This window comes from Serratia sp. ID 25-353 (genome assembly GCF_054792795.1).
In genome coordinates, this window is the sequence record NZ_CM139236.1 from 2667626 (window position 1) to 2723997 (window position 56372).

Annotated in this window: 54 protein-coding genes (2 of these 54 running past the window's edge); 27 read left to right on the plus strand and 27 right to left on the minus strand. The window is 59.2% G+C overall.

The genetic code is table 11. The features are described 5' to 3' along the window. Window positions 1–531: the 5' portion of a DUF924 family protein gene (locus ACYF6X_RS12830; protein ID WP_060421380.1), read on the minus strand. Its footprint begins 6 nt before the window's first position; the window shows 531 of its 537 coding nt (coding positions 1–531); the start codon lies at window positions 529–531; the stop codon falls past the left edge of the window. Window positions 532–688: 157 nt separating this feature from the next. Between ACYF6X_RS12830 and moeA the strand changes: the two genes are divergently transcribed. Beyond that, entirely contained in the window at window positions 689–1927 is a 1239-nt protein-coding gene (gene moeA, locus ACYF6X_RS12835) for a molybdopterin molybdotransferase MoeA (RefSeq protein WP_130018459.1), read from the plus strand. Window positions 1928–1929: 2 nt separating this feature from the next. Next, window positions 1930–2685, plus strand: a complete 756-nt coding sequence (gene moeB, locus ACYF6X_RS12840) for a molybdopterin-synthase adenylyltransferase MoeB (protein ID WP_107227444.1) — start codon at window positions 1930–1932, stop codon at window positions 2683–2685. A gap of 51 nt (window positions 2686–2736) precedes the next feature. On the opposite strand, the gene ACYF6X_RS12845 is transcribed toward moeB, so the two are convergent. Continuing rightward, complete coding sequence (locus ACYF6X_RS12845) at window positions 2737–4329, minus strand: ABC-F family ATPase (RefSeq protein WP_063988860.1); 1593 nt, start codon at window positions 4327–4329, stop codon at window positions 2737–2739. Window positions 4330–5021: 692 nt separating this feature from the next. Between ACYF6X_RS12845 and ACYF6X_RS12850 the strand changes: the two genes are divergently transcribed. Next, window positions 5022–6326 carry an MFS transporter gene (locus ACYF6X_RS12850; protein WP_130018458.1) on the plus strand — a complete coding sequence of 435 codons (1305 nt, stop codon included), beginning with the start codon at window positions 5022–5024 and terminating at the stop codon, window positions 6324–6326. A 22-nt stretch (window positions 6327–6348) separates the two neighbouring features. Here the strand turns inward: ACYF6X_RS12850 and cynR are convergent, their stop codons facing one another. Further along, window positions 6349–7248 carry a transcriptional regulator CynR gene (cynR, locus tag ACYF6X_RS12855; RefSeq protein WP_130018457.1) on the minus strand — a complete coding sequence of 300 codons (900 nt, stop codon included), beginning with the start codon at window positions 7246–7248 and terminating at the stop codon, window positions 6349–6351. A 114-nt stretch (window positions 7249–7362) separates the two neighbouring features. Between cynR and ACYF6X_RS12860 the strand changes: the two genes are divergently transcribed. The 4 genes from ACYF6X_RS12860 (at window position 7363) to ACYF6X_RS12875 (ending at window position 9566) form a co-directional block, all read left to right on the plus strand. Beyond that, window positions 7363–8016, plus strand: a complete 654-nt coding sequence (locus tag ACYF6X_RS12860; protein WP_063988854.1) for a carbonic anhydrase — start codon at window positions 7363–7365, stop codon at window positions 8014–8016. 19 nt (window positions 8017–8035) lie between these two features. Next, window positions 8036–8506, plus strand: a complete 471-nt coding sequence (gene cynS, locus ACYF6X_RS12865; RefSeq protein ID WP_130018456.1) for a cyanase — start codon at window positions 8036–8038, stop codon at window positions 8504–8506. Between the two features lie 234 nt (window positions 8507–8740). Beyond that, a complete protein-coding gene (locus tag ACYF6X_RS12870; protein ID WP_004939031.1) occupies window positions 8741–8998 on the plus strand; it encodes a YjhX family toxin in 258 nt (85 codons plus the stop codon). Window positions 8999–9059: 61 nt separating this feature from the next. Next, window positions 9060–9566 carry a GNAT family N-acetyltransferase gene (locus ACYF6X_RS12875; protein ID WP_107227428.1) on the plus strand — a complete coding sequence of 169 codons (507 nt, stop codon included), beginning with the start codon at window positions 9060–9062 and terminating at the stop codon, window positions 9564–9566. A gap of 32 nt (window positions 9567–9598) precedes the next feature. On the opposite strand, the gene ACYF6X_RS12880 is transcribed toward ACYF6X_RS12875, so the two are convergent. Beyond that, window positions 9599–10096: a P-loop nucleotide/nucleoside kinase family protein gene (locus ACYF6X_RS12880; RefSeq protein ID WP_063988851.1), complete on the minus strand. Its 498-nt coding sequence runs from the start codon at window positions 10094–10096 to the stop codon at window positions 9599–9601. A gap of 167 nt (window positions 10097–10263) precedes the next feature. Beyond that, window positions 10264–11160 (minus strand): LysR family transcriptional regulator, encoded by an 897-nt coding sequence (locus ACYF6X_RS12885; RefSeq protein WP_130018455.1) that lies wholly within the window; start codon window positions 11158–11160, stop codon window positions 10264–10266. A 132-nt stretch (window positions 11161–11292) separates the two neighbouring features. Here ACYF6X_RS12885 and ACYF6X_RS12890 point away from each other — a divergent pair, with 132 nt between their 5' ends. Beyond that, window positions 11293–12024, plus strand: a complete 732-nt coding sequence (locus ACYF6X_RS12890) for an isochorismatase family protein (protein ID WP_048796067.1) — start codon at window positions 11293–11295, stop codon at window positions 12022–12024. Window positions 12025–12055: 31 nt separating this feature from the next. Here ACYF6X_RS12890 and ACYF6X_RS12895 read toward each other — a convergent pair whose 3' ends face one another. Further along, window positions 12056–12403, minus strand: coding sequence for an antibiotic biosynthesis monooxygenase family protein (locus tag ACYF6X_RS12895; RefSeq protein WP_063988849.1), 348 nt, complete (start codon window positions 12401–12403; stop codon window positions 12056–12058). A 167-nt stretch (window positions 12404–12570) separates the two neighbouring features. Between ACYF6X_RS12895 and ACYF6X_RS12900 the strand changes: the two genes are divergently transcribed. The 5 genes from ACYF6X_RS12900 (at window position 12571) to ACYF6X_RS12920 (ending at window position 18301) form a co-directional block, all read left to right on the plus strand. Beyond that, entirely contained in the window at window positions 12571–13254 is a 684-nt protein-coding gene (locus ACYF6X_RS12900) for an ArsR/SmtB family transcription factor (protein WP_107227425.1), read from the plus strand. A gap of 74 nt (window positions 13255–13328) precedes the next feature. Then, window positions 13329–14036 carry a glutathione S-transferase N-terminal domain-containing protein gene (locus ACYF6X_RS12905; RefSeq protein WP_063988847.1) on the plus strand — a complete coding sequence of 236 codons (708 nt, stop codon included), beginning with the start codon at window positions 13329–13331 and terminating at the stop codon, window positions 14034–14036. A 130-nt stretch (window positions 14037–14166) separates the two neighbouring features. Next, on the plus strand, window positions 14167–15594 hold the full coding sequence (phoA, locus tag ACYF6X_RS12910; RefSeq protein WP_063988846.1) for an alkaline phosphatase: 1428 nt from the start codon (window positions 14167–14169) through the stop codon (window positions 15592–15594). Window positions 15595–16055: 461 nt separating this feature from the next. Further along, window positions 16056–17636: a malate dehydrogenase (quinone) gene (gene mqo, locus ACYF6X_RS12915; RefSeq protein WP_130018454.1), complete on the plus strand. Its 1581-nt coding sequence runs from the start codon at window positions 16056–16058 to the stop codon at window positions 17634–17636. A gap of 206 nt (window positions 17637–17842) precedes the next feature. After that, a complete protein-coding gene (locus ACYF6X_RS12920) occupies window positions 17843–18301 on the plus strand; it encodes a helix-turn-helix domain-containing protein (protein WP_107227424.1) in 459 nt (152 codons plus the stop codon). A gap of 73 nt (window positions 18302–18374) precedes the next feature. Here ACYF6X_RS12920 and ACYF6X_RS12925 read toward each other — a convergent pair whose 3' ends face one another. The 4 genes from ACYF6X_RS12925 to ACYF6X_RS12940 all read right to left on the minus strand — a co-directional run bounded on the left by ACYF6X_RS12925 (window position 18375) and on the right by ACYF6X_RS12940 (window position 23346). Next, complete coding sequence (locus ACYF6X_RS12925; protein WP_063988843.1) at window positions 18375–19415, minus strand: fimbrial protein; 1041 nt, start codon at window positions 19413–19415, stop codon at window positions 18375–18377. A gap of 11 nt (window positions 19416–19426) precedes the next feature. Beyond that, window positions 19427–22042, minus strand: coding sequence for a fimbria/pilus outer membrane usher protein (locus ACYF6X_RS12930; RefSeq protein WP_063988842.1), 2616 nt, complete (start codon window positions 22040–22042; stop codon window positions 19427–19429). A gap of 26 nt (window positions 22043–22068) precedes the next feature. Beyond that, entirely contained in the window at window positions 22069–22752 is a 684-nt protein-coding gene (locus ACYF6X_RS12935) for a fimbrial biogenesis chaperone (protein WP_004939085.1), read from the minus strand. 66 nt (window positions 22753–22818) lie between these two features. Continuing rightward, on the minus strand, window positions 22819–23346 hold the full coding sequence (locus ACYF6X_RS12940; protein ID WP_063988841.1) for a fimbrial protein: 528 nt from the start codon (window positions 23344–23346) through the stop codon (window positions 22819–22821). 514 nt (window positions 23347–23860) lie between these two features. Between ACYF6X_RS12940 and ACYF6X_RS12945 the strand changes: the two genes are divergently transcribed. From ACYF6X_RS12945 to ACYF6X_RS12955, 3 genes are all read left to right on the plus strand, one after another. Further along, window positions 23861–24577, plus strand: coding sequence for an EAL domain-containing protein (locus tag ACYF6X_RS12945; protein WP_047568560.1), 717 nt, complete (start codon window positions 23861–23863; stop codon window positions 24575–24577). A gap of 21 nt (window positions 24578–24598) precedes the next feature. After that, window positions 24599–25189 (plus strand): LuxR family transcriptional regulator, encoded by a 591-nt coding sequence (locus tag ACYF6X_RS12950; RefSeq protein WP_004939094.1) that lies wholly within the window; start codon window positions 24599–24601, stop codon window positions 25187–25189. 185 nt (window positions 25190–25374) lie between these two features. Further along, complete coding sequence (locus ACYF6X_RS12955) at window positions 25375–27000, plus strand: FMN-binding glutamate synthase family protein (protein WP_130018453.1); 1626 nt, start codon at window positions 25375–25377, stop codon at window positions 26998–27000. Between the two features lie 108 nt (window positions 27001–27108). On the opposite strand, the gene betA is transcribed toward ACYF6X_RS12955, so the two are convergent. The 3 genes from betA to betI form a co-directional block, all read right to left on the minus strand. Next, complete coding sequence (gene betA / locus ACYF6X_RS12960; RefSeq protein ID WP_130018452.1) at window positions 27109–28776, minus strand: choline dehydrogenase; 1668 nt, start codon at window positions 28774–28776, stop codon at window positions 27109–27111. Between the two features lie 224 nt (window positions 28777–29000). Beyond that, the gene (betB, locus tag ACYF6X_RS12965) at window positions 29001–30473 is read right to left on the minus strand and encodes a betaine-aldehyde dehydrogenase (protein WP_130018451.1); all 1473 of its coding nucleotides are present in this window, start codon (window positions 30471–30473) and stop codon (window positions 29001–29003) included. Between the two features lie 14 nt (window positions 30474–30487). Further along, window positions 30488–31090, minus strand: a complete 603-nt coding sequence (gene betI, locus ACYF6X_RS12970) for a transcriptional regulator BetI (RefSeq protein ID WP_004939107.1) — start codon at window positions 31088–31090, stop codon at window positions 30488–30490. Window positions 31091–31487: 397 nt separating this feature from the next. On the opposite strand from betI, the gene ACYF6X_RS12975 reads away from it, so the two are divergent. Continuing rightward, complete coding sequence (locus ACYF6X_RS12975) at window positions 31488–33527, plus strand: choline transporter (RefSeq protein WP_060440723.1); 2040 nt, start codon at window positions 31488–31490, stop codon at window positions 33525–33527. A 44-nt stretch (window positions 33528–33571) separates the two neighbouring features. Here ACYF6X_RS12975 and ACYF6X_RS12980 read toward each other — a convergent pair whose 3' ends face one another. From ACYF6X_RS12980 to ACYF6X_RS12995, 4 genes are all read right to left on the minus strand, one after another. Further along, window positions 33572–34042, minus strand: coding sequence for a YkgB family protein (locus ACYF6X_RS12980; RefSeq protein ID WP_130018450.1), 471 nt, complete (start codon window positions 34040–34042; stop codon window positions 33572–33574). 65 nt (window positions 34043–34107) lie between these two features. After that, window positions 34108–34383: a pentapeptide MXKDX repeat protein gene (locus tag ACYF6X_RS12985; RefSeq protein ID WP_130018449.1), complete on the minus strand. Its 276-nt coding sequence runs from the start codon at window positions 34381–34383 to the stop codon at window positions 34108–34110. Between the two features lie 59 nt (window positions 34384–34442). Beyond that, window positions 34443–35219, minus strand: coding sequence for a molybdopterin-dependent oxidoreductase (locus ACYF6X_RS12990; protein WP_130018448.1), 777 nt, complete (start codon window positions 35217–35219; stop codon window positions 34443–34445). Window positions 35220–35229: 10 nt separating this feature from the next. After that, window positions 35230–35841, minus strand: a complete 612-nt coding sequence (locus tag ACYF6X_RS12995; RefSeq protein WP_130018447.1) for a cytochrome b/b6 domain-containing protein — start codon at window positions 35839–35841, stop codon at window positions 35230–35232. Window positions 35842–35991: 150 nt separating this feature from the next. On the opposite strand from ACYF6X_RS12995, the gene ACYF6X_RS13000 reads away from it, so the two are divergent. Together ACYF6X_RS13000 and ACYF6X_RS13005 are read left to right on the plus strand one after the other, a co-directional pair. After that, entirely contained in the window at window positions 35992–36705 is a 714-nt protein-coding gene (locus tag ACYF6X_RS13000) for a response regulator transcription factor (protein ID WP_047728196.1), read from the plus strand. A gap of 3 nt (window positions 36706–36708) precedes the next feature. Beyond that, on the plus strand, window positions 36709–38175 hold the full coding sequence (locus ACYF6X_RS13005; protein WP_063988835.1) for a sensor histidine kinase: 1467 nt from the start codon (window positions 36709–36711) through the stop codon (window positions 38173–38175). Here the strand turns inward: ACYF6X_RS13005 and ACYF6X_RS13010 are convergent. The 9 genes from ACYF6X_RS13010 to ACYF6X_RS13050 form a co-directional block, all read right to left on the minus strand. Continuing rightward, window positions 38172–38840, minus strand: a complete 669-nt coding sequence (locus ACYF6X_RS13010) for a fimbrial biogenesis chaperone (protein ID WP_060438937.1) — start codon at window positions 38838–38840, stop codon at window positions 38172–38174. The genes ACYF6X_RS13005 and ACYF6X_RS13010 overlap by 4 nt on opposite strands. 9 nt (window positions 38841–38849) lie before the next feature. Further along, window positions 38850–40484, minus strand: coding sequence for a fimbrial adhesin EcpD (gene ecpD, locus ACYF6X_RS13015; RefSeq protein WP_130018446.1), 1635 nt, complete (start codon window positions 40482–40484; stop codon window positions 38850–38852). Beyond that, window positions 40474–42993 carry a fimbrial biogenesis outer membrane usher protein gene (locus ACYF6X_RS13020; RefSeq protein WP_130018445.1) on the minus strand — a complete coding sequence of 840 codons (2520 nt, stop codon included), beginning with the start codon at window positions 42991–42993 and terminating at the stop codon, window positions 40474–40476. The genes ecpD and ACYF6X_RS13020 overlap by 11 nt, the downstream gene beginning before the upstream one ends. A 50-nt stretch (window positions 42994–43043) precedes the next feature. Further along, window positions 43044–43712: an EcpB family pilus assembly chaperone gene (locus ACYF6X_RS13025; RefSeq protein ID WP_063988832.1), complete on the minus strand. Its 669-nt coding sequence runs from the start codon at window positions 43710–43712 to the stop codon at window positions 43044–43046. Between the two features lie 77 nt (window positions 43713–43789). Then, window positions 43790–44377 (minus strand): common pilus major fimbrillin subunit EcpA, encoded by a 588-nt coding sequence (ecpA, locus tag ACYF6X_RS13030; RefSeq protein WP_004939148.1) that lies wholly within the window; start codon window positions 44375–44377, stop codon window positions 43790–43792. A gap of 425 nt (window positions 44378–44802) precedes the next feature. Beyond that, window positions 44803–45432, minus strand: coding sequence for a helix-turn-helix transcriptional regulator (locus tag ACYF6X_RS13035; protein WP_130018444.1), 630 nt, complete (start codon window positions 45430–45432; stop codon window positions 44803–44805). Between the two features lie 167 nt (window positions 45433–45599). After that, entirely contained in the window at window positions 45600–46439 is an 840-nt protein-coding gene (locus ACYF6X_RS13040) for a winged helix-turn-helix domain-containing protein (RefSeq protein WP_130018470.1), read from the minus strand. 529 nt (window positions 46440–46968) lie between these two features. Next, entirely contained in the window at window positions 46969–48390 is a 1422-nt protein-coding gene (locus ACYF6X_RS13045; protein WP_063988829.1) for a heavy metal sensor histidine kinase, read from the minus strand. Beyond that, window positions 48387–49058 carry a heavy metal response regulator transcription factor gene (locus ACYF6X_RS13050; protein ID WP_033650568.1) on the minus strand — a complete coding sequence of 224 codons (672 nt, stop codon included), beginning with the start codon at window positions 49056–49058 and terminating at the stop codon, window positions 48387–48389. Before ACYF6X_RS13050 ends, ACYF6X_RS13045 begins: the two co-directional genes overlap by 4 nt. A gap of 140 nt (window positions 49059–49198) precedes the next feature. Between ACYF6X_RS13050 and ACYF6X_RS13055 the strand changes: the two genes are divergently transcribed. From ACYF6X_RS13055 to ACYF6X_RS13070, 4 genes are all read left to right on the plus strand, one after another. Further along, the gene (locus tag ACYF6X_RS13055) at window positions 49199–49822 is read left to right on the plus strand and encodes a hypothetical protein (protein ID WP_130018443.1); all 624 of its coding nucleotides are present in this window, start codon (window positions 49199–49201) and stop codon (window positions 49820–49822) included. Window positions 49823–49834: 12 nt separating this feature from the next. Continuing rightward, entirely contained in the window at window positions 49835–50440 is a 606-nt protein-coding gene (locus tag ACYF6X_RS13060) for a cytochrome b/b6 domain-containing protein (protein WP_130018442.1), read from the plus strand. Beyond that, entirely contained in the window at window positions 50433–51200 is a 768-nt protein-coding gene (locus ACYF6X_RS13065) for a molybdopterin-dependent oxidoreductase (protein WP_063988826.1), read from the plus strand. Before ACYF6X_RS13060 ends, ACYF6X_RS13065 begins: the two co-directional genes overlap by 8 nt. Before the next feature lie 122 nt (window positions 51201–51322). After that, on the plus strand, window positions 51323–51898 hold the full coding sequence (locus ACYF6X_RS13070) for a hypothetical protein (protein WP_130018441.1): 576 nt from the start codon (window positions 51323–51325) through the stop codon (window positions 51896–51898). Between the two features lie 101 nt (window positions 51899–51999). Here ACYF6X_RS13070 and ygbI read toward each other — a convergent pair whose 3' ends face one another. After that, window positions 52000–52770, minus strand: a complete 771-nt coding sequence (ygbI, locus tag ACYF6X_RS13075) for a DNA-binding transcriptional repressor YgbI (RefSeq protein WP_130018440.1) — start codon at window positions 52768–52770, stop codon at window positions 52000–52002. A 283-nt stretch (window positions 52771–53053) separates the two neighbouring features. Between ygbI and ltnD the strand changes: the two genes are divergently transcribed. The 4 genes in view from ltnD to otnI are tightly spaced (at most 3 nt apart) and all read left to right on the plus strand, a layout consistent with a single transcriptional unit that may run on beyond the window. After that, window positions 53054–53968, plus strand: coding sequence for an L-threonate dehydrogenase (gene ltnD / locus ACYF6X_RS13080; RefSeq protein WP_130018439.1), 915 nt, complete (start codon window positions 53054–53056; stop codon window positions 53966–53968). Further along, window positions 53968–55227, plus strand: a complete 1260-nt coding sequence (gene otnK / locus ACYF6X_RS13085) for a 3-oxo-tetronate kinase (protein WP_130018438.1) — start codon at window positions 53968–53970, stop codon at window positions 55225–55227. Before ltnD ends, otnK begins: the two co-directional genes overlap by 1 nt. Further along, window positions 55224–55856, plus strand: coding sequence for a 3-oxo-tetronate 4-phosphate decarboxylase (otnC, locus tag ACYF6X_RS13090; protein WP_376788264.1), 633 nt, complete (start codon window positions 55224–55226; stop codon window positions 55854–55856). The genes otnK and otnC overlap by 4 nt, the downstream gene beginning before the upstream one ends. A gap of 3 nt (window positions 55857–55859) precedes the next feature. Then, window positions 55860–56372 carry the 5' portion of a 2-oxo-tetronate isomerase gene (gene otnI / locus ACYF6X_RS13095; protein ID WP_130018437.1) on the plus strand. The gene runs 264 nt beyond the window's last position, so only the first 513 of its 777 coding nucleotides appear in the window; its start codon is at window positions 55860–55862; its stop codon lies off the right edge, out of view.

A 56372-nucleotide genomic window follows, 5' to 3' on the forward strand; every position in this document is an offset into this window, starting at 1 on the left:
GCCCGATCCAGGCTGCTGTAAAAAGGCCTCTTCTTCCGGCGTGCTGGTGCGCCCCAATATCGCATTGCGATGCGGGTAGCGGCCGAAACGATCGATGATCGCCTTATGGCGCAGCTCGAACTCCAGCTGGTCACCGTTGTTGAGCTCGGTATACAGCACCAGCGCCTGCTGGTGGATCAGCGGCGATTCCGAATGCATGAACGGCAGATAAAGGAAGCCGCGCTGCTCGCGGCTCAGCCGTTCGCACTCGCCGCTGCGGATCGCCTCCTGCGCCAGGATCAGCGCCATGCCGTCGCAGGCGAACGACTGCGGCGTACCGCGGAACAGGTTGCGGCTGAACTGATCGAGCACGATCACCTCCGCCAGGCGCCCTTCGATGGTGTCGCGCCAGTGCGCCAGCTCCCCCGCCGCCGCCGCCCGCCAGATTTCGCCGAAACGGCTGTGCAGCAGACGATCGAAATCGTCGTCCTTTTTGAACCACATGATCGGTTCGATCTCGTCGAACCAGAACTCGATAACCTGTTTATGCATCATGATTCTCCTCTGTTTTACGCAGTTTATACCCGATCGCCCCGGCGCCGCAGTGCGAAAGATGGCGGGCATAACCCGTTCTCCCCCCCGGCGTTCTCTGCCATAATACCCGCACTTTGTCGCTATTTTAGCGCACCCTGATTACGGAGTTCCCTTTATGGATCATTGCCATACTTCCGATCTCATCTCCCTGGAGCAAGCGCTGGAAAAAATGCTCGGGCAGATCGCCCCACTACAGCAAACCGAATCCGTTGCCCTGACCGCCGCCGCCGGCCGCATCACCGCCGCGCCGGTGGTCTCGCCGCTCGACGTGCCGCCGTTCGCCAACTCGGCGATGGACGGTTATGCGCTGCGCCTCGCCGATCTGGCGGCCAATGCGCCGCTGCCGGTCGCCGGGAAAGCCTTCGCCGGTGCGCCGTTCGACGGCCAATGGCCGGCCAACAGCTGCGTGCGCATCATGACCGGCGCGCCGATCCCCGCCGGGGCGGACGCGGTTGTCATGCAGGAGCAGGCAGAAGTGAGCGACCAGGGCGTGCGTTTTACCGCGCCGGTTGAAGCCGGCCAGAATATCCGTCTGGCGGGTGAAGACATTCTCCGAGGCGCGAGCGTGTTGCCGGCCGGCGTGAAGCTGGGCGCCGCGCAGCTGCCGCTGCTGGCTTCACTCGGCGTCGCCGAAGTGCAGGTAATGCGTAAGCTGAAGGTGGCGGTGTTCTCCACCGGCGACGAATTGCAGCCGGTCGGCCAGCCGCTGCAGGCGGGCCAAATCTACGACACCAACCGTTTCGCGGTGCGCCTGATGCTGGAACAGCTGGGCTGCGAGGTGCTCGATCTCGGCATTATCCGCGACGATCGCGATGCGCTGCGCGCCGCTTTCGAACGGGCGGACAGCCAGGCCGACGTGGTCATCAGCAGCGGCGGCGTCTCGGTCGGCGAGGCCGACTACACCAAACAGATGCTCGACGAGCTGGGCCAGGTCAGCTTTTGGAAGCTGGCGATCAAACCCGGCAAACCCTTCGCCTTCGGCAAGCTCGGCCACGCCTGGTTCTGCGGCCTGCCGGGCAACCCGGTTTCCGCCGCCCTGACCTTCTACCAGCTGGTGCAGCCGCTGCTGGCGAAGCTGGCCGGCCACAGCGACTGGCGCCTGCCGCCGCGCCTGCGCGCGCGCGCGCTGACCCCACTGAAGAAATCGCCGGGCCGCCTCGATTTCCAGCGCGGCGTGTTCAGCAGCAACGCCGCGGGCGAACTGGAGGTCAGCACCACCGGCCACCAGGGCTCGCACGTCTTCAGCTCCTACAGTCAGGGCAACTGTTTCATCGTGCTGGAGCGCGAACGCGGTTCGGTGGCGGTGGGTGAAACGGTGGAGATCGAGCCGTTCAACGCCCTGCTGAGGAGTTGAGCATGCTGCCGGAATTGACCGACGCCGAAGCGCTGCGCTACAACCGCCAGATCGTGCTGCGCGGCTTTGACTTCGACGGCCAGGAGAAGCTGAAGGCCGCCCGCGTGCTGATCGCCGGGCTGGGCGGGCTGGGCTGCGCCGCCGCGCCTTACCTGGCGGCGGCCGGCGTCGGCCATCTGGTGCTGGTGGATTTCGACACCGTCTCGCTCTCCAACCTGCAGCGTCAGATCCTGCACCGCGACGATCGCATCGGCCAGAGCAAAGTCGCCTCCGCCAAGCGCGAACTGAGCGCCATCAACCCGCATATCCGCATCGACGCGATCGACGGCCGACTGGAAGATGAGGCAGTTGCGGCAGAGATCGCCGCCTGCGATCTGGTGCTGGACTGCACCGACAACGTGGCGGCGCGCGATGCCCTGAACCGCCGGTGCCACGCGCAGCGCAAGCCGCTGGTTTCCGGCGCGGCGATCCGCATGGAAGGCCAGCTCAGCGTGTTCACCTATCAGCCGGGCGAGCCCTGCTACCGCTGCCTGAGCCGGCTGTTCGGCGACAGCGCCCTCACCTGCGTAGAAGCGGGCGTGATGGCGCCGCTGGTCGGCACCATCGGCACCCTACAGGCGATGGAAGCCATCAAGCTGCTGGCCGACTATGGTCAACCGCTGCGCGGCAAGCTGTTGATGTTCGATGCGATGAGCATGCAGTTCCGGGAGATGAAACTGCCAAAGGATCCGCACTGCGAAGTGTGCGGCGGGGAATGACGGATAAAAAAAGGGCGGGATAATTCCCGCCCTGATGCGTTGCCACGAGGGTTACACGATGCCCTGGCTGCGCAGATAGTCTTCGTAGTTGCCGGTAAAGTCGATCACCTTGTTCGGGGTGATTTCCAGAATCCGGGTTGCCAGCGAGCTGACGAACTCACGGTCGTGAGAGACGAAGATCAGCGTGCCTTCGTACATCTCCAGCGCCATGTTCAGCGATTCGATGGATTCCATATCCAGGTGGTTGGTCGGTTCGTCCATCACCAGAATATTCGGGCGCTGCATCATCAGCTTGCCGAACAGCATGCGGCCCTTCTCACCACCGGACAGCACCTTCACGCGCTTCTTGATGTCGTCCTGGCTGAACAGCAAACGGCCCAGCACGCTGCGCACCGCCTGCTCGTCGTCTTTTTCCTGCTTCCACTGGCTCATCCAATCGAATACGCTCAGGGTGTCGTCGAACTCGTATTCGTGATCCTGCGCGTAATAACCGATACGGGCATTTTCCGACCACTTCACGGTGCCGCTGTCCGGCTGCGCATCGCCCACCAGCGTTTTCAGCAGGGTAGTTTTACCGATGCCGTTGGCGCCCAGCACTGCAACCTTCTCGCCCACTTCCACCATCAGGTTCAGCTTGTTGAACAGCGGGCCTTCGTCGAAGCCCTTGGTGAGCGCTTCCACTTCCAACGCGTTACGGAACAGCTTCTTGTCCTGCTCGAAACGGATGAACGGGTTCTGGCGGCTGGAGGCTTTCACTTCTTCCAGCTGGATCTTGTCGATCTGGCGAGCGCGCGAGGTGGCCTGCTTGGACTTGGAGGCGTTGGCGCTGAAGCGGCTGACGAACGATTGCAGCTCGTTGATCTGCGCTTTCTTCTTGGCGTTGTCCGCCATCAGACGCTCACGCGCCTGGGTGGCGGCGGTCATGTATTCGTCGTAGTTGCCCGGATAGACGCGCAGCTCGCCGTAGTCCAGATCCGCCATATGGGTGCAGACCATGTTCAGGAAGTGACGGTCATGCGAGATGATGATCATGGTGCTGTTACGCTCGTTCAGCACCTGCTCCAGCCAACGAATGGTATCGATGTCCAGGTTGTTGGTCGGTTCGTCGAGCAGCAGGATCTCCGGATCGGAGAACAGCGCCTGCGCCAGCAACACCCGCAGCTTGAAGCCCGGCGCGATTTCGCTCATCGGGCCGTAGTGCTGTTCCACCGGAATGCCGACGCCAAGCAGCAGTTCGCCGGCGCGCGCTTCGGCGGTGTAACCGTCCATCTCGCCGTAGGCGACTTCCAGATCGGCCACTTTATAGCCGTCTTCTTCGCTCATCTCCGCCATGGCGTAGATGCGGTCGCGCTCTTCCTTCACCGCCCACAGCTCGGTGTGGCCCATGATCACGGTGTCCAGCACGCTGTATTGTTCGAAGGCGAACTGATCCTGACGCAGTTTACCCAGGCGCTCGTTCGGATCGAGGAACACGTTGCCGCCGGTCGGCGCCAAATCGCCGCCGAGGATTTTCATAAAGGTGGACTTGCCGCAGCCGTTGGCGCCGATCAGGCCGTAACGGTTGCCGCCGCCGAATTTGACAGAGATGTTTTCAAACAACGGCTTGCTGCCGAACTGCATGGTGATGTTGTTGGTGCTTAACACAGCGCTCGCTCTTTATACATAGGGAATGTGATTTGGCGCGCATTATGCCACAACGGGGTTCAGAGATCGCGGGAAGTTTTGGTGACATTTTGAGCGTTTCCGACGGATGAGCCATACCTGCATTTAATAACGCCAATGAAAGTCACAGGAAGGCTTCACGCAGCAAGCCGTACAATAACTGGAACAAATTCACCAAAAATATTAATTAGCGGTATTAATTAAAATAAAAAATGAATTTCATTCTCGCCAGATACCGCACCAGGTAAGAATAAATCGCACCTGAATACCTCTTGAAAATCATTGATACAGTCAACGCACCTCTATTTAATTCTATTTCTTGCCGACTATCGCCACATATTCTGCTATACGCGACATTTTGTGACCCTCCTCTTAAATGCCAGGATTTTTTCAATGATTAATGCGCTACAGCTCACTAAATCGGCACTAAATCACCTCACTGCCACACATCATAAATCCAAAAAAAACATATAAATACAAAATCTTAAAAAAATCAAACCACCGTTATCCCGTTAATTGATCTCGCATTGCATATGATTGTACATACAAGTATATGTAAAGGAGACGTTGCCATTCTGTTGCCGCTTCGGGCGGCGATTATCGCCGTCCCGGATAATGCCACCACGGCCAGAAAATAATAACAACACACCGTCCACCTATCGCGAGAGATAACGATGAACACTGCTGAAAAAACCTTGCCCAAAAGCCAAACGGCGGAGAAAGGCGCGGTAAATTACAAAGTCATTGTCGGCGCCAGCCTGGGCAACGGCCTGGAGATTTTCGACTTCACCGTGTACAGCTTCTTTGCCGCCATCATCGGCAAACTCTATTTCCCCAGCGACAGCGCCTACGGTTCATTGTTGATGTCGGTGGCGGTGTTCGGCGTCGGCTTTATCATGCGCCCGCTGGGTAGCATGGTGCTGGGCGCCTATGCCGACCGGGTCGGCCGCAAGGCCGCCATGCTGATGACCATCGTGCTAATGGGCGTCGGCACTGCCCTGATCGCCTTCGCGCCGACCCATGCGCAAATCGGCGTTCTGGCGCCGGTGCTGATCGTAGTCGGCCGCCTGATTCAGGGCTTCGCTGCCGGCGGTGAAGTGGGCTCAGCGACTACGCTGCTGCTGGAGTCGGCCGGCGCCAATCAGCGCGGCTTTTTCGTCAGCTGGCAGGCGATCAGCCAGGGCGTCAGCGCCCTGCTCGGCGCCTCTTGTGGGCTGGCGCTCACCTATTTTCTGCCGGAAGAGGCGCTTTATGCCTGGGGCTGGCGCGTGCCGTTCATCATCGGCCTGCTGATCATTCCGGTCGGCGTCTATATCCGTAAGCACCTGGAAGAGACCTACAGCGGCGAACAGCCGGATCGTGCGCGGATGCCGCTGAATCCGGTATGGGATCTGGTGAGCAACCATGCTAAAGACCTGTTGCTGGGTGTGCTGGTCATCATGTCCGGCACCGTGATGGTTTATGTGGTGCTGCTTTACATGCCGACCTACATGATGCAGACCTACCACATCGCCGGCCCGACCGCCTATCTGTTCAGCTGCATCGCCTCCGTGGTGCAAATTGTGGCAGTCTATTACGCCGGGCGCTATGTCGATCGGATCCAGAATTACAAAAGGCCGCTGCTGTTCTCGATCTTTGCGGCACTGATCCTGATTTACCCGACCTTCTGGTTCCTCAGCGCCACGCAAACCCTGTGGCTGGCGATTGTTTTCCGCATCCTGCTGATCGGCGCACTAGGCATCAACATGCTGGCGAGCACCATGCTGATCGTCTCGGCGCTGCCGCGCCACGTGCGCGCCACCGGCACCTCGATGATTTACGCTTTCGGCGTGACGCTGTTTGGCGGATCGGCGCAGCTGATCGTCACCTGGCTGCTGGAGACCAGCGGCAACCCGCTGGCGCCGGCGTGGTACGTGACCGGCATGCTGACCGTCAGCCTGATAGCCACTCTGCTGTTCCGAGAGCGTCATAAAGAATAGCGCATGCTGCCGGGCCACGTGGCTATTGGCTGCCCGGCGTAGGCGTAACGCCCTGTTCCTGCAAGACGGCGATAAACGCCTGCGCGGCGGCGCTGCGGTAAGCGCCTTTGCGCTGCAGCCATACCGCCTGCCGCACCGGCATAGCGTTGGCCAATGCCACTTTTTTCAACTGCCGGTTCTCGCGCGCAATGGCGGCCGGCAGCAGCGTGGCGAGCTGCCCACGCCGCACGATCTCGACGATGGCGCCCAGCGCGTTGGCCTCCACCGCCACCTGCGGCCGAAATCCCAGCTGCGTGCAGTAGCGATCGATAAACTGGCGCGTGGCGAAGTCGCCGCTCAGCAAGGCCAGCGGCAGATGTTGCCACTCCGCCAGCGTCAGCGGCCGGCGATGCGCCGCCAGGGGATGGTCGGCGCCGACCATCAGCTCCAGCGTCTCGCTGAATAACGCCGCCGCTTCCACCTCCGCCGACTGCGCCATCTCGAAGGCAATGCCCAGATCCAGCCGATCCTGCGCCAGCAGCGCCTCGATTCGCTCTTGCGCCATCTCCTCAATGCTCAGGGTAATCCCCGGATAGCGGCGGTAGAACGCATCGATCGCCGGCCCCACCAGATAGGCGGTGAAGGTCGGCGTCATCGCCAGCCGCAAATGGCCGCGCGCCAGCGTCGCCACGTCATGGATCGCCCGCGCGCCGGCGTCCAGATCCTGCAGCGCCAGCCGCGCATAGCGCATCCACGCCTCACCGGCGTCGGTCAGGCGCACGGCTCTACCGCTGCGATCGAACAGCGGCGCCCCCAGTGTGTCTTCCAGCTGCTTGATCTGTTGAGACAGCGTCGGTTGCGAGACGTGCAGCACTTCGGCGGCGCGGGTGAAGTTGCCCTGTTCAGCAACGGCCAGAAAATAACGGATGTGTCGCAGCAGCATGGCGCCCCAGCTATTAGTAAAACCTATAGCTGGCATTATAAATGGGTCTTAGACCCTATAGCCAGAAGCGTTCATCATGCCGCCATCGCATAACGACACCCAATGGAGAAACGGATGAAAGAGGTGATTGAAGGCTTCCTGAAATTCCAGCGCGAAGCCTTTGTTGAACGCACGGCGCTGTTTCAGCAGTTGGCGACCCGCCAAAACCCGCGCACCCTGTTTATCTCATGTTCCGACAGCCGCCTGGTGCCGGAGCTGGTCACCCAGCGCGAGCCGGGCGATCTGTTCGTGATCCGCAACGCCGGTAACATCGTGCCTTCTTTCGGCCCCGAACCCGGCGGGGTTACCGCCTCGGTCGAGTACGCCGTCGCCGCGCTGGGCGTGGAGGATATCGTGATCTGCGGCCATTCCGACTGCGGCGCGATGACCGCCATCGCCACCTGCCAGTGTCTGGAGCACCTGCCGACGGTCGCCGGCTGGCTGCGTTACGCCGATTCCGCGAAGGCGGTCAATCAGGCTTATCCGCACGCCTCCGATGAGGCCCGGGTCGCGTCGATGGTGCGCGAAAACGTCGTCGCCCAGCTCAACAACATCAAAACGCACCCTTCCGTCGCCCTGGCGCTGGATCAGGGCCGCCTGACGCTGCACGGCTGGGTCTATGACATCGCCAGCGGCGCTATCGAGGCGCTGGACGGCGAAACCCGCCGCTTCGTGCCGCTCACCACCCATCCCGACGTGACCGCCACCCCGGCGATCGCCCGCTTTTAAGCCAACAAAAGGAGCTAACATGACACACTCTCTGCACAATGCCGCCCCGCGCTCAGCGCTCACCGACACCATCATGGCCGCCAAGATCCGCCATAACCTGACTTTCGACGCGCTGGCCAAGGGCACGGGTCTCAGCCTGGCGTTCGTCACCGCCGCGCTGCTGGGGCAGCATGCGCTGCCGGAACCGGCGGCGCGCACGGTCGCGGCCAAGCTGGGGCTGGACGAAGAGGCGGTGCTGCTGCTGCAAACCATCCCGCTGCGCGGCAGCATTCCCGGCGGCGTGCCGACCGATCCGACCATTTATCGCTTCTATGAAATGCTGCAGGTTTACGGTTCCACGCTGAAAGCGCTGGTGCACGAGCAGTTCGGCGACGGCATCATCAGCGCCATCAACTTCAAGCTGGATATCAAAAAGGTCGCCGATCCGGACGGCGGCGAACGTGCGGTGATCACCCTGGACGGCAAATACCTGCCGACCAAGCCTTTCTAATTGGCCTTTCGCCGGCGGCCCGCCGCCGCCGGCAAATTGACAGCCAACCGGCCATTGGCTACATTATCTGCGCTGAAACGCCGCCCTGGCGTTTTTCACTGCCCGAGGCCTGTATGTTGGAGATTGTAACCACCCGATAGTCGCTTCCTTGCCGTATGGCGAGGGACTCTGACGTATCCGACGCGCGTTTGCGCGGGGATGCGCGTATCTGGGGTTATTACAGGATCTCCCAACATGAACATTTCCAAAGCGGAACAACGCGTGCTGCACGTGTTGGCCAAAGGCGGCTATATCGCCTTCACCCGCAACGACGCCGGTCGCGTCACCCACGTCGAATGCTACACCCGCGAAGGGCTCGGCCTGGCCGACTGCTCGCTGGCCGTCTTCACCAAGCTCAAAACCAAACGCCTGATCCTCTCTCGCCAGGGGCGCCCTTATCGCGTCACCTTCGCCGGGCTCAAGGCCGTGCGTGCGCAGCTGGATAACCGTTAATCATCGATACCGGCCGGGCAGGCAGCCCGGTCGACTCAGCCTTGTTGATCAGGAGACAACCATGAACATCACTTTACGCCACGAAACGCCGGCCGACGTCGGCGCCATCGCCACCCTGACCGCCGCCGCGTTCCTGCATGCCGAACACAGCAGCCACACCGAGCAGTTTATCGTCAACGCGCTGCGTGCGGCAGGCGCTCTCACCCTGTCGCTGGTCGCTGAGCACAATGGCACACCGATCGGGCACGCGTCCGTCTCACCGGTCGTGCTCAGCAACGGCGGCGCCGGTTGGTACGGGCTGGCGCCGGTGTCGGTGCTGCCGGCCTGTCAGAGCCGGGGGATCGGCAGCCGGCTGATCCGCCAGCTATTGGCCGAACTGCAAGAACGGCACGCCGCAGGCTGCGTGGTGCTGGGCGATCCGAACTATTACGGCCGTTTCGGCTTCCTGGCGCAAACGGCGCTGACCCTGCCGGGCGTGCCGCAAGACTACTTCCGCGCCATCACCTTCCAGGGCGCGCTGCCGTGTGCAGAAGTCGCCTTCCACAACGCGTTTAACGCCGAAGCCTAACCCTGTTGCCGGCGCCGTCATGGCGCCGGTTTTCAGTCCTGTTCGCCATAACGCAAGACGGTCATCCCTTCCTCTTCCGCCGGGGGAACAAAGTACTGTGCCAGGCGCTCAAACTCCGTTTCGCTCAGTGTAAACGGATGCTCGCCGCGCGCGTTTCTCAGCGTTATCCGGCTCAGGCACTGCGCATGGCTGACGTCGAGAAAGTGCAGGCAGTGTGCAACACCGGCCTCCTCCGCCAATGCTTTGGCCCAGCGCCGCCTGTCCGGCGTATTCATCGGGAAATCGAGCGCCACGGACCAGCCGCCGCGCAGCAGCTGAACGAGGTGCCCGCCCAGCGCCCGCCGCAACCGGTCGGAACAGCGCGCATAGTCTTGCAGGCTGGCCATCTCCTGTTCATACAGCGTCGCCAGCCACGCATCTTCGACCAGCAACAGCGTTTGCGGTTGCTGCGCCAAACGCTGCGCCAGCGTCGATTTGCCTGCGCCGGCCTTGCCGCACATCAGGTGTAAAACTGCAGGGTAGGTTTTCATGGCGTTCTCCGGTCGTTGCCGGAAGGGGATAAAAAACCCGCCTGCCGGCGGGTTTTTATTGGCGACACACGCGCTATCCCACCCTTTGGAGAAGGGTGATAATAATTTGCGCGAATGGGCGATAGGATTTTTTCATAACTAATGAATATGACAACCGTGCGCCGTTGTCAATTCGCCGTCATCAATCCCTGTTCTCGCACAAACTCGGTGAATAAACTCACTTTCTGCTGCACATGCCGGCGCGTCGGGTAAACCGCGAAGACCTGATGCGCTTCGGCAATCTGTTCAGGGAACAACCGCACCAGCCTGCCGGCGGCGATTTCGGGATCCGCCACGAACGACGGCAGCGAACCGATGCCCAGTCCCGCCACCAGCATATCCCGCAGCATCAGGCTGTTGTTGGCGATCAACCGGGGAGTGAACGCCACGCTCAGGCTCTCCTCGCCGGCGGTGAACTGCCACTGCCCCGGCCTTTCCGCCAGGGAATAGGCCAGACAGCTGTGCCGCTGCAAGTCATTCGGCGTTTGCGGCACACCGTGCTGTGCCAAATAGCCGGGCGCGGCGCAAATTCGCTGGTGCACTTCACCCAGCGCCCGGGCGCTGAGGGAAGAATCCGGCAGCCGTCGGCGAATGCGCAGGGAAATATCGAAACCGGCCGCCACCACGTCCAATACCCTGTCGTCCAGCGTCAGTTCCACCTGCAGCTGCGGGTAACGTTGCATAAACGGCGGCAGCAGCGGCGACAGCACCGTCAGGCCGAACGAAAGCGGCGCATTGACCCGCAGCGTGCCGGAGACCTGCTGCGCGCTGGCGGCAACCGTCTGCTCCAGCGCGTCGAACTCGCCGAGCAATCGGCAGGCTTCCTGGTAATAGAGCTGCCCGGCTTCGGTCAGGCTCATGCTGCGAGTGGTGCGCACCAGCAACAGCGCCCCCAACCGGTTCTCTAACTGCTTAATCTGCTTGCTCAACGCCGCCGGCGTGATCGCCAGATCCTCCGCCGCCTTATAGAAACTGTTGCGCTCAACCACGCGGCGAAAGGCGCGCATCGTCAGTAGCACGTCCATATTATGTCCTATAAGTTAATTATTAATTCAGTAAACCATAGATTATTAACCAAATAAATAACAGTAGACTTTATTCAACCGCTTCCCTGAGTGTGAAGTGAATTTAATGTACTGATAAAAATGGAGTTAATAATGAAAAAGACCCTGTTCGCCCTGATGCTCGGCCTGAGCGCCGCCACCGCCCCCGTCGCCGCGCTGGCGCAATCCCCCGCCGCCGACAGCCGCCAGGCGGGTTATGTGCAACCGCTGACCGCCGACAACAGTCTGCTGCTGCTGGTCGATCTGCAGGACATGTTCGGCATGACCATTTCCTCTATCGACCAAACCAATCTGGTGAATAACGCCGCCGGTATCGCCAAGGCCGCCAAGGTGTTCAACGTGCCGACCATTCTGGCCTCGGCTAACGCCAAAAGTTTCGCCGGGCCGGTATTCCAGCAGGTGACGCAGGCACGCCCGGATCTGCAGGTGTACGATCGCACCGCCATCAACGTCTGGCAGGATCGGCGCGTGGTGGATCTGATCAAACAATCCGGCCGCAAGAAAATCATCATCGGCGGGCTATGGACCGCCAGCTGCGTGATGCTGCCGGCGCTGTCTGCCCTGGGCGAGGGTTATGAGGTTTATATCCTGTCGGACGTCACCGGCGACATTACGCCAGACAGCCAAAACAACGCCATGCAGCGTCTGATACAGGCGGGCGCCACCCCTATCAACTGGGTGGCATTAATGCTGGAATGGCAGCAGGACTGGAGCCGCAAGGCCACGGCGGGGGGCGTATTGCAGATCGCCCGCGACCACGGCGCCGCCTGGGGAATGGGTGCCAGCTACGCCGGAGCAATGAAAGTGGGCAGCGAAGCGAAATAACAGACGGAAGCCCGCCGCCGGCGGGCTTTTTTCAGGTGTGGTGATAACAACGGCTATCCTGTGGCGCCTGATCGCGACTCTCCAACCCATAATCCCGCACCACCTCCGCCACCCGCAGCCGGTACTGCGCCAGCACCTCGCCACGGCCGCGCGCCTGCGCCGCCCGGTGCTGCTCGAGATTGCGCCACTGCTGCACCGCCGCCTCGTCGCGCCAGAAGGAGAGCGACAGCAGGCGCGCAGGATCGGCCAGGCTTTGAAAACGCTCGATGGAAATGAATCCGTCGATCTGCGCCAACAGCGGCTTCAGCTCCGCCGCCAGCGCCAGATAGGTATCACGCTGCCCATCGGCGGCCTGCAGTTCAAAAATCACGGCGATCATTATCGTTTCCTCTCAACGGTAACATTCAGGTACGCGCACATTGTAGCCACCGCACCGATTCCAACGCCCGCTCATCAATATCCAGCGAACACAGACGCACTGGCCCAGAGTGCGACAACCACAGGCTAGCAATGGACGCGCAGTCATACTTCGCCTAACCTCGAAGTATGCATGACATCGACATAGAAGATCGTTTAGCGGCGCTGAGCGCCGCCATCGCCGACCGCACCCGGGCGCGCATGCTGTGCCTGTTGATGGATGGGCGCGCCTACACCGCCACCGAGCTCAGCGCGGCGGTCGAGGTCGCCCCGTCCACCGCCAGCGCGCATCTGGCGAAACTGCTGGAGCAGCGGCTGCTCGCCTGCGTCAAACAGGGGCGCTACCGCTATTTCAGGCTGGCCGGCCAGCCGGTGGCCGACGCGCTGGAAGGCCTGATGGCGCTGGCGGGCGTACCGCGCCCGTCGGTGAAAAGCAGCACGCCCACCACGCTGCAATATGCCCGCACCTGCTACGACCACATGGCGGGCGAGGTGGCGGTGAAGCTGCACGATCGGCTACGTGCGCTGAACTGGCTGACCGGTGAGGAAGACTACCGGTTAAGCGACGCCGGTCAGGCCGCGCTGGCGCGGCTGGGCGTCGATTGCTCCCCCGCCCCCACCCGCCGCCGCTTCGCCTGCGGCTGCCTGGACTGGAGCGAACGCCGCTCTCACCTCGGTGGCGCACTGGGCGCCGCGCTGTTGGCCGCTTTTATTCAACGCGGCTGGATCGTCCGCCGGCTCGACAGCCGCGAGCTGCAGCTGACCCCCGCCGGTAAAAAAGCGCTGGCCGCACATTTTGAGCTCACGGTGTAACCCGGCGGCGGGGTAGTTTTACTGCAATACTCAAGGGGTACGCTTAAGCGACCCCGCCAACCCGAGGAGTTTCCATGCTCGATTCCACCCAATTCCCGATCGTCAAACGCTGGCCGGCTCAGCACCCGGAACGGCTGCAGCTCTACTCTCTGCCGACGCCGAACGGTGTCAAAGTGTCCATCATGCTGGAAGAGATCGGCCTGCCTTATGAAGCGCACCTGATCGACATCGGCAACAACGAAACCTGGACGCCGGAATTTCTGGCGCTGAACCCGAACGGCAAGATCCCGGCGATCATCGATCCCGATGGCCCCGGCGGCCGGCCGCTGCCGCTGTTCGAATCCGGCGCCATTCTGCTCTACCTGGCGGAAAAGAGCGGCCGTTTCCTGCCGCAGGATCCGGCGCAGCGCTACGAAACCATTCAGTGGGTGTTCTTCCAGATGGCCGCCGTCGGCCCGATGTTTGGCCAGCTCGGTTTCTTCCACAAATTCGCCGGGCGCGAGTATGAAGACAAACGGCCGCTGGAGCGCTACACAAACGAATCGAAACGCCTGCTCGGCGTGCTGGAAACGCGCCTGGAGGGCCGCGATTGGATCATGGGCGCGGACTACACCATCGCCGATATCTCGCTGCTGGGCTGGGTGCGTAACCTGATCGGCTTTTATGAGGCGCGCGAGCTGGTGGCGTTCGACAGTTTCCCGCGCGTCGCGCAGTGGCTGGAGCGCGGTCTGGCGCGGCCGGCGGTACAGCGTGGGCTGGCTATCCCGGCGCGCGCGGCCTGACGCCAAACGGGGTGGCCGCCGGGCCATCCCGTCTTTCGCTGTCATAAAATTGTCATCCCTCTGCTCTACTCTCCTTTCGTAACAATTTGATGTTATTTACATTGTTGTATTACGACAAGGAGCTTACCCCATGCAACCTGCTGTATCCCTGATCGCCGGCGCCGTGCTGTCCGCCCTGCTCTGTTCCTCCGCCACCGCGACGGAAACCTCAGCCAATGCCGATGGCCTGACCGAGCGCGCCGCGCGCGGCACCCTCACCGAGCCGGGCGGCGCCCGTCGCCTGGCCGGCGATCAGACCGCCGCACTGAAGGCGTCGCTGTCGGACAAAACGGTGAAAAACGTGATCCTGCTGATCGGCGACGGTATGGGGGATTCCGAGATCACCGCCGCGCGTAACTACGCCGAAGGCGCAGGCGGTTACTTCAAGGGCATCGACGCCCTGCCGCTGACCGGGCAATACACCCACTACTCGCTGGACAAGAAAACCCACAAGCCGGATTACGTGACCGACTCCGCCGCCTCCGCCACCGCCTGGGCCACCGGGGTGAAAACCTATAACGGCGCGCTCGGCGTCGACGTAAACGGCAAAGACCAGCCAACGCTGCTGGAGATCGCCAAGGCGGCCGGCAAGGCCACCGGCAACGTCTCCACCGCCGAACTGCAGGACGCCACGCCGGCGGCGCTGGTGTCGCACGTCACCTCGCGCAAATGCTACGGCCCGCAGGAAACCAGCGAGAAATGCGCCGCTAACGCGCTGGAAAACGGCGGCCGCGGCTCCATCACCGAGCAACTGCTGAAAACTCGCGCCGACGTCACGCTGGGCGGCGGCGCGAAGTCCTTCAACCAACTGGCGAAAAGCGGCGAATGGCAAGGAAAATCGCTGAAGGATCAGGCAGCAGCGCAGGGTTATCAGTGGGTGAGCAACGCGGATGAGCTGCAGGCCGTTACCCTGGCCAATCAGCAAAAGCCGCTGCTGGGCCTGTTCGCCGACGGCAACATGCCGGTGCGCTGGCTGGGGCCGAAAGCCAGCTATCACGGCAACCTCGACAAGCCGGCGGTAACCTGCGAAGACAACCCGGCGCGCACCGCGGCCACGCCAACGCTGGCGGCGATGACCGAAAAAGCGATCGCGCTGCTGAAAGACAACCCGAACGGCTTCTTCCTGCAGGTAGAGGGCGCGTCGATCGATAAGCAGGATCACGCCGCCAACCCGTGCGGGCAGATTGGTGAAACCGTCGATCTGGACGAAGCGGTGCAAAAAGCGCTGGCCTTCGCCCGCGCCGACGGCAACACGCTGGTGATCGTCACCGCCGACCACGCGCACGCCAGCCAGATCGTCGCTGCCGACGCCAAAGCGCCAGGCCTGACCCAGACACTGACCACCAAAGACGGCGCGCCGATGACCCTCAGCTACGGCAACTCGGAAGAAGAGTCGCAGGGGCACACCGGCACCCAGCTGCGCGTCGCGGCCTATGGCCCGCACGCCGCCAACGTGGTGGGGTTGACCGATCAGACCGATCTGTTCTTCACCATGCGCGATGCGATGGGCATCAAGTAACCACCTTGTGAATCCTGGCCGCCCGTAGCGGCGGCCATTTATTATTGGTTACCGATGTATATTTGCAATTTAACCGCAATTATTGTGTGATAACGAAATAACGTTTAATTGCGCGGCAATTAGCCCCTGAAAATAACGCGGTTATACGGCCCTTCCCCCCTCTCTGTTTATTCCTGCGACAGCAACCGACCTATTTTTGCTTATATTCATTTTTTTTAGTTACAAAAGTAGTTTTTAACATTCTCGCAAACAATAATACCCCGCCAGTAACGTGAACCGATCAATTTGCATCCGGACGGCCTGCAATAGTTCACTTTTCGTTAAAAACCCTATTAACAAAAAGGCATTATCGCTGCCTATCGGCTCACGCCGGGCGGTCGGCTTCACTATTTTCCAGGGTAACTCCCGCTAAATTCTTTCACCTGCAATGAGTAGAATTTACACACAAGAGATTTAATTCAATGAGAAAATTACTCGTCCTGATTTTCAGTCTCAGCCTGTTTAGCGTTACGCAGCAGGCAGCGGCTGAAGAGAAGAATAAAACCGTCGACGTGGTGTTGATCGGCGGCGGCATCATGAGCGCGACCTTGGGTACCTATCTGCATGAGCTGGAGCCGACCTGGACCATCGACATGTACGAGCGCATGAACGGCGTGGCGGAAGAGAGCTCCAACGGCTGGAACAACGCCGGTACCGGCCACTCCGCCTTCAGCGAAATGAACTACACGCCGGAAAAAGCCGATGGCACCATCGACATCAGCAAGGCGGTGAAGGTCAACGAGTCTTTCGAAATCTCCCGCCAGTTCTGGTCTTATCAGGTGAAGAACGCTGTCCTGAAAGATCCGAAATCCTTCATTAACAGCGTGCCACACATGAGCTTCGTGTGGGGTGACGACAACGTCAACTTCCTGCGTAAACGCTACGCGGCGCTGCAGCACAGCACCCTGTTCCGCGGCATGGAATACTCCGAAGATCCTGCGCAAATCAAACAGTGGGCGCCGCTGGTGATGAACGGCCGCGATCCGGCGCAGAAAATCGCCGCGACCCGCATGCCGCTGGGTACCGACGTTAACTTCGGCGTGATCACCCACCAGCTGGTTGACGCGCTGAGCACCAGCGACAAGTTCAAGCTGAACCTGAGCCACGAAGTACGCGACATCAAGCGCAACGCCGACCAGACCTGGAGCGTGACCGTTGCCGATCTGAACCGCGACGGTAAAGAAACCACCGTTAACGCCAAGTTCGTGTTCATCGGCGCCGGCGGCGCGTCCCTGACCCTGCTGCAGAAATCCGGCATCCCAGAAGCCGACGGCTACGGCGGCTTCCCGGTCGGCGGCCAGTTCCTGGTCACCACCAACCCGGCGATCGCCAACCAGCACCTGGCCAAAGTGTATGGCCTGGCCAGCGTAGGTTCGCCGCCGATGTCCGTGCCGCACCTGGATACCCGTATGCTGGACGGCAAGCGCGTGCTGCTGTTCGGGCCGTTCGCCACCTTCTCCAGCAAGTTCCTGAAGAACGGTTCACTGTTCGATCTGCTGCACTCGCTGAGCACCTCGAACCTGATGCCGATGACCCACGTTGGTCTGGATAACTTCGATCTGGTGAAATACCTGGTCGGCCAGCTGATGATGAACGACGACGATCGCTTCGCCGCGCTGAAAGAGTACTTCCCGGACGCCAAGCAGGAAGACTGGAAGCTGTGGACCGCAGGCCAGCGCGTGCAGATCATCAAGAAAGACGCGGATAAAGGCGGCGTGCTGCAGTTCGGTACCGAAGTCGTCAGCTCTGAAGACGGCAGCATCGCCGCTCTGCTGGGCGCGTCACCGGGCGCTTCCACCGCTGCGCCAATCATGCTGCACCTGATGGAAACCGTGTTCAAAGACAAAGTGGCGACGCCGGAATGGCAGAGCAAGCTGGAAGAGATCATCCCGTCCTACGGCCACAAGCTGAACGGCGATATCGAGATGACCAACAAGATCCGCGGCTACACCAGCAGCGTCCTGGGTCTGAACTACATTGAAGTGAAACCGGAAACCAACTGATTTTCCACTCGTTTCCTGCTGGAAAGGCCGCTTTATGCGGCCTTTCTTTTATCCCCCTGCGATTCAAAGAGCATTTTTGGTCACCTTTTTACCCCCGGTTTACCCTTGCGTAACGGCGCACTCACGCCTATTATCAAAGCATATTCTTGGATAATTAAGCTAAGTCACTGTGACCTGAATGTCGTTTTTGCGGGAGAACTAAAACCATGGATCGCGTCAATATCATTCACGATTTACTAGACTGGATTGAAACTCATCTGGACCAGCCGCTGCTGCTGGATAACGTCGCCGCCAAGTCGGGCTACTCCAAATGGCACCTGCAGCGCATGTTCCGCAGCACCACTGGCCACGCGCTCGGCAGCTATATCCGCGAGCGGCGCCTGTCGCAGGCGGCGCAGGCGCTGCGCTCCACCCCGCGCCCGATCCTGGATATCGCCCTGCAATACCATTTCGATTCTCAGCCTTCGTTCTCACGCGCCTTCAAGAAACAGTTCGGCAAAACCCCGGCGGTCTATCGCCGCACCACTCGCTGGGACGTCGCGGAATGGCCGGCGCAGCCGGTAGAGCTGGAGGCCGAGCCACGCCACGATGCCCCCACGCTGCCCCGCTGGTACGCCGGCAAACCGCCGGAAGGCGTTTGCACCACCTGGATGGGGCTGCGTTGATAAACGCGGCATAACACGTAAAAAGGGTTCAGTTCTCGCGAACTGAACCCTTTTTTATTGAAGCGACACCGGATTATTTGAAGGTGACGTCAATATTCGCCGATGCGCTGAATGGCCCCACTTTCGGGTTGGTGCTCAACCATTTCAGGCTGGCCATGAAGTTCTTTTCAACGATGGTGCCGTTGACCAGACCCAGATCGACCGGGCTGTTCATCATGATCGGCGTATTCGGCGTGGCCGCCTGCGAGATCAAAATACCGAAGCCGCTGTCGCTGGTCGGCAGGATCACGCTGTTATCCTGCAGCGGATAAGTGCTGCTGAAGCTGGCCTGCAACGTTTCCCCCTGGCAGTCCTGCCCGGTCGTCGGATCGGACATATTGGCGGCAACCGAGAACGGCACCTGTTTCTCGATTTTACCCACCACCGCATTTTGACGCGGGATAGTGCCAAAATTCACCGTCGAACCGTTGTTGGCCACGACGGTGATTTTCGGGTTGCAGGAAATAAACTGAATGTTGCCCAACCCGGAAATGTAGGCGTTAAAGTTACTGTTCGGCGTGCCGTTCAAGCCGCCGACGCCATCAACCTGAAACACCGAGTAGGAGTTGTTGTCGTTGATCTTGCCGCCGGCCGGAGGCGCTTTGCCGGTTGCTTTAATATAGATAGCGTAAGACACGGTTACCGTCAGCGGTCTGGCCGGAGACAGGCAGCGGCTACCCGAACGGCGGCATTCCGTGCCGGGCCCCACGTCCTGACGTGCGCCTTTCGTCGGTTTGACGTCAACCCCCTGATAAGTAACGCCCACTTCGATCGAGTTATGGATCTGGCTCATCCGGGACTGCGGATCCCAGTACAGGTAGGCATTCTCCCCTTTCGGGTTGTTCCAGTCATCTGTACATTGGAAAGTCGAAGTAAAGGTCTGCGAACGCCACAGCAACGCGCCCGGCGCGGTATTGGCGGTCGACACCTTGATGGCTTTATCCAGCACGATATCCTGGCGAATGCTGCCGTTCTGCTTACAAGACAGCGCATAGCTGCTCTGCGAAAACGCGCCCAGCGTGACCAGCAGCCCAGCCGCCAACCCGAGATTCTTGTGCTTTAACAAAGAAGACATATCCTTTCCTTTTACGGTTTTCCGCAGGTCAGCGAAAGTTCCTGATAACCCATCAACTGTTCAGTCGCCGCTTTCAATTCCGGCACCACCAGTGAGCAGCTCTCGCCCGCGTCGTTGCCCCATTTCACCAGCAGGCGATCCCCTGCGGAAGCCCCTGAAATATAAATATCGCCGTTGGTACCGACAGTACCGTTGTTCTTGCCGTCCGCACTGAAGACGTTGGCGCCAATCGGCGGTACGCTGCCGTCGGCCATCTTGCTGTGTACCAACAGGCTTTGGCCCGTATGCGTTTCAAACTTCACGCGGGTGATTGCGCCGTAAGTCGGCACCACGTCTCTCGCCGCCATCGGGATATCCAGGCCGTTGCCGATATCTTCGGTGCGCAGCGCCACGCGGTTATGGCGGTATGGCGACGCAGAGGTCATCACCGCGTAACCGAAGCGGTCGATGGCGACACCCGGTTGGTTTTCGATACGAACGCCCTTGGCGTCTTTCGCCTCCACCAGCACAAACGTATTCTGCAGCGGCTGGGTCAGCGTCACACCGCCGGAGTGCGCGACGATGCCGCCCGCCACGCCCAACGAAGACTGCTGATAATCTTTGCTGTAGCTATAACCGGCATTGATGGTCCCCATGCTGCCCTGATAACCGACGTTGGCCGAGCTGGTTTGGCCCGAATAACGATCATGACCGCTTTGCACCGCATAGTTCAAGCGGTTGTCATCCAGCGCGGTGCCGCTCAGGCCGGCGCTGTAGGTATTGCCGCTCTGCTTGCTGTGGCCGGCGTTGAAGCTGGCGGTCATGTCCGACGAGTCCTTGCTGAAGAAGCTGAACGGAATCGACACGGTCAGGTTGACGCTGCGGTCTTTATAGCCGTAGTTGCTGCGGCTGTCCTGATAGAAGACGCCATAGCTGATATTTTTATAGCTGCTGTTGAAACCGGTTTGTACAGTGCGATCTTCACCGGACCCGCCCCAGTAAGACTGGTTGCTGAGGTTAGCGTACAGCGTCGAGCTACCGGCGATGCGCTGGTTGACAGACAGCTCAACGCGCTGGCGTTTGTTGTTGAAACGGCTGGTGTAATAGCTGCGACGGCGCGATTCCGCCCAATCCGGCACGCCCAGGTTGCGATCGTTTTGATCGTAGTAATCGTTCCGGTAATAACCGTTCTCATAGCGTTCACGCTCGGCCACCGCATCGGAGAAATCATAATATCCGGAGGTCGAGTAACGGTAACCGGCAATGCGGAATTCCGTCCCCCAGTCGTTGAGCGACTTGGAATACAGGAAACGGAAACTCTCCCCTTGTTTGTCATCACCGTTCACCAGGTTGGTGTCGGAATAGGACATATCAAAAGAGACGGCCCCCCAGTTCCCCAGGTTTTTACCGAGGCCCACGACCGCTGAACGGTAGTTCTCCGCCACCAGCACGCCGCCGTAAGGCGTGATGTCATACGCCATGCCGTGCGACAAGGTGCCTTGGACAAACTTGGGCTGATAGCGGCTGGTGCCGTCGTGGTATTTACCGGCGGTCAGCTGATAGTTCCAAATCCCTTCGCGCAGCATGTTCGGCACCGAGGAGAATGGCACGACGAAAGAGGTTCTCGAACCGTTGGCTTCGATGACCGTCACGTCCAGGTTACCGCTCAGGGTGCTTGGGAAAATGTCCGTCAGCGCAAACGGCCCTGGCGGAACGTTGGTGCTGTAAATGGTATAACCGTTCTGACGCACTTCAACGCGCGCGTTGGTCGTCGCCACGCCGCGCACCACCGGCGCATAGCCGCGCTGGCTTTCCGGCAGCATGTCGTCGGCGCTGGACATCTGCACACCGCGGAACTGGATGCTGTCGAAAACGTTGTTGTTAGTGTTGGTCTGGCCGATCACCAGACGGCTGCGCAGAGAAACGATATCCGTTTCCGCCCAGCTGGAAATGTTCTTCCAGTGCGTGCCGGCACCCGACTGCTGGTTCAGCGTCGAGTTGTTGCGCAGGCGCCAATCGCCAATATTAAGGCCATTGTTAAGGCTCAGGAAGTAATAGTCAGAAGTCTTGTCGTTCTGGTTATTGCCATAGCGGTTATGGGTGCCGCTAAAGTTATAGTTTACAAAGCCGGCGTTGATGCCGCGATCGTAAACTTTCGGTGAAATGGCACCTTGCGGGCGCGGGATCAGAAACACCTGCGGCACTTCCAGATCCATACGCTGTACGGCGGCGTCATAGCTCAGCTTGGCGCCGGAGATTTCTTGCGGCAATGCATAGCATTGCGCGGCGCCAGCGGTGGTCAGATCGCCGGGCAGCTTTACGCCGTAATCCTGGTAATCCACAGCCGTCAGGCACGGCGCTACCGGGGAGTCTTTGGATTCTTTCTTGAACTCGATCTCGCGGTGATCGATACGCTGCCCGTTGAGATAGATATCAAACGGATATTTACCCGGCAGAATATCATCCCCGCTGGCCAACGACGCCACTTGGGCGATATTGTCATCGCCATGGATGAAGGAGGTGTTGAACTGCTCCTCCGCCATGGCCATCTGTGAGAATGAAAAAGGCACAGCAGAAAAATAAATTACACCATTAATCAGCTTCACCAAACGTTTTGGCGCGAGGGTTGTTATTCTTTTGTGTGCCATTTCTTTCATTCCTTGAAGTGCTTCAATCAATTCAGTGCGACGTTTTTAATCTCGGTGTGACCGCCATAGTCGTTGATATAGGTAAACGACATATTGTTGGCTGATTGCGCGCCCTGAGGCAGGGAGATACGCAGGCTGTCGTGTGGCTTGACCATGTCGGCGTTCACTTTCCAGCTCTTGCCACCGCTCTTCAGGTTCAACACGCCCAGCGTGACGAACAGCGGGCCATCGTTAGTCACGACTAAATTGCCGCCCTGGCGCTTCCACTTCAGCGCTTCCGCCTGCTGTTGCAGGTTGGTTTTCAACGAATCTGGGCGATAGAACAGTTTGATACGGGTACGGATCGCCACCTGCAGCACGTTATCTTGCTTAGGCGTTGGCGGAATTTCCTGTACGTTGACCCAGAGCAGAGATTCTCTGTCCTGCGGCAAACCGCTGCCGGAATAGATAAAACGCAAAATAGCGTCTTTCTTGGCAGCCAGCTTCAAAATGGGTGGCGTCACCACGATCGGCAAATTCTTAGGCATCTGGCTTGCATCGCCAGTATCCAGCCAGGTTTGCACCATGTAGGTATCGTCGCTGTCATTGCTGATTGAGAGCGATGCGGATTTACTTGCACTGTTATAGATGACACGCGTCGCATCAACCTGGATGCCTGCGAAGGCATTAACAGAGAATGCGAATAAAATACCAGTCAGAATTTTTTTCATCGGAATGTCTCAACTCTCAAAATTTAGCCATCCTTGGCCAATAACTCTATCTATCCTGCCAGCGAATTATTTGTATTCGATGGTGAAGGTAGCGTTAGAGTTTGCCTGACCGGCAGTTACCAGATCCTGGAAGGATTTGTAACGAGCGCGCAGGTTGAAAGTCGCAGCGCCTGGGTTATCGCCATCAGCAGCAACAGTAACGGTAGCTGGGGTAGCCACTTCCTGAGAGATAGGCAGAGTAGAGCCGTTGTTATCCAGAATTTCAACGCCAACGCCAGCCGCGCCGCCAGTTACAGCCAACAGCTCTGGGTGGCCCGCAGGGGTGTTACCGTCGAAACGCAGGGTGTAGTTACCCGCTTCACATTTCTCCAGGCTAATATCGAAAGCTTTAGCACCGCTGGTAGAACCGGCAGTTGGGAAAGCGGTAGTAGGATATTTACCCAGGTAAACTTCTTTATTCTGGTCTTTATCAACAACTTTACAGGTGGACTGTACAATTTCACCGGTGAATTTAACGTTGCCGTTTGCTGCCATTGCGTTGGAAGCAGTTGCAGACAATACCAGGGCGGCCAAAGGCAATAATACTTTTTTCATTTCCAGCTCCATAGAACAATAAAATAATCGATTCAGTGGCGGGCTTATATATATATTGCCGCCACTGAGCATACACTCAGCGATAGCACTCCCTTGCTGAAAAGGAGCGTTGCCTCGATGAACTCATTGCCGGACGAAATATAGACTAAGCATATTCTTAATGTTAAATCGTTTAAAACATTCATAAGGCCCCTCTTGATAGGAATAAACTATCGGCGGGTACCTATCGATCGATGTTGACGATTCATATGAATAGGAATAATCTGTGTTTGGGAAAGCTGCAGAGTTCAAGATTTTGCATTAAGGCCTGAAAATCAGAATATTATCCCGAATATTTACATTTAGTAACACATTGCGACGTTTGGACTTTGGCACGAATTACGCGTTAAATGGTCTGTCGACACGCTTCGGCCATCCTGACGCTTTAAATAAGAAATTTACCAATAAACTCGGAGTAACTTTCTTTTTAACCATTTAAAATCAACAAGTTAAATATCAATCCAAGGATTGGGAAATGAGCAGTTCTTTCAGAGAGAAAAATAACGGCATTAATTATGTTTTTCAGCCAATGTTCGCGAAATCGGGACAATTGCTGGCCGTTGAATGTCTGTCTCGCTTTACGTTTAATAGTGAGTACGCCCATTTTTCTCCCGAACAGTTCTTTCGTCACGCCGACAGTGCCACCCGGATTGAGATTTTGATGGATCAGATCAATCTGATCGATAAATACAAACACTGGTTTCATGAAAACCAAGTGATAGCCACGTTGAATGTTGACGACTATTCCCTGCAATCGCTGGCGAATACTCACTTTGCCGAAAGAATTAATGCCCTGCGCTGTATTCATTTTGAGATCAGCGAGAATTCAACCCGGCTGGTGAAAGATCGCGTACACGGCGATCCGTCATTGAATAGTTATTCATTTTGGCTCGATGATTTTGGTTCTGGCTATGCGGGTTTCTCCGCGTTGTACAACAGCCAGTTCCGCTTCGTTAAGCTCGACCGTTTTCTGCTTTGGGACTTCATGAAAAAGTCCGGCGGCGAGGGCTTGATGCGCGCGTTACTGCGCTTTTTTTACCTTAATCATTACAAGGTAATTATCGAAGGAGTTGAAACTCCCGAACACAAGAAATGGCTGGATGAAATGCCATATTACGCACTGCAGGGAAAGCTGTGGAAGGAATCCAGCATCAAGGATTTGAACTCGCTTCTTACAGCTGAATACTTTTAACTCGGTATTGGTGTTTGCCCTATGTCTAAAAACAACGTTCTTGTGATTAGTGAGTGTAAGTACAGCTATGTTGGCCTGTCGGTGCTGCTGAAGAAACACTACGGCGCGTACGATATCCGCCTGTTTTCCGATTTCATGCACGGCGGCGCCAAAGCAGAGAAGATCACCAAGCACGATATCGCGCTGATTTTCACCTCGCAAAATCTGGAACAGAGCGTCAACGTGATCGAAAGCCTGGTGTCCCTGCACCAGCAGTACAACAGCAAGACGCGTCTGCTGGTGTTCTATGACGACGAGCGCGTGGTGAAGCTGTTGTCGATCCTGGGGATTTCCGTTGAGTTGGTCTCTACCCGCATTCCGCTTTATTCGCTGCAGGAAAAAATCCAGCGGCTGCTGGAAAGCAAAGAACCGGGCGGCATCAGAGTGCAGAAAACCCGCGAGCTCAGCCCGGCGGAAAGCGACGTGATCTTCAATCTGCTGCGCGGCGACAGCCTGTTGCACATTGCCGAAAAACGCGGCACGCACCCAAAAACCATCTTTTCGCAGAAATACAGCGCGATGAAAAAGCTGCGGCTGCGCAGCATGAGCACCATCTTCGTCGCCGGCAAATAACCTGCCCTGGCTTGTTGCGCGGTACGCCGCGCGGCAACCAGCCCTCCCCCGCCAAGTTAAATTAATGTAACAACCGGCGACAAAGCAGCAACAGACACACAACATCTCCTCCTGTTGGTTACGATTTGCACACGGATTATCCGTGAGTCATGTCGTGTGGATTAAAATAAACATCAGGAGATGTTATGAAGTCGTCCTTATTCAGCCGCTACACCTGCTTTGTGCTGAGCATCTTGCTCACCCTGGTTTTCTTGATCATGATGCGCAACCATCCGTGGTTCTGGCTGCCGGCCCTGGCCTGCGGTGGCTTGATGGTGCTGGGCATCTATGATCTCACGCAGCAACGCCACGCCATCTGCCGCAACTACCCGATCATCGGCCGCCTGCGCTTCTTCTTCGAGTTCATCCGCCCGGAACTGCGCCAGTATTTCCTCGAGCAGGATAATGAAGAGATCCCGTTTTCACGCACCCAGCGCACGCTGGTGTATCGCCGGGCGAAAAACGAGATGGGCGACAAGCCGTTCGGCACCCTGCTGGACGTCTACCAGACCGGCTATGAGTGCATCGGCCACTCCATGCGGCCGGTGGAAGCCGCCGACCCGACCAGTTTCCGCATCACTATCGGCGGCGCCGACTGCCGCCTGCCCTACTCCGCGTCGATCTTCAACATCTCGGCCATGAGCTTCGGCGCGCTCTCCGCCAACGCCATTCGCGCGCTCAACCTCGGCGCGGCCAAGGGCAATTTCTACCACGACACCGGCGAGGGCAGCATCAGCCGCTATCACCGCGAAAACAACGGCGATCTGGTGTGGGAGCTGGGCAGCGGCTATTTCGGCTGCCGCACCGCCGACGGCCATTTCGATCCGCGGCGCTTTGCCGAACAGGCGCAAAGCCCGCAGGTGAAAATGATTGAAATCAAGCTCAGCCAAGGCGCCAAACCCGGCCACGGCGGCATTCTGCCGGCGAAGAAGGTGGATGCGGAAATCGCCGCCACCCGCGGCGTGCCGGAAGGGGTCGATTGCATCTCGCCGGCCTCGCACAGCGCCTTCACCACCCCGCTGGAAATGATGCATTTCATCCAGCAGCTGCGCGAACTGTCTGGCGGTAAGCCGGTCGGTTTCAAGCTGTGCATCGGCCACCCGTGGGAATTCGTCGCCATCGTCAAGGCGATGCTGCACACCCGCATCCTGCCGGATTTCATCGTGGTGGACGGCAAGGAAGGCGGCACCGGCGCCGCGCCGCTCGAGCTTTCCAACTATATGGGCATGCCGCTGCGCGAAGGGCTGCTGTTCGTGCATAACACATTGGTAGGCTGCGGCCTGCGCGACCAAATCAAGATAGGCGCCAGCGGCAAGATCATCAGCGCCTTCGATATCGCCAGCGTGCTGGTGCTCGGCGCTGACTGGGTGAACTCGGCGCGCGGCTTTATGTTCGCCGTCGGCTGCATCCAGTCGCAAAGCTGCCACACCAACCACTGCCCAACCGGCGTGGCGACGCAAGATCCGCTACGACAGAAAGCGCTTGTAGTGCCGAACAAGGCGGAACGCGTCTACCACTTCCATCAGAATACGGTGAAAGCGCTGGCAGACATGCTGGCGGCGGCCGGCGTCAGCCGCCCGGAACAGCTGACCTCACACCATATGCTGCGCCGCATCACGCCGACCGAGATCAAGGTGTACGCCGATATCTATTACTACCTGGAGCCGGGGGCGCTGCTGCAGCCGGAGATCAAAAGCGAGTTCTATGCCCGCATGTGGCGTATGGCGACGCCCACCAGTTTCGATCAGGCGATCTCGCTGCCGGCGGCATGATGGGATAAGGAATAAAAAAGAGTTGCCCCCTCGCCTTGGGGAAGAGCATATGGAGAGGGGTTGCTTGCTACGGCGGCCCTCCCCCTCAACGGCGAGAGGGCGTGTCGGTTACTGCTTGCGCACCGGCGCATCGCCGGCGACGTAATAGTCGGCGGCGCTACGCGGCAGCGGCGCGCGCTGGCGAATGCGATCGGCTAACTTCTCGGCGATCATGATGGTGGTGGCGTTCAGGTTGCCGGTGATGATCAGCGGCATGATCGACGCATCCACCACCCGCAATCCTTCCATGCCGTGCACCCGGCCCTGCCCATCGACCACCGCCATCTCATCCTCGCCCATCTTGCACGAGCAGGACGGGTGGAAGGCGGTTTCGGCGTGCTCGCGCACGAAAGCGTCTAGCTGTTCGTCGGTCTGCACCTCCGGCCCCGGGCTTATCTCGCGGCCACGGTATTCGTCCAAAGCCGGCTGCGCCATGATCTCGCGCGTGATGCGAATAGCGTCGCGGAACTCCTGCCAGTCCTGTTCGGTCGCCATGTAGTTGAACAGAATGCTCGGGTGCTGGCGCGGATCTTTCGATTTTACCTGCACCCGGCCGCGGCTCGGCGAACGCATCGAGCCGACGTGCGCCTGGAAGCCGTGCTCTTTGACCGCGTTGCTGCCGTTGTAATTAATCGCCACCGGCAGGAAGTGATACTGAATGTTCGGCCAGGCGAACTCTGCACGGCTGCGGATGAAACCGCCGGCCTCGAACTGGTTGCTGGCGCCGACGCCGGTACCGTTGAACAGCCATTCCGCGCCGATCTTCGGCTGGTTGAACCATTGCAGCGCCGGGTACAGCGACACCGGTTTCTTACAGGCGTACTGCAGGTACATCTCCAGGTGATCCTGCAAGTTTTCCCCGACGCCCGGCAGATCGTGCACCACCTTGATATCCAGGCTGTTCAGCAGCGCCGCCGGGCCAACGCCCGAACGCTGCAGGATCTGCGGTGAGGCGATGGCGCCGGCGCACAGCAGCACTTCGCGCCGCGCTTTGGCGTGGGTCAGCTGATTGCTGTCGCCCTGCAAATAGTTGACGCCCACCGCACGCTTGCCGTCGAACACGATATGGTCGGTCAACGCATGGGTAACGATTTTCAGGTTCGGCCGCGAACGCGCCTGATCCAGATAACCGCGGGCGGTGCTGGCGCGGCGCCCTTTCGGCGTCACGGTGCGATCCATCGGGCCGAAGCCTTCTTGTTGGTAACCGTTCAGATCGTCGGTGCGCGGGTAACCCGCCTGCACGCCGGCTTCTACCATGGCGTGGAACAGTTCGTTGTTACCGGCTTTCGGCGTGGTGACACTCACCGGGCCCTCGCCGCCGTGGTAATCATTCGGGCCAATATCGCGCGTTTCCGCCTTGCGGAAATACGGCAGGCAGTCCAGATAGGTCCAGTCTTCCAGACCCGGCGCCTTGGCCCAGTTATCGAAGTCCATCGCGTTGCCGCGAATGTAACACATGCCGTTGATCAGGGACGAACCGCCCAGCCCTTTGCCACGGCCACATTCCATCCGGCGGTTGTTCATGTGCGGCTCAGGATCGGTTTCATACGCCCAGTTATAGCGGCGGCCCTGCAGCGGAAACGCCAGCGCGGCCGGCATCTGGGTACGGAAATCCATCCGGTAATCCGGGCCGCCAGCTTCCAACAGCAGGACGCTGACATCGGCATCCTCGGTCAATCGGGTGGCTAACACGTTGCCGGCAGAACCGGCACCGATAATGATGTAGTCAAATTCCATTCATTATCTCCTAAATATTCGTATGCCTGGATGATGCGAATGGCTTGAATTCCGCATGCTGAATATATCAAGGCAGTTTTGGATGCAAAAAAGATATATCCCCTATGGATTTCGAGTTACAGCTAGGCGGCAAGGGCGCAGAGCCCCAGGAGCTTACTCAAGTAAGTGACTGGGGTCTGCGCTCGCAGCCAACAACGCTGTAGCTTGAAAGACGACGGGGATAGTTAAAATACCGAGGCGTATTCGCCCAGCTCAACCTGCACCGATTTGATCTGGGTGTAGTGTTCCAGCGTCGTCAGGCCGTTCTCGCGGCCGACGCCGGACTGCTTGTAGCCGCCGACCGGCATTTCCGCCGCCGACTCGCCCCAGGTGTTGATCCAGCAAATGCCGGCTTCCAACTGATGGATCACGCGGTGCGCGCGTGCCAGATCGTTGGTCACCACGCCCGCGGCCAGGCCGAAGGTGGTGTCGTTGGCGCGGCGCACCACTTCCTCTTCGCTCTGGTAGCTGAGAATGCTCATCACCGGCCCGAAGATCTCCTCGCGCACGATTTCCATGTCGTCGCGGCAGTCGCTGAATACCGTCGGCGCCACATAAGCGCCTTTGCCGAATTCACCGTGGGTGACGCGTTCGCCGCCGCACAGCAGGCGCGCGCCGCTGTTCTTGCCGCTCTCGATAAAGCGCAGCACCGACTCCATGTGCGCGAAGCTGACCAGCGGCCCAAAGTTGGTCTGCGGATCGGTCGGATCGCCGAGGCGAATACGCTTCACGCGCTCGAGGATTTTCGCCTCAAACTGCGCCTGCAGCGCCTCCGGCACGAAGACGCGGGTGCCATTGGTGCACACCTGGCCGGAGCTGTAGAAGTTGGCCATCATGGCGATATCGGCGGCGCGATCCAGATCGGCGTCGTCGAAAATAATCAGCGGTGACTTGCCGCCCAGCTCCATAGTGACTTCTTTCAGCGTCGACCCCGACGCGTTGGCCATTACCTTCTTGCCGGTTTTCACCCCGCCGGTGAAAGAGACTTTGGCGATGCCCGGATGGTCGGTCAGGTACTGCCCCACTTCCGCGCCGCTGCCGGTCACCACGTTGAAAACGCCGTCCGGCAGGCCGGCTTCGGTGTAAATTTCCGCCAGCTTCAACGCCGTCAGCGAGGTGACTTCACTCGGTTTGAAGATCATCGCGTTGCCCGCCGCCAGCGCCGGCGCGGACTTCCACAGCGCGATTTGAATCGGGTAGTTCCAGGCGCCGATGCCGGCCACCACGCCCAGCGGTTCGCGGCGGGTGTAAACGAATGAGGTTTCGCGCAGTGGGATCTGTTCGCCTTCAATGGCCGGGATCAGGCCGGCGTAATACTCCAGCACGTCGGCGCCGGTAACGATATCCACCGCGGTGGTTTCCGACATCGCTTTGCCGGTATCCAGCGTTTCCAGCGCCGCCAGTTCATCGTTGCGCTCGCGCAGAATATCCACCGCGCGACGCAGGATGCGCGAACGCGCCATCGCCGTCATCGCCGCCCACACCTTCTGCCCGCTGGCCGCGCTGGCCACCGCACGATCGACGTCTTCAGCGCCGGCGGACTGGACTTCAGCCAGAACTTCGCCGTTCGCCGGGTTAATGGCGTTGAAGGTTTTTCCAGCGGTGCTGTCTACATAGGCGCCATGAATATAGAGCTTCTGCAAGCCAAAACGGGACATAGGATCTCCTTGGGTTATCCTCCGGGCGGCGTCTGCCCCCGGAGTTGGAACGTGATGTATTCGGTCGTGAGCGCCAGCGCCTGCGCCTGATTGAACGCCGAGCCGCGCAGCGCGCTGCGCAGCCACAGTCCGTCGATCAGCGCCGCCAGCCCCTTGGCCGCCAACCGCGCCTGCGGCTGCGGCATGACGCGGCGAAACTCGGCGCACAGGTTGGAATAGAGCCGGCGGCCGTTCACCTGCTGCAGCCGGTTGAGCTGCGGTTGGTGCAGACTGCTGGCCCAAAAGGCCAGCCAGGTCTTCATCGCCGCGCTGTTGATCTGGCTGTCGTCGAAGTTGCCGGCGACGATCGCCTGCAGCCGCGCCGCCGGGCTGTTATCGGTCAGCGCCTGCAAGCGCAGCTTCACCGCCTCGCCCAGATGACTGATCAGATAGCGCATCGTGGCTTCCAGCAGGCCGTTCTTGTCCTTGAAATAATGGCTGATGATGCCGTTGGAAACGCCGGCCCGCCGCGCGATCTGCGCGATGGTGGCGTCATGCATTCCCACTTCGTTTACCGCGGCGAGCGTGGCATCAATCAACTGCTGCCTTCTGATTGGCTGCATTCCTACCTTTGGCATATTTCGACTCTCACAAAACCGACTTCGGCCTTATCTCAGCGGGCAAATTTCACTGCCGTTTCGCCCGTGATTCAGGTCATCATGAGGACCATTAAACTTTTTTTTGATTGAACGTTCAATAAAAATTGCATATATTTTATTGCCGCCTGGTTAAAAATTTGTACTATCTGGTTGTGGAACTGGCTGATTTTTGTGAGGTAATTAACGAATCTGACCAAAATCAGTGGCTGTAAGCGGTTCCCGCCGCGAAGCGCGCCGGCGCTTCATTAACAGGCGAAAGCGGTATCATTCAGGCCCTCCTCACGGGGATGGCCGCCGCCTTCATTCGCCCGTTTTCCAGAGGCCAACGCGCCCCGGAATGCGGAGCGGCACGATTTTCTCAGTTCAGAGGATGACGATGACAACCCACGAAACCTCCTCCAAACCGCAGCAGGACCGCCTCAACCCTGTGGTTTTCTTCACCTCGGCAGGGCTGATCCTGGCCTTCTCGCTGATGACCATCTTTTTCACCGACTTCTCCGGGCAGTGGATCACCCGTACGCTGAATTGGGTGTCGACCACCTTCGGTTGGTACTACCTGCTGGCTGCGACGCTGTACATCGTGTTCGTGGTGTTTATCGCCGCTTCGCGCTTCGGCTCGATCAAGCTCGGGCCGGAGCAGTCCAAGCCGGAGTTCAGCCTGATGAGCTGGGCGGCGATGCTGTTCGCCGCCGGCATCGGCATCGACCTGATGTTCTTCTCGGTCGCCGAGCCGGTGACCCAGTACATGATGCCGCCGGAAGGCGACGCGCAAACGCTGGAAGCCGCGCGCCAGGCGATGGTCTGGACGCTGTTCCACTACGGCCTGACCGGCTGGTCGATGTATGCGCTGATGGGCATCGCCCTCGGCTACTTCAGCTATCGCTACAATCTGCCGCTGACCATCCGCTCGGCGTTGTATCCCATTTTCGGTAAGCGCATCAACGGGCCGATCGGCCACAGCGTGGACATCGCCGCGGTGCTCGGCACCATCTTCGGCATCGCCACCACGCTGGGCATCGGCGTGGTGCAGCTCAACTACGGCCTCAAGGTGCTGTTCGAAATCCCGGAAAACCTGACGGTGCAGGGCTCGCTGATCCTGCTGTCGGTGATCATGGCCACCATCTCGGTCACCTCGGGCGTCAACAAGGGCATCCGCATCCTGTCCGAGCTGAACGTGCTGCTGGCGCTGGGCCTGATCCTGTTCGTGCTGTTCTTTGGCGACACCGAGTTCCTGCTCAACGCGCTGGTGCTCAACGTCGGCGATTACGTCAATCGCTTTATGGGCATGACGCTCAACAGCTTCGCCTTCGATCGGCCGGTGGAGTGGATGAACAACTGGACGCTGTTCTTCTGGGCCTGGTGGGTGGCGTGGTCGCCGTTCGTCGGCCTGTTCCTGGCGCGCATCTCGCGCGGACGCACCATTCGTCAGTTCGTGGTCGGCACGCTGATTATACCGTTCGTGTTCACCCTGCTGTGGCTGTCTATCTTCGGCAACAGTGCGCTCTACCAGATCATTCACGGCAACGCCGAGTTTGCTCAGGAAGTGATGCAGTTCCCGGAGCGCGGTTTCTACAGCCTGCTGGCGCAATACCCCGGCTTCACCTTCAGCGCCTCGGTGGCCACCATCACCGGCCTGCTGTTCTACGTCACCTCGGCGGACTCCGGCTCGCTGGTGCTGGGCAACTTCACCTCGCGCCTGGCCGACATCAATAATGATGCGCCGAACTGGCTGCGGATTTTCTGGTCGGTGGCCATCGGCCTGTTGACCATCGGCATGCTGATGACCGACGGCGTGCCGGCGCTGCAGAAAACCACGGTGATCATGGGCCTGCCGTTCAGCTTCGTGATCTTCTTCGTGATGGCTGGGCTGTATAAATCGCTGCGGGTGGAAGACTACCGCAAGGCCAGCGCGCTCAGCACCCTGGCGCCGGTGCCGGTCTCCAGCCACGACGTGCTCAACTGGAAACAGCGCCTGTCGCGGGTGATGAACTACCCGGGCACCCAGTACACGCAGAAAATGTTGGATAAAGTCTGCCGTCCGGCGATGCAGGACGTGGCGCGTGAGCTGGAGCTGCGCGGCGCGAAAGTGGAGTTCAGCGAAGTGCCGCCGACCGAAGACGAGCGTCTGAACCACCTGGAGCTGCTGGTGCGCCTGGGCGAAGAACAGAACTTTATCTATCAGATCTGGCCGATGCGCTACTCGGTGCCGGGCTTCACCTACCGCGCCCGCTCCGGCAAGTCACACTACTACCGGCTGGAAACCTTCCTGATGGAAGGCACCCAGGGCAACGACCTGATGGACTACAGCAAGGAACAGGTGATTGGCGATATCCTCGACCAGTACGAGAAGCACCTGAACTTCCTGCATATTCATCGTGAAGCGCCGGGGGGCACCCTGACCTTCCCGGATATGTGACGGTCGATAAATAACGAGAGGGCGTAGCCAGGCTACGCCCTTTTTTATGCCTGCTCGGCCGGCAAGTCGGCTTTCAGCAGCACCAGGGAACCGGCCAGCAACACCAGATCCTTGATTAAAAAACTGGTGGCCCCGGCCATGGCCGGGAAACCGCCGGCGGAAGGCTCCCAGGCACCCGGCGTGGAAAAGATCAGCGTCAGCGTGGTCAGGTAGGTCACCGTCGAACCGATCGCCCCCAGCAACCCCAGCCGCCGCGACCAGAATCCCGCCAGCAGCAGCAAACCGAAGCTCCACTCGGCGACGCCCAGCGCATAGCTGGCGCCGCGGATGCCGAACGCCTGATGCATCCAGCTCAGCAGCGGACTGTTGCCGATCAGCGGTACCAGCCCCTGCGCCTCGTAATCAAACCACTTGGCGTAACCGAAGGCGGCGAAGATCACCACCAGCGCCGCGCGCATAAAGATAACGTCCCCGTTCGAGCGCTGAAAGCGCCGCAGCCATGTCACCAGCATCATCCTCTCTCCTTATGTTGCCCACGGCCGCCGCGGATCGCCCGCTTGCGGCCGCGGGGTGCGGCGGCTTAGTGCCCCATCGCGTCCTTCTTCATTTCGTCTTTCTTCATACCGTCTTTGGCCATACCGTCTTTCGCCATGCCATCCTTTTTCATGGCGTCTTTGCCCATCTTGTCTTTCTTCATGCACTCTTTGCCCATGCACTCTTTCTTCATGCCGTCGTGCGACATCTGGCTCATGCCGTCCTTTTTCATCGCGTCTTTGCTCATGCCGTCCGCGGCGTTGGCGCCGGCCACGCCCAGCATCAGCGCGCTGCACATCATCATTGCGAATAACTTTTTCATGGTATTTCCTTCCGTCATGTCAAAGGCACCGGGGTGCCGGAGAATGGCCGGTGGCTGCCTCAGCTGCCGCCAAACCAGTTGTAACCCTGGTCTTCCCAGTAACCGCCCGGGAAGCGGTTGGTGACCTCGATCACCTGAATGTGTTTCGGGTTCTTGTAGCCCAGCTTGGTCGGCATGCGCAGCTTCATCGGGTAGCCGTATTTGCGCGGCAAGACCTGCCCGTCATAGGTCAGCGCGATAATCGTCTGCGGGTGCAGCGCGGTGGCCATGTCGATGCTGGTGTAGTAATCGTCGGCACAGGTAAAGCTGACGTAGCGGGCGCTCAGATCCGCGCCAATCGCCTGGAGAAAGGTCGCGAACGGCACGCCGCCCCACTTGCCGATGGCGCTCCAGCCCTCGACGCAAATATGGCGCGTCACCTGGCTGACCTGCGCCATGCGGTGCAGCTGCGGCAGGCTCCAGGCGCGTTTGTCCTGCACCAGTCCCGCCACCTCCAGCCGGTAATCGTCGCCGTTGATGTCCGGCGCGTCCTCCTCGGCGTAGAAAGCGTTGAACGGGAACGGCCGGGTGATCATCGATTCCGGGTAGACCGGCGCCAGGCGATCGCCGTTGAACAGCCAGCCCTGTACCCGATCGTTGAAGCGCGAGATGCGGCTCAGCGCCTGTTCGACGTTGGCGTTATCGCTGAGATCGCAGCCGGTGAGCATGGCGATGCCGCCCAGCGTCAGGCCGTTGCGCAGAAAGCGGCGGCGCGAAGGCGCGCTCAACAGCCGCTGCGCTTCTTTGACGATCGCCTGCCCTTCACCGATCGTCATGATCCGTTTATCCTTTTCCATCATTCACTCCTTAGCGTCCGCGCAGCATGGCCAGCAGCGTCCGCGGCACCAGCGCCACCATCACCAGGTGAATCGCGACGAAGGCCACCAGCGCCGACATGGCAAAAAAGTGGATATAGCGCGCCGCCTCATAACCGTCGAGCAATGTGCGCAGCAGCGGAAACTGCACCGATTTCCACAGCACCAGCCCGGACAGCGCGCTCATCACACCGAGGATCATCACCGACAGATAGGCCACGCGTTGCACCATGTTGTAGTGGCGCAGGTCGGCGTGTTGCAGCCTGCCGCGCAACGCGGCGCCTATATCGGCGAGAAACTGCCGTGGGCTGAGCGGCCAATATTTGCGTTTGAAACGCCCGCTGGCCAGGTTGATCAGCAGGTAGCACAGCCCGTTGACGCCGAACAGCCACATGCCGGCGAAGTGCCACTGCAGCGCGCCGCCCAGCCAGCCGCCGAGCGTCAGCTCATTGAGAAAGCTGAAGTTGAACAGCGGCGAGGCGTTGTAGATGCGCCAGCCGCTGGTCACCATGATCAGCATCGCCAGCGCATTCAGCCAGTGCGTCAACCGCAGCCACAGCGGATGCACCGTCTGTCGTTGTTCCGGAGTGAAAGTGAGGCTCATAAAGATTCCTGCCAGCTAACGATGCGATGAGCCAAGTATTCGCCGGATTTGTTCCCCAAGACCTCACGCAAAGTTAAATAAAATGTGATAACTCCGCCGGTGGGGGTTGTGTAGACTTCAGAGAGAAACGGGCAATCAGCGGTAATGAGAATGGACAAGCCAAAACGAATTTTGATCGTCGAGGACGACGGCGACATCGCCGAACTGTTGCAGCTGCATCTGCGCGACGAAGGTTACGCCATCAGCCACGCCGCCGACGGCAATCGGGGCATGGCGATGTTGGAACAGGGCGGCTGGGACGCATTGATCCTCGATCTGATGCTGCCGGGCGTGGACGGATTGGAGATTTGCCGCCGGGCGCGCACCATGACGCGCTACACGCCAATCATCATCACCAGCGCGCGCTCCAGCGAGGTGCACCGCGTGCTGGGGCTGGAGCTGGGTGCCGACGACTATCTGGCCAAGCCCTTCTCCATGCTGGAGCTGGTGGCGCGGGTCAAGGCGCTGTTTCGCCGCCAGGAAGCGATGAGCCGCAACCTGCGCATGGACGCCGGCGTGCTCAGCTTCAACGATCTGACCATCGACCCCATCGCCCGCGAAGTGCACCTGCACCAGCAGCCGGTCGAGCTGACGCCGCGCGAATTCGACCTGCTGTACTTTTTCGCCCGCCACCCGGGCCAGGTGTTCTCACGCCTGAGCCTGTTGAATCAGGTTTGGGGCTATCAGCACGAGGGGTATGAGCACACCGTCAACACCCATATCAACCGGCTGCGCATCAAGATCGAGCGCAACCCGGCGGAACCCGAGCGCATCCTCACGGTGTGGGGCATGGGCTATAAATTCGCGGCCGCGCCGCAAGAGTGAGCCATGAAAAACCTTACGTTAGCGCAACGCCTCACGCTGATCTTCGCGCTGCTGATCGTCATCGGCTGCGCCTTTTCCGGCTGGATGCAGGTGCGCAGCAGCACCCAGTACAGCCAGGCGGTGATCCAGCGCCTGTCCGGCAACCTGGCGCAGCATATTGCCGACAGCAACCCGCTGCTGGGGGTAAACGGGCCGGATCCGCAGGCGGTGCATACCCTGTTCGATCAGCTGATGGCGGTGAATCCCAGCGTTGAGGTTTACCTTCTCGACAAACAGGGCGCGATTATCGGCAACGCCGCGCCGGCCGGGCATCTGAAGCGGCAGCGGGTCGCGCTGCCGCCGCTGCAGGCGCTGCTCGGTGGCGCGCCGATGCCGGTGTATGGCGACGATCCGCGCAGCGCGGACGGGCGCAAGGTGTTCAGCGTCGCGCCGCTTAAGGTCGATGGCCGGATCGAAGGCTATCTGTACGTGGTGCTGCTCGGCGAAGAGTACACGGCGCTGGCCAGCAACGCCCAGTTCAACTCGGCGGTCAGGATGGCGCTGTGGACCTCCGGGCTGATGGTGCTGTTCAGCCTGCTGGCCGGCGGTTTCGCGTTTTATTGGGTGACGCGCCCTATCCGTCGCCTGACCCGGCAGGTCAGCGCGCTGGACAGCGGCGGCATCGAGGCGGTGCAGGCCTACGCGGCGCTGCCTGCGGTACGGGCCGGGCGCGACGAAGTCAGCCAGCTGCAGCAGGCTTTCCACCGCATGGCGCAGCGCCTTGCCGATCAGTGGCAAACGCTGGCGCAGCAGGATCGGCTGCGGCGTGAGTTCATCGCCAACGTCTCGCACGATCTGCGCACCCCGCTCACCTCGCTGCACGGCTATCTGGAGACGCTGTCGGTCAAGGCTGCCACCCTGAGCGAAGCCGATCGGCGGCGCTATCTGGAGATCGCGCTGGCGCAGAGCCGCAAGGTGGGCAAGCTGGCGCAGGAGCTGTTCGAGCTGGCGCGGCTGGAGTACGGCGTGGTGAAACCGCAGAAAGAGCCTTTTTCCCTCAGCGAGCTGTTGCAGGACGTGTTCCAAAAGTTCGAGCTGGCGGCGGAGGCGCGCAACCAGCGGCTGCACGCCGACATTCCCCCCGGCATTCCGCCGGTGTTCGCCGATCTCAGCATGATTGAGCGGGTACTGACTAACCTGTTGGACAACGCCATTCGCCATACGCCGCCCGGCGGCGACATCGGCGTGCGGCTGTGGCGGCAGGACGATCGGGTGATGGTGCAGGTCAGCGACAGCGGCCCCGGCATTCCGCAGACGCTGCGCGCCGATCTGTTCGTACGCCCGTCTGTCCTGAGCGGCGCCCGGCGCCCTTCCGGCGGACTGGGCCTGATGATCGTGCGGCGCATTCTGCAGCTGCACGACAGCGATATTCAGCTGATCGAACAAGCGCAAAGCGGCGCCTGTTTCCGCTTTGCCATTCCGCCGCGTTAATCGAGGCAGCTGCGATCGACGCTGATAAATTTGTCGTTATAGATAATGAATTTCTGCCCCTTCAGCCGAATACCGGCATGGGTCAGCGTATCGCCGGGGCGCAGGTATTCGGTGACACCCTCTTCATCTGTGCTGTTGCAGCCCGGCTTGAGCAGGAACTTGAAATAGGTGTTGCCGGTGTTGGTGAGCGTACCGCGCTGGGTATCGAGCCGATAGGCAAAGTTTACCTGACGCGGGCGCACCACCAGAATGGTGTCCATCACCACGATCGGCTCCAGGTTGACGCCGGCGCCCCGACGCGGCCCCGGTTCGAACAATCGGGTCGGCACTTCGCGAAATGATACCCGGTAATAACGCTCGCGATTATCCTGCGGCCCGCGGTAGAAAAACTTATAGTACTCCGCCTGCCCGGCCTGCAGCGTCAGCTGGCGCGGCGCAAACAGCAGCTCGCCATCCGCCGGCCGGCTGCGCACCTCGCGCTCTCCCGGCCGATCGATGGCGCGAATGCTCACCTGATACAGGCGCGCGCTACGGTTGTTATTCAACACCCGCTTGGCGGTGAATGAGCGATCCTGATCCATGGCAAACGTCAGGGTACCGACATTGATTGCAGCGGCGGTAAAGGGGAAGGACAAACACAGCAACCCTATCAGCACAAGTTTCACGCCCTGTCCTCAATTGATGTTGCGCCAGGTGGCTTCGACATGAATTTCACCGGCGGCGCTGACGTCGCCATACCAACCGTTGCCGTCGACGGTTCTCAGCGAGATCGGATTGTTCATCGGAATGCTAAAGGTCACGCGGGTCTTGTTCAGCACCCCCACTTCACCGGAGATATCATTCCACGGCGTGCTGCTCCAGAGCGCATTGGTCATGTCGTGCCACTGGCCATCGCAGCCGGCGGCGAAGCTCTGCTGGCCGTTGGTGCTGGTGGTGATGCCGAGGGTGGCGGGGAACGGTACCTGGGTACTGTTATCCGCAGAAGAAAAGAGGCAATAGTTCACCCCGTTGATCGCCTGAGTCGGCCCGGTCGCCATCACCCTCACCTGATCGGCGGCGGTTTTGCCGCTGGTGGTCACGAAGTAGCCGAACTCCAGCGCCGGTTCCGCCGGGCCGACATAACCTTCACGGTGTGGGCTGTTGTCGTAATCATCGGAAATAATGCTGATGCTGAAATCGCGCGGCTTGATAATCAGCTGGTTTGAGGTGGAAAACTCATACCATCCCGACTCCGGCGAGGTGGTGTTCTGAAAACGGAAATTGATCAGATCGCGAGTGCCGCTGTCGGAAATCCCCAGCGCGACCATCTGTTTGAAGAAGTTACTGGAGAAGAACACATACACGGCGTTGCTGCTCTTCAACTCGTTAAACGTATAGTAGCTGCCGGTGCCCGACGTATTTTTCCAGGTGTTGCCGTTCAGACTGAACTGCAGATCGGCGGCGTTCACCGCGGATGACAGCGCCGCATGGTTAATCGCCGGGAAAATATGAATCGAGGTATTGCTCACGCTGCCGTCGGTCTGCAAATCGTAGCTGACCATCTTGCACATGATGCCTGAGCGGGCGCCGATGGTCTGGTTCTTGCAATCGGCATTGCCCTCACCGATGATCGGCACCCCATCGCTGTTGACGAACACCTCCGATACGGCGTTGGTATTGATAAAGCGCAGATGGGCAGCCTTGCTGTGCGTGACGGTGCGCTTGTACCAGCTGCCGCTGGCCTGATCCCGACAGCGGCCGCCGGCCGCGGCGTCGTAAGCCACCGACGTTTGGCAGCCGTTGATCTGCATGCTGAATGCGTCACCCGCCGCCATCTGCTTCAGATACTGATAGAAGCTCGGCGACATCATGCCGTGCATCCATTTTGCGCCGCCGGGCGTGACCACGGCACCGTAAAATCCCTTTTCGTCGGTGGTCTGCGGCAGAATCAAGCTGGTATCCATATTGCAACCGGCATACCAGTTGATGCAGCGCAGGCCGAGAAACGGATTCTTTATCGGCGCATTTTCCAGCCACATGTCATAGCGCCAGTTGGCATTCAGCCCCGTGTTGTAACCATTATCCACGTACCCCAGGCTCTGCTGATAGACAGTGCCGGAACCGCCGTATTTCAGCCCGGTCCACTTATTGGCGCCGGTCATGCGCGGATCCAGCCCGCCGGCCGGCGTGACGAAAAAGTTGTCGTCGGCGTTGTTCTCCACGAAGACAAATTTCATGACCGCCGCATCCGGCCAGTTGGTCTGGCTGACCGCCGCCTGCAGCGCGGGGGCGACCAGCGCCAACAACAACAGCATAACGTTAGCTCTCATGGTCAGACTCCCCGGATGACCTATTGCCCGCATAGGTTTTCAGCCCGGTGCAGATCACGTCGCCGACCCACACGGCGCCTTGCGCCTTGCTGAGATCCAAATCCACTTCGCATGTCTGATTGCCGCTGTGGGTAAAATCGATAACCGGGAATTTCTTGTCGACGTCCATGATAAATTCGCCTTTCTCATCGGTGCGGGTGCGGCCGATATGGTTCTTGATATAGGCGTTGGCCAGCAGCGTGCCGTCCTCCGCTTTGATGCGGCCGAACACCGTCACCATCTGTTTTATCTCCGGCGAGATCACCGCCACGTTGCCCGGATACAGGGTGAGCTTGCTCTTGCGCTTGGTGACGATATCGAAGCTCTCCGCCGAGTTTTTGTTGTTCATCAACTCAACGTCGTACTGACCGTAAGGCGACAAAGGCAGGTAATTCTTATTGCCGCTCAGCTTCACCATCCGACCGTCAACCCGTGCGGTCAGCAGGCCGTCGTTTTCAATGCCGGTATTGAAGATAATCCCGGCGTTGCCTTCGTTGCGGCCGCTGATGGCAATATCGCGCCCTTGCCAGCCCATGCTGCCGCTCGCGGTCAGGCTGCTGTTAACGTAGCCGTCGGCGGAGCTGCTGACGTTGAGCGTGCCGGCAGAATACTTGGTGTCGAAGCGCGCATAGCCGCCACCGTTGAAGCGGTTGTCGCCGCGGGTATCACCGGAAATCGCCCGCGACAGGTTGGCGCCCAAGGTGCGGATCGGCCCGTCCTTGATGTCCTTGCGCGCCGCCAGGTTGGCGGTGGTGTAGCCGTTTTGATTGGAAACGCCGGCGCTGAGCCAGTTGCCCATCGGCAGTGAAAAATCGAGCGCGATGTACTTGCCGGTATTGGCGTTGCTGCTGCCGTTGTTGTAGCGTTGCACGCCCGCACGTACGCCCAGCGTGCCGAAGCGGCCGGTAAAGATGTTCTGGTAATAGTCGGCGTTGTAATAGTGACTGTCGTTCTTCTTATCGTCGTTGTAGCTGGCGCTCAGGGTGCCCAGCGGAGACCACAGCGCCCCCAGATTAAGGCTGCCGCCAACGGCGCGGTTATAGGCGTCATTTTGCAACAGACGATCGCCAATCTGCGTTTTCTCCTGATTGATCCATACGCTGCTGAAGCCGCCGGGCAACGCGGCGCTGACGCTGTTGACCAGGCTCCAGGAGCGATCGGAGGCCGCCATGTTTTGCAGGTTGATCTGAATCGACTCGGTCACCGGCAGGCTGACGCGGCTCTCGCCGACGGCGTTGCCGTCAAACGAATACCCCGACAGCGCCCAATTAAGCGTTTGCAGATTGCCGGTAGCCGAAGCGCCAAGCAAATAAGAGTCCTTTGCCGGGCGGTGGCGCTCCCGTTCGCCGCGCCAGTCGTCCATGCGCAGCATCCCGCCCCAGAATTGCCAGGCCAGCGGCGCATTGGCGCCGCGATTGGGGCTGAACAATTTATTCACTCGCTGCATGCGTTTATCGACCACTTTGCCGTTGACCACGATCTCCACCTCTACGTCATAGATACCGTAGGGCAAACTGCCGGTGTCCACTTCATGGTTGCCCATCGTGAAGTTTTGTACGCTGAGCAGCCGCCCGTCGCGCGACAGATGCACCTCGCCGGCCGAGGGGAAAAAAACCACGATCGGCGTCAGCGATTGGGAATTATCGAATACCGTCGAGTTGGCGCGGTTGCCGTAGGACAGACCATAAATCTTGCTCGAGTTGATGGTGGTGACCGGCCCCAGCGACTGCAGATTCCAGCTGTCCAGCATGCCGGCGGCGAAACGGCGGCCGGCGAAATCACGCTCGTACATCGCTTTGTACAGCGTGGCGTTTTCATCGCCGCTGCCGATACCGTAGATGGAACCGTTCAACTCCACGTGGTGCTCACGCAACGCCGTGACGCTGTTGAGCGATAAATAACTGGAGGTGTTGCCTTCGCTGGCGCGGGCCCGGTTATCGTAGACCCCGAGGTTATAATCCAGCGTGCTGCTTACGGCATCCACGCTGGACGCGCCGATGTCGCTGGAGCGAGCGCGCAGCACCGTCCCCAACGCGGATTCCTTCACCACCAGCTGCAGGTTGAGCTGCCGGAAATCCAGCGCCAGCCAGGCGTCGTCCGCGACCCGGATATGCTGCTGCCGATCGAATGGCGCATCCTGCAAAGCCTGCAGCTGGCCGGCAATCGCCGTGGTCAGCGGGGCACCGTCGTCGTTATCCTCCAGCGTCACCCGACGAATCTTTAGCCTGTCCTGATCCAGGTAGAGAAAGGCATGGCCGATGCGGCTGTCGTCTTTGACGCCATCGCTCTTTTCATAATGCAACAACAGCGGAATACTCATCCCCTCGCGCAACGCCAGGCTGAAAGTGTGCGGGATCAGCACGCCGTTAATCTGCGTCAAACCGGCCGCCATCGCCATCCGGCCAGGCAACAGCGTCGGGAGCGCCAGCGCACCGGCAGCCAAAAGCGTTTTCAACAGCACAGCGTTCACATGCCACTCCTTGCGTGATTGTTTTGCATCCATCGTGGATAACGCGCGCATTACTTCACCGGGATAAACTGTTCGCCGTGCCACAGCGCGACGCGTCCTTTTTTATCGTTGACGTCAACCTTGCTGAAGGCACGATCCTTCCCCGGCATCACGAAATAGTTTTCCTTGCAGTCGCTGCCGTCTTGCTTGTTCCTGCAATTGCCGTAGGCCACCACTTTGAACGTGGCGTTGCCGGTGTTTTTGATCCGCCCATTGGCGAACTGATAGGCGAAGCGATCCTGCCGAGGCGCCACCACCAAAATGGTGCCGATGCGCGCCGACGTAGTGGCCACGGCATTACGCCGAGCCGAGTTTTGCCCCGCCTCGCTCAGCGCCTGATCGAACCAAACGATGCGGTAGTAACGCTCCTGGGTATCATTCGGCCCCTTGTAGTAAAAGCGGATCACATCACTGGCGTTAGCCGGCAAGATCAGGCTGGCGGGCGACAGCAGCATTTCGTCCCGGCTGCTCATCGGGATCACCGTACCAGAGGCCAGGGGACTGGAAATGCGTTCGATCTTGATGGTCACCAGCCTGCCGCTGTCGGTGGTGTTTTTGATTTCCTTGCTCAGGCGCGCGCTGTCGCCAGGCATGAAGGCGCTGATCTCACCCACATCGAGAGCCAAAGCCGGCCTCAGCAGCATTAACATCAGGGTGACGGCGAGAGAAAAGCGTGTCATTGCGGTATTCCACTGGCGTTGATGGGCGGTAAATAGCAGGAGGTCTCCCCCCTGCCAGATGCAGATCGTTCGGGGGATTAGGAAGTCCAGGTCGCGTTGAACTCGACGCTGACGTCGCCGCTCCAGATACCTTCCGGCAGCGTGCTGAAATCCGTGACGGCGGTGGTGCCGTTTGACGTCGCGCCGATGATGCTGAAGGTGAACTGATCCTGCGCGCTGGTGCGGCCGGCCTGGTTGTAGGCGTTGGACAAGGCACTCAAATTGCCGCCCAAAATGCCGGCGGTGGTGTCGATCATGGTGGTTTCAGCCGTTTTCCCGACCACCGCACCGTTATAGTTCACCCCGACTTCCAGCGTAGAACCGGAAGTATCCAGCTGAGTCAGCGTATTGGAGACCAGTTTTGAGGTCAGTTTGAAAGCGGTGGCCGTGGTATCGCCTTCCACGGTGACGTCAAACAGGCCTTTCTGGCTGTTGAAACCCTTAATGCCTTCTGCATAGTTGAAGGCCAGGCTGCCAATCGGCGTCACAACCAGTTTGCTGGTGGTGTCTTTCTTGGCGGTCGCAGACCAGGTTGCCAGCGCCTGAGCGGTAACGTCGGCGGCTTGAGCAGTGCTGACCGCTGCAAAGGCGGAAACGATCGCCAGAGCCAGTGTCATTTTCTTCATGGTATAACTCCCTTCAATGTTGAATATGTTTTCTTTCTTTCGTCCATTCTCAGCCAGCCGTTTGCATCACTGCGTTTAGCCAGTCTGCTTGACGCCACAAGAATATCCCTGGCCGATCAAAAAAGAATCATTAACTATTAAAGTTCAAATATTTAGATTTAAATCCCGTCATTAATGTTTTAACCCCCATCAATCACATTAAAAAGCGTGTTAAGCCTTTGATGAAAGCACAATCACATTGTGGTTTAACCCCGGCAAGGCGGTTATTGTTTAACCACAAATACGCTCTGTTCGCCCTTCTCATGTCGGTGCAAAATTTCAGCGCCGGCGTTGTTCGCTGAGGGGGGATTGATTGGATTTACGCAGGGGGCAGCAGCCAATCAAGATCGGCCGCTGTAGAGAAAAGGGGGGCTTATCGCCACGTGTCAGGAAGGGTATCGGGTTCTCAGGGTAAGAATAAGCCGCATAAAGCCGGCCTGATTGAGGCCCAGTTTTCGCATAATATTCAGTTTATGGGAGCTTATGGTTTTGTAACTTCGCCGGGTCACGTTGGCGATGCTTCGTGCAGACGCGCCGGCAACCATCATGGCCAAAACTCGCCATTCAGTGTCAGATAATGCGGCTGCAGAGTGCACCAGCCGGGCGCGAATATGCGGGGAACGATAGCCGGAGAACTCACCCGCAGCCGCAATGGCATCACTCAGGCAATGCAAAGGCTCCTCCTTTGCCACTATAGCTATGCGCGCATCCGTCGCCAACAACGCTAATATACCGGGATGTTCTACAGCGGTGAAAATCACCAAGGGAATTTCCGGCCAGACATTTTTTGCCGTCAGAACGAACCGTAATACATCATACAAATATTCGCTCTGATGATATAACTCCATAATAAGCGCGCGAGGCTTTCCCTCTTTCAATACCCCCTCCAGCTCCCTCAAGGTGTCGATAAAATAGCGGTCACTTGATTGGGTAACGAGAAATGCTTCCATTCCTCTTCTCACTAAATCGCTGGGTTCGAAAAATAGCAGCGCATCACCGAAATCGGCTTTAACCATACATAATCACCATAATGAGGTAGAAAGCGGTAGAGAAAGAGAAATATCTCTCGATAAACGCCACACGGCAGCCCGCCAAATGAAAGTCGAACGTTATATTTCAATACTGTAATATTTTTGGCATACCCACCGTCCTTTCAATCTCGTTGGGCGGCGGCTATCAATGGTCAATTAATAAACTCGGCATTGTCACTTTCCAACCCTGAACAGATCTCCATTTTATGTTCACGCAAGATCTTGCAGCGCAGCAGGAATAAGCGGGAAATACCGGAAATGTAAGCCCTGACCTGATTGCTGCGCACCACCAGCAAAAACTCATCGCCGCTGCATTCTCCCGTTTGGTGCGCGGCGTAAGCCAGAATATCCCGATTCAGGCTGGCGTTGACCGTCGCCGAAGCATCAGGCAGCGACATGAAAACCTTACAGTTGCCTGACTTTCCCAGGTAGCTCTCCTGCCGGGCCCCCGAGCCGCTGAAATAGGCCGAGACAGCAATAGCCATGAGGATCCCTCCCAGAACCATCGCGCTTAACATCAGCCAACCACGGCGGGAATAACCAAGATGAGGAGAGGCCCCGTCGATGACGGTGTCGGACGCCGGATTGACCACCGCTGCGGGCGTAGCTCCAGGCACAGCCGCGGCAGGCTCCGCGTCGTGAATATCTTCCGCGTCCTCATAAGACTCGATGGTAATCTCATCACGCAACATAAAACCCACTTTAGGGACCGTAACAATGACCTCATCCTCGACGCCAAGGTTTTTAATCACCCGACGCAATTTGCTGACGCACTGATTAAGATTATTATTGCTGGACACCATGCCGTAATCATCCCAGACCTTCTTGAATATCAGTTCACGCCCTACGGCCTCGCCATGATGGGCAATCAACAGCAGCAACAACCGTTTGGAAGGACCGGATATGGATATGGGATCGTCAGAAAAATCTGTTGGGCTAAGGGTTCTGGTGTCTGCGTCAAAGAGAATATGGTCATTAAATCTATATTTCATTTTATTCACATGTTTTCACTATAGCGATCATTTATAGTTTGGCGTCAAATGTTAATGAAATATTAAATAAATATTTAATCAGGTAATTCGCGAAAATACCCAAGCACAGGCAAGAAAAACCACTCAATTAACGCCACGAAATACGCTTTGTCACCTCACCACCGTTTATATAGGATTTTTCTTGTAAACCATAACCAAAGGTTAACCAATCACCTCATTCATTGATATATTGACGCGACAAAAACCACAAAGTTAGTTTTTTGTGTCGCAAATCATCCATTTTAAGGAAAAACATCTCAAAAAAAGACCGCAGAACTAAATTTTAATAAAAAAATAATAACACGTGAATGTTGAGCGTAATCACAGACCGCAGTCCATCTGCATTAGCCCGATGAATTAACGCGTTTGCCGCGACGCAAATGTTAAATTTTAGGTTCAGCCGAGGCTGATGGGAAACAATAATGAAAGGAAAAACTTACGAATGACGCCTGTCGCGCTTTCCGCAACAGGCGAAAACATTCGCTGCAGCTCATTGAACTGATGAAGGGAAAACCAGGCTAAAGGTCAAACAAGCGGAACCCCGGCTAACGGAACACTGCGCGCGAACTTCACCACCGTGCAGCGTCATGATGGCGCGCACGATAGACAGCCCCAGCCCACTGGCATGATTGCCAGCGCTGCGTGCGGGATCGGCGCGATAAAAGCGATCGAACAATTTTTCCAGCTGTGCCGGCGCGATCGGCTGCCCCTGATTGATAACCTGCACCCACCAGGCATCGGCGCGCCGTTCAGCCCGCAGGACGATCCGGCTGTTTTCGTCGGCATAACGCACTGCGTTAGCCACCAGGTTGCTCAACGCCCGCTGGAACAGCATTGCGTCCGCCTTCAACCCGCCTTCACCTTCGCAGCTCAGCACGATGCCGCGTTCTTCCGCCAGCCCCTCGAAGTAATCCGCCACCCGCCGCAGCTCCAGCGCCACATCCAGACGATTGTAGTTCAGCGCAGACTGCGCCTCGCCGGCACGCGCCAGGAACAGGATGTTTTCCACCATGCGGGAAATGCGCTCCAGCTCATCCATATTGTTCGACAGCAGGGTTTCGTACTCCTCCACGCTGCGAGGCTGGTAAAGCGCTACCTGGCACTGGCCCATCAACGCCCCTACCGGGGTGCGGATTTCATGGGCCAGATCGGCGGAAAACTGCGTCAGCCGCTGGTAGCCTTCATTCAACCGATCGAGCATCGCATTAAACGAACGGATCAGCTGCTGCAACTCCTTCGGCGCCCCCTGCTCGCTGAGGCGTGTCGACAGCGTATTGGGCGCAATCTGCGACGCCTGCGCCGCCATGCGCCATAACGGCTTCAATCCCCGGCGCATGACCCCATACCCCAGGAGCGCAATCAGCAGGAAAGCCACCGCCACCGCCGCGACGATGCGCCACAGGTAGCGCGCCAGCATTTTCTGTTCGTTGGCCATCACGTGCGCGGCGGAGATCTGCAACAGGCTGCCGTCTTCCAGGCGCACCATCGCCGAAGCCGCGCGCAGCGGCACCCCCTGCGCCGTTTCCCCACCGCGGACAGCGGCCAGCGTCTGCGCCTGGCCGGCCGGCGTCGGCGCGATCGGCGGTAGGTTCACCCCGGCCGGATTCACGTTGATGAGCGGTTTTTGTCCCGGAATTTGGAAAATCAGCACGTCCTGTTCATTGCCCAGCATGTTTTCAAACAGGCCGTTATTGGCGGTCAGGCGCGCCAAAGGAAAGCGCTGCCCCAGCAAATGGCGGAAATATTCTACGCGCCCGGTCACCTGCAGATCGCTGCGCAGCGTCATTTCCTGGCGCATGGCGCTATACAGATACCCGCCCGTTCCGCTCACCACCAAAGCGGCTACCAGTGCGAACAGCGTGGCGGTGCGCAGCGTCAGCGACACCGGCCGACGTGAAGTGCGCCCGCTCACGAGCGTGGCTCGCAGACATAGCCAATGCCGCGCACGCTGTGGATCAGCTTGACGTCGAACGGCCGGTCTATTTTGGCACGCAGGCGTTTGATGGCCACGTCAACCACATTGGTGTCGCTGTCAAAATTCATGTCCCACACCTGAGAGGCTATTTGCGTGCGCGACAGCACTTCGCCCTCGCGCCGCACCAGCAGATGCAGCAGCATGAACTCCTTGTTGGTCAACGGGATCACCTGATCCTGGCGCACCGCCCGGCGGCGCAGCACGTCCAGCTGCAGATCGGCGATGGCGTAATGGTCGGCTTCGCGCGCCGGCCCGCGGCGCAGCAAGGTGCGCAAACGCAGCACCAGCTCGGTAAACGAAAACGGTTTAATCAGATAATCGTCCGCGCCCAGCTCCAGGCCGTGGATGCGGTCCTGCACGCCGTCGCGGGCGGTGAGAAACAGAATCGGCACGTCGCTTTTCTTGCGCAGCACCTCGATGATCTGCCAACCGTCCAGCCCTGGCAGCATCACATCGAGCACGATCGCGTCGTAATCCTGCTCCAACGCGCGAAACAGCCCGTCGGTGCCGTTGCGCGCCAAATCGACGCCGTACCCCGCTTCACCCAACCCTTTCTTCAGGTAATCCCCTGTGCCGATATCGTCTTCAACTACCAGTATTCGCATGCTCGCCACCTCGTTACGTCTGCAAAAATACTAGCAGCTTCGGCGGACAAACTTGATGACATTAATGTCATCAAACGGCCATGGCGCTGACCCAATGGCTCAACCATGCTTAACCGGCAAACTCATTTCAGGAGAACGTTATGATTACCCGTCATCGTATAGCCGGTTTACTGTTATCCACCTTGCTGCTGTCCAGCGGCCTGGCCGCCGCCCAAACGCCGGGCAAAGTCATCGCGCCGCTGCGCGGCACCATCAGCCAGGTGGCCGACGGCAATCTGCAGCTGACCGATCGCAAAGGCGAGACACTCAGCGTCAAGCTGAACGATCAGACCAACGTGCTCAGCGTGTCCAAAGCCACGCTGGACGACATAAAACCGGACAGCTTTATCGGCACCGCCGCCGTGCCGCAGCCGGACGGCACGCTCAAAGCGCTGGAGGTGCACGTATTCGCCGCCAGCCTGCGCGGCACCGGTGAAGGGCACTCGGCCTGGGAATCCGCCGACGGCAAAGTAGACACCATGACCAACGGCACCGTCGGTAAACTGGTGAAATCCAACGGCCGCACCCTGACCGTCACCTACGGCAACCAGCAGAAAACCGTCATCGTGCCGGAAGACGTGCCGATCGTGACGCTGGATCCGGGCGATTTGAGCCTGCTCAAGCCGGGCGTGCACATCGTGCTGTTCTCCGCCGTCAACGATAAGGGCGAGCGCATCGCCACCCGCATTTCCGCCGGCAAAGACGGCACCGTACCGCCGATGTAACCGGAGAAAGCCATGAAAACCAACGCGTCGCGGCCGGTGCATCGCTGGCCGGTTCGAATCACTCATTGGATCAACCTGTTCGCCATGGTGTGCATGTTCATGAGCGGTTGGGAGATCTATAACGCCTCGCCGCTGTTCGATTTCCGCTTTCCGCCGCAGATGACGCTGGGCGGTTGGCTGGGCGGCGCGATTGGTTGGCATTTGGCGGTGATGTGGCTATTGGCGCTCAACGCCGTCTGCTATCTGCTGTGGAGCCTGTTCAGCGGCCATTTTCGCCGCGATCTGTTGCCGCTGCGCGTCGGCGCGCTGCGGCAGGATATCAGGCTGGCGTTGACGCTGCGCCTGCGCCACCGGCATGGCCACTACAACGCCATTCAGAAACTGATGTACCTCGGCGTGCTGGCGCTGGGCCTGTTGCTGGTGCTGTCCGGCCTGGCGATTTGGAAGCCGGTTCAGCTGCAGGGATTGGTCGCCCTGTTCGGCGGCTTCGATTTTGCGCGCTACGTGCATTTCTTCGCCATGGCCGGCATCGGCCTGTTCGTGGCGATCCACGTTTTCATGGTGATCGTCGTGCCCAAAACGCTGTGGGCGATGATAACGGGTGGCAAACATGAATGAGAAAAAGCCGCGGGCAGCCGCGCCAAAACTGGAACCGGACCAAAAAAAGCAGCTGGTCAATCTGCAGCGCCGCCTGATGCTGCGTTCCGGCCTGACGCTGGGCGGTATCGCCATGCTCACCGGTTGCAACCTGCAAGACGGCGATCGGGTGGATAAGGTGCTGTGGGCCATGTCGCGCTGGAACGACCGGGTGCAGGCCTGGCTGTTCAGCGGCCAGCGGCTGGCGCAAACTTACCGGCCCGATCAGATTACCCACCCTTTCCCCTTCAACGCGTTTTACCCGGAATACAACGTCCCCGAGATCGATCTCGCCGGCTACCGGCTTGAGGTCGCCGGGAAGGTGGAGAAAAAAGCCCCCTGGACGCTGGAACAGCTGCAGCGGCTGCCGCAGCAAAGCCAGATCACTCGCCTGATCTGCATTGAGGGCTGGAGCGCCATCGGCCAATGGGGCGGCGTGCCGCTGCGCACCTTTCTGCAGCACGTCGGCGCGGATCTGAATGCCGGTTACGTCGGCTTCAAATGCGCCGATCGCTACTACTCCAGCCTCGACATGGCCACCGCGCTGCACCCGCAGACCATCCTGGCGCTGGATTTCGGCGGCAAGGCGCTGCCGGCGGACTATGGCTACCCGCTGCGGCTGCGGGTGCCCACCAAGCTGGGGTTCAAAAATGCCAAACATATCGCCGCGATCTTCGTCAGCGACGTCAATCCGGGCGGGTATTGGGAGGATCAGGGCTATAACTGGTTCAGCGGCATTTAGTTTTGCGCAGCGCTGCGCATAAGCCTCATCGGCGGCTGGAGGATCTTCTCCGCCGCGGTTAATAATTTGTTCGTCACAACGGGGATAACTATAGGAAAAGTAATAGTAAAAATGATTTTATCATGGAGATTGATGTGAGGGAGATCAATGCGCGACCTGCCACAGAGTATAGATGCCGAATAACAGTTTATAAAAATGCCAGCAGCGTTGCTGCGTATTACCTTGATTTTAAAAAAGCGACGTTAAGGATGCGTCAATGGCTTATTGGGGCTTATCCTGCCTCGGAAGTATTGGACAATGCTTACGTCATGGAACTGTACGATGTAAGGGCGTTGAAAACCCGCGCCGAAGTAACCAAATCCTTATTTGATACCTATACCAGGATGGCGTACACCCAAGATGAACGAGAACAACTCTTCATTAATGGCATCGGCCTGGCGATCGTCACGTTTGTGGTGCAATACCAAGCGAGATTGATTTTCAGCGTACCGCTCAGGCCAGCGTTAGCCAGAATTTATGACTCGCTCTTGAAAAAACATGCGCATCACGTACATTATTTGTACAACCAAGCGCTTATTGAGGACGGATTATATGTCATCGAAATACCGCCTGTTAACGGCAGAATCCCACCCAACTCCTATGAGCATAAAGGAACGGCACCAAAGAGAAATGCAAGCCTTCCACGAAGAATGGGCTGAACAAAGACGCCGCGAATGGCGCGAACGCGGCGGTGCTGAAGCAAGTGAACTGCCCGCCAGTGGCATCGATACCGAACTTTCATCCTGATTCCGGTTCGTTCTTACTCTTCTTCCCCTGCCGTCAACAACGCAAGCCCCGCCTGCTCGATGGCCTCCCGCGCAGCGGCGGGCAACCCTTCGTCGGTAATGATGGCGTCAAAGGCGGCGATCGGCAGCGCCAGGTAGGTCGCGATCTTGCCGTATTTCGAGGTGTCGCTGAGCAGAATGCAGCGGCGGCTGGCCTCGACGATGGCCTTCTTTACCATCACCTTGTCTTCGTTCGGCGTCGACAGGCCGCGCATGCTCCACGAAGAGGCGGAGATAAACGCCAAATCGATAAACAGAGCACGCAGCGCCTGCGCTGCCGCTTCGCCGACGCAGGAACGATTTTCCCGGCACACGGTGCCGCCGGTGTGGATGATTCTGCACTGGCTGTGTTCGATCAGGAAGCCGGCGATGACAAAGTCGTTGGTCACCACCGTCAAATCGTCACGTTCACCGATCTGTTTCGCCAGCGCCAGCGTGGTGGTACCGGCATCCAGATAAATACAGCTATTGGCGGGAATATGCCGCGCCGCCAGCCGGCCGATGGCGATTTTCTGCCGGCTGAACATCCCTTCCTTGGCCTGGTGCGAAGGTTCGCTCGCCACCCGCTCAGGCGCCTGCACGCCGCCCGAGACCGACTGCACCGCGCCCTGTTCCTCCAGCTTTTGCACATCGCGGCGGATCGTCATGTGCGAGACCCCCAGCCGTTCGGTCAGCTCGGCAATGCTGACGACGCCGCGTTCGGATACCAGCGCAAGAATTTGTTGATGGCGTTCTACAGGTATCACGGTTCCCTCTCGTTGCTGCGGTGATAATAATTGTGATTTTACGTCAATTTTCGTTCGCCGATAGCCCTAATTTTTCACGGCGTGACGGTGAGCGCAGTGACACCAGACAAGCATAAACTTATTTAAAAACATAATAGTAATGTTGATACAGGCCAGAAGCCGCACAAAAAACCCGTCTCGCGCATTGTTAATTATTGTGATAACGATCGCGGATAAACGGCCGCCAAGCGCTTACATTTAACACAACAAAACAAATTATCACTAAAATTAACAGGAGTGCAGTATGACACACCCAAGGAAATATGCCGTCTGCATCATTGGGCTGGGCGCGATGGGCATGGGCGCGGCGCGCTCGTGCCTCCGCGCCGGATTGACCACCTACGGGGCGGACCTGAATCCGCAGGCGCTGGCGGCGCTGCAACAGGCCGGCGCGAAACAAACATCTACCAGCGCGCGCGACTTCGCGGCCGAGCTGGACGCCGTGCTGCTGCTGGTGGTGAACGCCGCCCAAGTGAAGCAGATCCTGTTCGGTGAACAAGGCCTGGCGCCAAAGCTCAAGCCGGGCACCGCGGTGATGGTCTCTTCGACCATTTCCGCCGATGACGCCAAACAGATCGAACAACGCCTGCTGGACTACGGGCTGCCGATGCTGGATGCGCCGGTTTCCGGCGGAGCGGCCAAGGCGGAGGAAGGCCAGATGACGGTGATGGCCGCCGGCGACGACGCCACCTTCGAGCGTCTGCAACCCGTGCTGGACGCCATTGCCGGCAAAGTGTACCGCATCGGCGAGACGATCGGCCTGGGCGCGACGGTAAAAATCATCCACCAGCTGTTGGCTGGTGTACACATCGCCGCCGGAGCCGAGGCCATGGCGCTGGCCGCCCGCGCCGGCATCCCGCTGGACGTGATGTACGACGTGGTCACCCACGCCGCCGGCAACTCCTGGATGTTCGAAAACCGCATGCGTCACGTGGTCGACGGCGACTATGCGCCCAAGTCGGCGGTGGATATCTTCGTCAAGGATCTGGGACTGGTAGCGGATACCGCCAAGGCGCTGCACTTCCCGCTGCCGCTGGCCTCCACCGCTTTCACCATGTTTACCGCCGCCAGCAACGCCGGTTACGGTAAAGAAGACGACAGTGCGGTGATCAAAATCTTTGCCGGCATCGATCTGCCGCAGAAAAAGGAGTCAATCTGATGCTGCTCGGCGTAATCGCGGATGACTTTACCGGCGCGACCGACATCGCCAGTTTTCTGGTGCAAAGCGGCCTGCCGACGGTGCAGCTGAACGGCGTGCCGCAAGACGAAACGCAGGTAAACGCACAGGCGGCGGTCATTAGCCTGAAATCGCGCTCCTGCCCGGCGGAACAGGCGGTCGAACAGTCGTTGCAGGCGCTGACCTGGTTGCAAAAACAGGGCTGCCGCCAGTTCTACTTCAAATACTGCTCCACTTTCGACAGTACCGCACAAGGCAATATCGGCCCGGTGACCGACGCCCTGCTCGCCGCGCTGGGAGAAAGTTTCACGGTTGTCTCACCGGCGCTGCCGGTAAACGGCCGCACGGTCTATCAGGGCCATCTGTTCGTCGGGGAACAGTTGCTGTCTGAATCCGGCATGCGTCATCACCCGGTCACGCCGATGACCGAGAGCAACCTGCTGCGCCTGATGGCGTCCCAGGCCGCCGGGCGCTGCGGGCTGGTAACGGCGGCGGAAATGGATCGCGGCGCCGAGGCAGTCAGCGAGAAACTGCGGCAATTGGCGCAGGACGGCGTGCGCTACGCGGTGCTGGATACGCTCAACGAACGGCATCTGCTCATCCAGGGTGAAGCGTTGAAAACGATGAAGCTGGTGACCGGTGGTTCGGGCCTGGCGATCGGCCTGGCGCGGCAATGGGCGCAGAACGGCGAACGTTCGGCAGAGGCGGCCGGTGCGCCGCAGGGGGAAAAAGCGGCGGTGCTGTCGGGCTCGTGTTCTGTGATGACCAACCGGCAGGTGGCGCACTATCGAGAACGCGCTTCGGCGCAGGCCATCGATATCGGCCGCTGCCTCGAGCCACAGGCGCGCACCGCCTACGCCGCCGAGTTGGCGCACTGGGCGCAGCGCCACGCCGGGGAGGCGCTTGCCCCGCTGATCTACGCCACCGCAGCGCCGGAAGCGCTGCAGCAAACGCAACGGCAGTACGGTAGCGCCGCCAGCGAGGCGGTGGAGGCGTTGTTCGCCGAGCTGGCGGTGCAGCTGTGCCAGTTGGGATTCAGCCGCTTTATTGTCGCCGGCGGCGAAACCTCCGGCGTGGTCACGCAGGCGCTGGGCATTCGCGGCTTCCATATCGGCCCCAGCATTTCCCCCGGCGTTCCCTGGGTGCGCGCCAACGACCGGGCCATTTCACTGGCATTGAAGTCAGGCAATTTTGGCGATGAAGCCTTCTTCACGCGCGCGCAAACGGAGTTTCCAGTATGACCATGACCATCGAGCAGCAGGCACGAGAAGAGATGGTGCGCCTGGGCGCTTCGTTTTTCCAACGCGGTTACGCCACCGGCTCTGCCGGCAACCTCTCGCTGCTGCTGCCGGACGGCGCGCTGTTGGCGACACCGACCGGCTCCTGTCTCGGCGAGCTGCAGGCCGATCGCCTGTCTAAAGTGAGCCTGAACGGCGACTGGCTCTCCGGCGACAAGCCGTCGAAAGAGATCAGCTTTCACCGAGCGCTGTATCTGAACAATCCGGAATGCAAAGCGGTGGTGCACTTGCATTGCACCTACCTCACGGCGCTCTCTTGCCTGCAGGGGCTGGACGTCGACAACGCTATCAAACCGTTCACCCCCTATGTGGTGATGCGCGTCGGCAAGGTGCCGGTGGTGCCCTACTACCGCCCCGGCGACGAAAGGCTGGCGCAGGATCTGGCCCGCCTGGCACCCACCCACCGCGCCTTTTTGCTGGCCAACCACGGGCCGGTGGTGACCGGTAAAGACCTGCGAGCGGCGGCGGACAATGCCGAAGAGATGGAAGATGCGGCGCGGCTGATCTTCACCCTCGGCGATCGTCCTATCCGCTATTTGACCGATGATGAAATTGCCGAATTACGGAGCTGAACTATGCCTAAATTTGCCGCCAATTTATCGATGATGTTTAACGAAGTGCCGTTCCTCGAGCGCTTCGCCGCCGCTGCCGCACAGGGCTTCAGCGCGGTGGAGTTCCTGTTCCCTTACGACTATCCCGCCGAGCTGTTGGCCGAAAAGCTGCGCGAACACGGCCTGCAACAGGTGCTGTTCAACACCGCGCCCGGCGATGCCGCCGCCGGCGAATGGGGGCTGGCGGCGCTGCCGGGTCGCGAACAGGACGCGCGCGCCGATATCGACCGCGCGCTGGCCTACGCCATCGCCCTTTCCTGCCCCTGCGTGCACCTGATGGCCGGCGTGGTGCCCGCAGGCGCGGATCGGCAGCGTTATCTCGACACCTTTATCGCCAATGCGCGCTATGCCGCCGACGCCTTCGCCCCGCACGGCGTCAAGGTGCTGCTCGAAGCGCTCAGCCCGCCGGTCAAGCCCGACTACCTGTTTGCCAGTCAACACCAGGTGGCGGAAGCCGTGGCGGCGATCGGGAGACCG

Bases quoted from the DNA above. Each gene is read 5' to 3' on its own strand.
- ACYF6X_RS13065 (WP_063988826.1), top strand. From the start codon at position 50,433: ATGAATGAGAAAAAGCCGCGGGCAGCCGCGCCAAAACTGGAACCGGAC.
- betA (WP_130018452.1), bottom strand. From the start codon at position 28,776: ATGGAATTTGACTACATCATTATCGGTGCCGGTTCTGCCGGCAACGTG.
- ACYF6X_RS12895 (WP_063988849.1), bottom strand. From the start codon at position 12,403: ATGATCGCCGTGATTTTTGAACTGCAGGCCGCCGATGGGCAGCGTGAT.
- ACYF6X_RS12995 (WP_130018447.1), bottom strand. From the start codon at position 35,841: ATGAGCCTCACTTTCACTCCGGAACAACGACAGACGGTGCATCCGCTG.
- otnC (WP_376788264.1), top strand. From the start codon at position 55,224: ATGACCATGACCATCGAGCAGCAGGCACGAGAAGAGATGGTGCGCCTG.
- ACYF6X_RS12875 (WP_107227428.1), top strand. From the start codon at position 9,060: ATGAACATCACTTTACGCCACGAAACGCCGGCCGACGTCGGCGCCATC.
- ACYF6X_RS13070 (WP_130018441.1), top strand. From the start codon at position 51,323: ATGGAGATTGATGTGAGGGAGATCAATGCGCGACCTGCCACAGAGTAT.
- ACYF6X_RS13025 (WP_063988832.1), bottom strand. From the start codon at position 43,712: ATGACACGCTTTTCTCTCGCCGTCACCCTGATGTTAATGCTGCTGAGG.
- ACYF6X_RS12905 (WP_063988847.1), top strand. From the start codon at position 13,329: ATGCTCGATTCCACCCAATTCCCGATCGTCAAACGCTGGCCGGCTCAG.
- ACYF6X_RS12850 (WP_130018458.1), top strand. From the start codon at position 5,022: ATGAACACTGCTGAAAAAACCTTGCCCAAAAGCCAAACGGCGGAGAAA.
- ACYF6X_RS12930 (WP_063988842.1), bottom strand. From the start codon at position 22,042: ATGGCACACAAAAGAATAACAACCCTCGCGCCAAAACGTTTGGTGAAG.
- moeA (WP_130018459.1), top strand. From the start codon at position 689: ATGGATCATTGCCATACTTCCGATCTCATCTCCCTGGAGCAAGCGCTG.
- ACYF6X_RS12950 (WP_004939094.1), top strand. From the start codon at position 24,599: ATGTCTAAAAACAACGTTCTTGTGATTAGTGAGTGTAAGTACAGCTAT.
- ACYF6X_RS13000 (WP_047728196.1), top strand. From the start codon at position 35,992: ATGGACAAGCCAAAACGAATTTTGATCGTCGAGGACGACGGCGACATC.
- ACYF6X_RS12860 (WP_063988854.1), top strand. From the start codon at position 7,363: ATGAAAGAGGTGATTGAAGGCTTCCTGAAATTCCAGCGCGAAGCCTTT.
- ACYF6X_RS13005 (WP_063988835.1), top strand. From the start codon at position 36,709: ATGAAAAACCTTACGTTAGCGCAACGCCTCACGCTGATCTTCGCGCTG.
- ACYF6X_RS12870 (WP_004939031.1), top strand. From the start codon at position 8,741: ATGAACATTTCCAAAGCGGAACAACGCGTGCTGCACGTGTTGGCCAAA.
- ACYF6X_RS13035 (WP_130018444.1), bottom strand. From the start codon at position 45,432: ATGGTTAAAGCCGATTTCGGTGATGCGCTGCTATTTTTCGAACCCAGC.
- ACYF6X_RS12890 (WP_048796067.1), top strand. From the start codon at position 11,293: ATGAAAAAGACCCTGTTCGCCCTGATGCTCGGCCTGAGCGCCGCCACC.
- ACYF6X_RS13055 (WP_130018443.1), top strand. From the start codon at position 49,199: ATGATTACCCGTCATCGTATAGCCGGTTTACTGTTATCCACCTTGCTG.
- ACYF6X_RS12885 (WP_130018455.1), bottom strand. From the start codon at position 11,160: ATGGACGTGCTACTGACGATGCGCGCCTTTCGCCGCGTGGTTGAGCGC.
- cynR (WP_130018457.1), bottom strand. From the start codon at position 7,248: ATGCTGCTGCGACACATCCGTTATTTTCTGGCCGTTGCTGAACAGGGC.
- otnK (WP_130018438.1), top strand. From the start codon at position 53,968: ATGCTGCTCGGCGTAATCGCGGATGACTTTACCGGCGCGACCGACATC.
- moeB (WP_107227444.1), top strand. From the start codon at position 1,930: ATGCTGCCGGAATTGACCGACGCCGAAGCGCTGCGCTACAACCGCCAG.
- ACYF6X_RS12975 (WP_060440723.1), top strand. From the start codon at position 31,488: ATGACAACCCACGAAACCTCCTCCAAACCGCAGCAGGACCGCCTCAAC.
- ACYF6X_RS13060 (WP_130018442.1), top strand. From the start codon at position 49,835: ATGAAAACCAACGCGTCGCGGCCGGTGCATCGCTGGCCGGTTCGAATC.
- ACYF6X_RS12945 (WP_047568560.1), top strand. From the start codon at position 23,861: ATGAGCAGTTCTTTCAGAGAGAAAAATAACGGCATTAATTATGTTTTT.
- betI (WP_004939107.1), bottom strand. From the start codon at position 31,090: ATGCCAAAGGTAGGAATGCAGCCAATCAGAAGGCAGCAGTTGATTGAT.
- ACYF6X_RS12925 (WP_063988843.1), bottom strand. From the start codon at position 19,415: ATGTCTTCTTTGTTAAAGCACAAGAATCTCGGGTTGGCGGCTGGGCTG.
- ecpD (WP_130018446.1), bottom strand. From the start codon at position 40,484: ATGAGAGCTAACGTTATGCTGTTGTTGTTGGCGCTGGTCGCCCCCGCG.
- ltnD (WP_130018439.1), top strand. From the start codon at position 53,054: ATGACACACCCAAGGAAATATGCCGTCTGCATCATTGGGCTGGGCGCG.
- ACYF6X_RS12920 (WP_107227424.1), top strand. From the start codon at position 17,843: ATGGATCGCGTCAATATCATTCACGATTTACTAGACTGGATTGAAACT.
- ACYF6X_RS12935 (WP_004939085.1), bottom strand. From the start codon at position 22,752: ATGAAAAAAATTCTGACTGGTATTTTATTCGCATTCTCTGTTAATGCC.
- ACYF6X_RS12985 (WP_130018449.1), bottom strand. From the start codon at position 34,383: ATGAAAAAGTTATTCGCAATGATGATGTGCAGCGCGCTGATGCTGGGC.
- ACYF6X_RS12900 (WP_107227425.1), top strand. From the start codon at position 12,571: ATGCATGACATCGACATAGAAGATCGTTTAGCGGCGCTGAGCGCCGCC.
- ACYF6X_RS12955 (WP_130018453.1), top strand. From the start codon at position 25,375: ATGAAGTCGTCCTTATTCAGCCGCTACACCTGCTTTGTGCTGAGCATC.
- betB (WP_130018451.1), bottom strand. From the start codon at position 30,473: ATGTCCCGTTTTGGCTTGCAGAAGCTCTATATTCATGGCGCCTATGTA.
- ACYF6X_RS12980 (WP_130018450.1), bottom strand. From the start codon at position 34,042: ATGATGCTGGTGACATGGCTGCGGCGCTTTCAGCGCTCGAACGGGGAC.
- phoA (WP_063988846.1), top strand. From the start codon at position 14,167: ATGCAACCTGCTGTATCCCTGATCGCCGGCGCCGTGCTGTCCGCCCTG.
- mqo (WP_130018454.1), top strand. From the start codon at position 16,056: ATGAGAAAATTACTCGTCCTGATTTTCAGTCTCAGCCTGTTTAGCGTT.
- ACYF6X_RS12990 (WP_130018448.1), bottom strand. From the start codon at position 35,219: ATGGAAAAGGATAAACGGATCATGACGATCGGTGAAGGGCAGGCGATC.
- cynS (WP_130018456.1), top strand. From the start codon at position 8,036: ATGACACACTCTCTGCACAATGCCGCCCCGCGCTCAGCGCTCACCGAC.
- ACYF6X_RS13040 (WP_130018470.1), bottom strand. From the start codon at position 46,439: ATGAAATATAGATTTAATGACCATATTCTCTTTGACGCAGACACCAGA.
- ecpA (WP_004939148.1), bottom strand. From the start codon at position 44,377: ATGAAGAAAATGACACTGGCTCTGGCGATCGTTTCCGCCTTTGCAGCG.
- ACYF6X_RS13050 (WP_033650568.1), bottom strand. From the start codon at position 49,058: ATGCGAATACTGGTAGTTGAAGACGATATCGGCACAGGGGATTACCTG.
- ACYF6X_RS12940 (WP_063988841.1), bottom strand. From the start codon at position 23,346: ATGAAAAAAGTATTATTGCCTTTGGCCGCCCTGGTATTGTCTGCAACT.
- ACYF6X_RS12880 (WP_063988851.1), bottom strand. From the start codon at position 10,096: ATGAAAACCTACCCTGCAGTTTTACACCTGATGTGCGGCAAGGCCGGC.